The sequence below is a fragment of the Mucilaginibacter lappiensis genome (genome assembly GCF_900155965.1).
Classification (GTDB): domain Bacteria; phylum Bacteroidota; class Bacteroidia; order Sphingobacteriales; family Sphingobacteriaceae; genus Mucilaginibacter; species Mucilaginibacter lappiensis.
In genome coordinates, this window is sequence record NZ_FTMG01000008.1 from 64,410 (window position 1) to 122,080 (window position 57,671).

Genomic DNA, 57,671 nt, shown 5'->3' on the forward strand with positions numbered 1-57,671 from the left:
GCCTCCATCCGGAGTTGAAGCATTTGAGCTGTAAACTGAAGATGTTAAGAAAGTGCTTAAAGCTAAGGCTGCTATGATTGTTGACTTTTTCATGGTGTTTTTTAAATTTTGATTGTGGGGGATGAATATTTTTGTTTTATATAAATTACTTCAAATCGTGTTTGTATGCTTGTTACTCGACGTTGCTTAGGCCTTGTTCGCGACTAAATGTTATTGTCATTACTTCAAATTGAAGTACTTTCTTTTTATGAGGACAATAAGTCCTCATTTAAGCACGTCTTTGATCATGACCATAGATCAATCAGCACTACCCAGGTCTCTTTTAAAGCCATTGGTAAATGAGTGTGTGCCGATGAGCTCGGTACGTACATTTACTTTTTGACAAGATGAAACGATACCGGTAAAAAGGGTAGCTACGGTGATGATGATCAGTTTTTTCATGACTTATATAATCTAATGCTGTGCAGATTCGGTTAAATATTGATGTGAAATTTAAAAGCTCAGTCGGCGCTGCCTAAATCTCTTTTAAATCCCGTAGCGGTTTTATTAAAAGCCGGTACAGATACATCTACAGTTTTTTTTGACGATGATGACACAATTCCTGTGCTTACTATAAGCAATGCCAATAAGATGGTCCTTTTCATGTTGGTTAATATTTATATTAATATCATATTTAATTAACTAATATTAAATAATACTGTAACTGGTATTTAATATTGGTTGTATTTAATTTATTAGCAACTGGATTTCTATTTATTTAGCCAGTTGCTGTATTCTTAATTTAAATTTAATTTGATAATCAACATTATATGAAGTGATTATTTAACTTTTATATAACAATTCATATCTCTTTTATTGAAAAAAAATAGTAGTTTTAGAGGCATTAGTTGTATGCTTGATAAAACGTTTATTCTTTTTTTATTTATTTTAATTAATCAGATAGCATAATAGTTTAAAATATAACCACCTTAAGTATTTTCATGCTTTAAATTGGAGCATGGGGTGCTGTTTTTATGTCGTATAAATATTATAATATTAAAGTTATATTTATACAATCTATTGTATATCAATTAATTAACACTGCAAATATAAATATGTTTTTTGGTTTTGGAGGTAAAAAAGATAAAAAAGTTTTCAACAACGTTTTTGTGCTACTTATTGGATATATTTCAGCATAATTCATAACTTTCACGCTAATTGACCGTAAAAGTGCTTTAATGAAAAAAAACTGTACATTTTTATTATTTTTTTTTGTAACACTTACCGCATATGCAAGGGATATTAATGAAGTGGTGGCTAGGGATACAAATGAGGTAGTAAATTTAAATAGCCAGGCTTATGCAAATAGGTTGACCGATCCGAAACAAACAGTTGAGGATGCAACTAAAGCTTTAACCCTGGCTACTAAACTCAGTTATTTAGATGGTATTGCCGAATCTTATCGCGTTATAGGGATTGGAAAGTATTACCTCGACCAGCCCGAAAAAGCCATTGATAATTATTTAAATGCATTAGCTTATTTTGGCAGAAGCAGTAATCTTAGGGGCGAAGCTAAGGTTTATAACAATATAGGAGTGTTGTTTCGCGACCATGACTATGATCGTTCCCTGGTTTACTTAAACAAATCGCTGGTTATTGCAGAAAAAATTGGAGACAATAAATTGATAGCTGCTTCCTATTTGAACATTGGAAATACTTACAACCGCAAAAATAACCTGCATCAGGCCCTTAGTTATTATGATAAAAGCTATCACTTGTTTAGTAAGTTGCAAGATTCCGTTAATCTTATACAGTGTTTGTTAAACAGGGGGGTAATATTTTATAAGTTAAAGGATTATGATAAAGCGCTTGGTTTGTTGCTGGAAGCTAACAGGGGGGCTAAATCAAGGGATCTGAACGAATCGGTAGCCAGTATTAATCTTACCCTGGCTTCGTTATATATGGCCCAACGTAAGTTTGACGATGCCGAAAAAATGGTACGTGAAGGTACAGCGTACACACAGCTGGTTAAAGACCCCAAATTGGAATACGATTATAAGTATACCACCTATGAACTGGAGCTTAACAGAAAGAATTTTGAAAGCGCCCTGTCATCCCTAAGGGAAATATATAAACTTGATAGTGCAACCTATAAAACCAATGTGTCTGTACAGATGAATCTGATAGAGGCTAAGCGGAAGCAGGAAGAACAGGCCAAAGAAAATGAACGTGTAGCCGACAGGCAGGCTTATGAACGTTCCCGTTTCTGGGCTGTGAGTACTGTAGCTGGTTTGTTACTGGTTGTTATTGGTTTATTAGTAGGCAATGTGAAACGGAAAGCTAAAACCAATGCCCAGCTTACTATGCTTAATGGGGAGGTTTTAAGGCAAAAGGATAACCTAGACAGGATAAACCATCACCTGGAAGAGATTATTGATGAAAGAACAAAAGATTTGCAAATCAAGAACAAAAAGCTTTCTGAACACTCCTCTTATCTTTCGCACCAGATCAGGGGCCCAATAGCTACGTTGCGTGGTTTGATAAACCTGGAAAAGGAGGGATTGGTTGATCAGGAAGAATGTATCGCTATGATGGATAAATGTGTTTCGGAAATTGACGAAAAAATAATAGAAATGAGCGACATGCTGCATGGCCCGTCGCATAATAGCAACTCCTGAAATAAATAAAATGGTTTTTATAATAGTTAGCCCAGGTTAAATGCGCCTGGCCAGGTAGAGTGTATTTGCGCCTCAATAAGCCCAAGGTAAATACAATATCTGGATATCATTTGCAGAATAAGCAATTGCCTGTGTTTGTTATAGCCCTCAGTTTCAAAGGCAAGTGTTTCGTCACCAGCGGTAACAAAAAATCTAACTTCACCTTGCCTGGGTTTAAATCTTGATTGTAAAAGATCGAATACCTTAACTTTAAGTTTGCTTTTGGGGTCATGGATCGTCCCATCTTTCAAAGCCTGGTTTTTTGAAATAGATATAAGATAATTTGACATAAACACTTTTTATGATAAAAAAATGTTTATGCCACAATTTTTACTCCAATTTTCAATTATAGGGGATATAAAATGAAATTGTGTTTATTTATTTGCATTTTCCTTGCAAAATTTACTGGAATTAAATATTGTTAACCAATATTTAATTGAAATAGATTAAATTAATCAGCAATTTATATCAAGGTATGTAGTATAAAAGGTGTAACTGTAAGGTTTACAGAACACATGTATTAAATTATAGGACTAAAATGCTTTTGTTTCGCAATTCTTCATAAAGTAAAATCACTTTGCGTTGCAGGCTTGCTATCTCCGATTCCCTATCTACTAATTTTTTTTGGGCAATGCTCAGGTTTGATGGAGTAAGGTCAACTTCACCTTCTTCAACACTTAATATTTGAGCCACTGTTATTTCAAAAATATTGGCAATTTGCTCTAGCCGCGACAGGTTAATATCCGTTACACCAGTTTCGATTTTTGAAAAAGCCGGGATAGAAATACCCAACCGGTTTGCTACATCTTCCTGGCTCCATCCACGTTGGTGACGTAAAGTTCTGATGTTTTTTCCAACGGATTTGTTCGTTTTCTTTTTGGTGCTGTCGTTCATATCAATGTTTCCTCTCAATTAATTGAGAAAACATATCCAAATGGTATGCCACCATTAATTCGGGTTAAAACTACTGGGAATAGCCTTTAGTTTAACGGGATGTTAAAAAAAGTGGGGAATTATTTACACGAAAATAAAGCTTAACCCTCAGTTGATATTATTAACGATATAAAGTTTGGCAAATTTAAGCAGCAATTGTTTCTGGCCTATCTCCTTAAAAAATATAGTTGCTTTAATATCCGGCTTATTACCTTCCAGGCTCAAGACCTTTCCAAAACCAAAACGTTCGTGCTCCACTTCCATACCTACCTGTAGGTTTGAGGTATCAGACGGTTTAAAATTTGGAGATGGTACATGCGCTTTAGCTAATATAGATGTTGTTTTAACCGGGGCTGATGTTGCCGGTTTAGGCTTGGAGAATGCATCGGCTTGTTTGCTGCCGCTCCAGGCTTTACGGTCATCGTCAAAGAAGGCGCTACTGCCGCTGCTTGCCGGTTTGGCACTGTAATCAAGCTCCAGGTATTTGGCATCTATCTCATCCAGGAAACGGCTTGGTTCGCAACTTATCAATGTGCCAAACTTAAAGCGCGAGGTGGCATAACTGATGGTGAGCTTGGTTTCGGCGCGGGTAACGGCTACATAAAATAAACGGCGTTCTTCTTCCAGATCACTGCGGGAATTGAGCGACATCTGCGAGGGAAACAGGTTCTCCTCCAAACCTACCACATATACCTGTGGAAACTCCAATCCTTTACTGGAGTGTATGGTCATCAATGATACGGTATCGGCATCTTTCTCCTTGTCTTTATCATCATTGGTGAGCAGGGCCACATCCTGCATAAAAACGTCGAGGCCCTTTTCCTCAATATCCTCTCTTTCAGAAAATTCCTTGATACCGTTCATTAATTCCTGTATGTTTTCGTAACGGTTAAGTCCTTCAACTGATTTATCTTCGTACAGGTCTTTCAATAAGCCGGAATGCTGTGCGATATACAGGGCCGATTCATAAGCCGATTTTGACTTGGCCAGCACCTGGAAACTCTGAATCATGGTAGCAAAAGTGCTCACCGCGCCCGATATCTTTCCTTCCAGGTATTTGCCTGGCTCCACGATAACCTCCCATGGGGTAATACCATGCTGATCGGCACTTACAATGATCTTATCAACTGAGGTATCGCCAATGCCCCTTTTAGGGTAGTTGATCACCCGTTTCAGGGCTTCCTCATCGTTAGGGTTAAACGTAAGGCGGAAATAGGCTATCAGATCCTTGATCTCTTTACGCTGATAAAAAGACAGTCCACCGTATATCTTATAGGGGATACCAAGCTTGCGCAGGGCTTCCTCCATTGATCTTGATTGGGCGTTGGTACGGTATAGGATAGCAAAATCATGCCATTTACGGCCTTTCAGGCTACGGTCCTGCATAATGGTTTCGGCTACCATTTTACCCTCCTCGTTATCGCTGAAGGCACGCATTACCTTTATTTTATCGCCGCTTTCTTTCTCAGAGAAAACGTTCTTTTTAAGCTGGTCCTTATTATTGCTGATGATGCTGTTGGCAACATTTACAATATTTTGGGTGGAGCGGTAGTTTTGCTCCAGCTTAAATACCTTCAGATCCGGGTAATCCTTTTCAAAGTTGAGGATGTTCTGGATATTGGCTCCGCGGAAGGCGTAGATACTTTGGGCATCATCACCTACCACACATAAATTTTCATTTACAGCGGCCAGTTTTTTCACGATCAGGTACTGCGAAAAGTTAGTATCCTGATACTCATCCACCATGAGGTATTTAAACTTATGCTGATACTTGTTAAGCGTATCAGGGTGTAATTTCAATAGCTCGTTGGTTTTGTACAGCAAATCGTCAAAATCCATGGCGCCGGCCCTGAAACAGCGGGTGGCATAGGTTTGGTAAATAAGCCCCAGCTGACCGCGGCCACTCGAAAAATCGTCGGCCTGTATCTGCTCATTTTTCTGATACTCCTGCCACGAGATGAGGTTGTTTTTGGAGGCCGATATGCGGTTAAGTACAAAGTTTACGTTGTACAGCTTATCGTCCAGGTTCATTTCCTTTAAAATGGCTCTCAGCACGCTTTTGCTATCGTCGGTATCGTAGATGGTAAAATTGCTCGGATAACCAATTTTGTCGGCCTCCACGCGCAGTATCTTGGCAAAAACCGAGTGGAAAGTACCCATCCAGATATTTTTGGCTTCGGGGCCCACCACATGAGTGATACGCTCGCGCATTTCGCGGGCAGCCTTGTTGGTAAATGTTAATACCAGTATGTTAAAGGAGTCGACACCTTTGCGTACCAAATGTGCCACCCTGTATGTGATAACCCGTGTTTTGCCTGATCCGGCACCGGCAATAATCATTACCGGACCTTCAGTTTGTTCTACCGCTGCTCTTTGTTCGGGGTTTAAACCCTGTAGATAATCCAAAATCTTTTCCTCTTTTCTTGAATCAGCGAAATTAAGCTTTTGGCCCGAAAGGGGAAAGTAAGATTGACGCCGAACGGGATAAAAATATCAACAATAGTAAAGGCGTGAAAATTGAGTGTGCAAAAGTTTTCGATCTGATCCGGTCCCGCGTTTTTGTCCGCTCAAAAACCAAACTTATAAAATTCAAACCGCCTCTTGTTCCTGACAGACTTTTTAAACCTTTATTTTAACACTTTTTTGATTGAAATGGGGGCGAAATTGATTGAAAACTGAACGAAAATTCATTCAAAACTACCAATTTTAACACTTTTTAACAAATTTTTGACAGGTTTTGAAAGGTTTAAAAAGTATTAATTTGTTGATATTCAAATAACTACATATCAAACGGTCGGTTTTTGGCCTGTTTTGTTCCTTTAACCAAACAGCCCTGCTTACAATTTTCAAAGTAAGCAGGGCTGGTGTTATATATATTTAAATATACGAAAAATAGCCGGAGGGTGCAAGGAGCTGCTTAACTAAATTTAGTTAAACAACAATATTTAATATGTGAGCTTGCGGCATTTGGCTAAAGTCCTGTTATGGTAATCAGTTATCCGTTGGCTAAAGCCAACTGCAATGAATCAAATAATTCATTGCAGTCCCTTTTAAGGGACGGGTCGAAATATCGGTAGTTGATGGCTTTAGCCTAAATAACCTATGCTAATACGAACGCCTACTTTTACTTGAATATTCAAAATTCAGTATTCGATATTATTTCTTTTCTTCCTTAAATTTACCAGGCCATGGAAGCAAAGCCCTATCTGCAGCAAATATCACTTAAGCGCGAGTCGGTGCCGTCTTTTGATGTGTATCCTTTTCATATCCCCGCGGTGAAAGAAATGTCGTCGATGGTGTTTCATCCGGATGTTACTTTTATTATTGGTGAAAATGGCTCGGGTAAATCAACGCTGATTGAAGCTATAGCCTTACACCTGGGTTTTGGTATTGAGGGAGGCAGCAAAAATATGCAGACTAAAACGCATCAAAATGCCTCAGTTTTGTTTGATTACCTCACCAGCTCCAAAAGTTATCGCAAACCTTCTGATTATTTCTTTTTGAGGGCCGAGAGCTTCTATAACGTAGCCACTTACCTGGAAGAGGTAGATAAAGGCAAGATCCAGCAAAATTACGGCGTAAGCTCCCTGCATGAGTGCTCACACGGCGAGTCATTTATGGCCACGTTAACTCATCGGCTTTCGGGCAACGGACTTTATATTTTTGATGAGCCCGAGGCTGCTTTATCGCCTGCAAGGCAATTGGCTGCGTTGTCGGCCATTCATGAGCTGGTACAGGCCAATTCTCAGTTTATTATAGCCACCCATTCGCCTATCTTATTGGCTTATCCCAATGCGGTTATTTATCAGTTGGATGAGGAGGGGATGCGTAAAGTAAAATATGATGAGACAGAACATTTTATGCTCACCAAATACTTTTTGAATAATCATGAAGATATGACCCGGTTGCTGATGGGCGATTCCCTGAATCTTTCTTGATATACATGGTTTAAATTCAGGGTGTCATGGTTCGACAAGCTTAGACTGACAGGCTTTTTTCTATGTAACTTCGTAATCAAAAAATATGTCATTGCGAGCGATAGCGTGGCAATCTCCTCGTTTGCATATTGAACGCGAGGAGATTGCTTCGTACCTCGCAATGACATGGTTGGCAGTTGGAGGTGAGGTTTTATCCTACCAAACCCGGTATCTCCACCATTTCGTTAACATCTTCCTGGTAGTTTATACCGGGAACGTCAAAACCAAATAGGTTCAGAAAATCTGTTCTGTAGCCTTTCAGGTCGCCCAGGTCTGGGAGGGTTTCGGTGGTAGCTTGCGGCCATAGTTTGGCTATTTGAGCTTGTACTTCGGGGTTCATTTCCCAATCATCCACACGTACACGGCCTTCAGCATCTGTAGGTATAGTGCCACCGGTAAGCAGGCGCTGCTCAAATAAGCGTTGTATCTGTTCAATACAACCTTCCTGGGTACCTTCGGCTTTCATGATTTTATATAACAGCGAAATATACAGCGGGATAACCGGTATGGCCGAACTTGCCTGGGTTACCAGCGCTTTGTTTACCGATACTAATGCTTTACCATTAATATCTTTCAATTGCTCGCTGATCTGTTTGGCAGTAGCTTCCAAATGGTCTTTGGCCCGGCCAATGGTTCCTTTGCGGTATACCTTTTCGGTAACCGATGGACCAATGTAAGAATAGGCAATGGTCAGTGCGCCATCGGCCAGTACACCGGCAGCTTTCAGATCGTTGATCCAGAATTGCCAGTCTTCGCCGCCCATTACGGCCACGGTATTGGCTATCTCTTCGTCGGTGGCCTGGTTGATGGAAATTTCTGATACCACACCGGTATGAAAATCAACAGTTTTGTTTGTAAAAGATTCTCCGATAGGCTTTAATACAGAAGTATGGGTTATACCCGTTTTAGGATTAGTACGACGTGGCGAAGCCAGGCTATAGATTACCAGGTCAACCTGCCCCAGGTCGGCTTTAATCAGGTCGATTGTTTTTTGTTTGATCTCATCAGAGAACGCATCGCCATTAATGCTTTTGGCATATAAACCGGCTTCATGGGCCTGCGTTTCAAAAGCGGCGGTGTTATACCAGCCCGCAGATGCCGGTTTGCCCGGTGCCGGTGGTTTTTCAAAATAAACGCCCACAGTGGCAGCTCCGGATCCAAACGCACTGGTGATCCTGGAAGACAGACCGAAACCGGTTGATGCGCCAATAATAAGTGCTTTTTTAGTACCCGAAGGGTTGTTTTTTGATTTAACGTAATTGATTTGGTTAATTACGTTTTGCTCGCAACCTTTTGGATGTGTTGTTAGACAAATAAAGCCGCGAATTCTGGGTTCAATGATCATAATGTAAAATTGATTTTAACAATATCGGGGGCATATATAAGCAAACTTTTCCTAAAATCGTTTTAAAATTTTTCAGGAAGGGAGTAAAGGGGGGATAAGTGGTACGGTGATAACACCGACCACAGACTGAAAATTTTTCAGGAAGGGAGTAAAGAGGGGATAAGTAGGTGTTTAGAAAAAACAAAAAGATTGTCATTTCGAACGAGGTACGAGGAGAAATCTTTTTCACCATGTAATTGCGGCTTTGCATACAGCAGAAGATTTCTCCCTACGGTCGAAATGACAACTTCTTTGTTTTTTTACTTATAGGCCATAACCTAATGTCCAACAGTATTACCCGATACCTTTACATCTGTACAATCTTTCAGTTCCAGACCATTTTTAATATCGAAGTCCTTCCCCGCTTTGATGGTGTTGTTGTTAAAGATGATTCCCGAAGTGCTTTTAGCCGACAGCACCTTTGTTCCCTGCAGATCAAACTGATTATCTATAATAGCTATATTTTGATGCACCGGGCCATCTGATTGTTTATTTTCCGGGCAGATGATGATAGCGGGTTCGCCGCATTGGATAAATTGGTTATTCCTGATGGTTACGTCTTTGACCATGCCCGATTCGTACCAGTTGGCGGCATCGTTGGCAATGGATATAGCGCTCATGTGGGGATGGAGGAAAACGGTATTTTCGATCACAGTTTTACGGCGCGAGGTTACCAGGATACCTCGTGTAGGTATGCGGGCCACGGTATCGTGATGGATCCAAACTTCTGGTGTCCAGGTAGTATTTTCAATTACATCTGTTGAGCTGATATGCTCGGGATAAGGGTTTTTAAGCATCAACAGGTACTCTTTATCGGTAAATTTCTGAACCTGCAAAACCACATTGCTACTATATTCCTGCAGATTATCGGCATGTATAAAAGCTATACTATCGCCCGGGGTAAAAGCCTCGAAACCGTAGGTTTGATGTTGCTTAAAATCTACCAATATTTGTCGTTGTTTTGTGGTGTCCGTTAACCGTAAATAGGTTCCATGTATATTAATGGCGTCATCATTAGCGCCTGATAAATAAGAATTGCTGATCTCGATCTTCCCGCGGCAACCCGAAAAATGCAGAATATCAGCCCAGGCGGCACAAGTACGGCCAGAGGTTGGATCGGGCCGTACACTGATGCGGTCCATAAGTATGTTTTGGCAAAACTGGCTCACCACGCCCATGCCATGCATAAAATTAATATGAATGTTTTTAAGACTGATGTTTTTACTGCGCTGCATAAATATGCCTACGTAATCGCGTATTACATCGCGGTTCTGGTATATCAAGCCGGTTTTAAAGCCGGGATTCTTTTTAAAATAGGCACGCACGGTGTTGTTGCCGGTTTCGGCATACCGGATACTGTCAACAGGTATATCCATACGCTGTACATCGCCTGTTTGCAGGTCGAGCTCTTGCCAAAGCCAAAAAGGTTTGTGCTGCCAGCCTTCGCCCTGCCAGGTAAGCAGGCTATCTTTAATGCTGTATTTTGAATCGGGGTGAATCTTTAGGTCGGCAAAATGATCACCGGTGTTTACTACCGTTAATTCCGATACGGTAGGGCGGTAATAATCATAAGTAATGCCATCAATGCTAATATTTTTGCTGTGATCAACGCAGGTTTCAATCATTTTTCCCCGCAATACTATCTTGGCTCCCCGCGCCTTGATATCCACGAACTGACAATTATTTAAATACAGGGCGATAGCTTTTAAACCATAGGGTACATCATTGGTATTAGAGATCTGGAACTGTTTTTTTAAAGCTCCATCGGGATAAAAATTATAAACTCCCGGTGCAAAATTAATGGTAACGTGCGCCGCACTGCTTCCTTTGGCATTTAATACTAAGGAGGTATGAAAATCGCCCGAGGCCATGATATTCACCTGTTCGCCGGCCAAAATAGTCAATTGGTTAAGAGGGGCAAATGTTTTCCAGGCATGGCGGCTGTCTTTACCGGTATTTTGATCGTTGCCGGTTTGTGGATTAATGTACCAGGCTTTTTTATCTGCCCTGGCCGGGATGGAATAACAAAGCATCAACAAAAAAACAGATGGTATCAATAGCGGGCAGTATTTTTTCATATCGGGCAGAAAAATAGGAAAAATAGCGGCAGCGTTCATGATTATTTTTTGTTATGCAACGCGCCGAAAAAATGTTTGTCATTTAAGGCAGAAAAGTATCACTGTCAATAAAAATTAAATAACCGACAACATGAAACCTAAGCTACTCTTAGTATGCCTCATCGCCGTAATATTCGGAACAAATGTGGCAAATGCGCAAACTGTTTCTGATAACGACGACGCCCGCCAGGATACGGCCGTTGTTCCGATAATGATGAAAACTGTACCGAGTCCGTTTGAGCTCGAATATTCCGGCACCGATTTGAAAAATAAAGTGGAAAATGGCCAAGTGAAAGAAAAGGTTAAAACGTACAGCAAAGTTTACCCGGCAGCCAGCAATGATGAGCTAAAAATAGAAAACAGCTTTGGCGAGGTAGTGGTAAATACCTGGGACCGGAAAGAATTTAAGATAGATGTACAGATAAAAGTTTACGCTAATGTAGATGCTGATGCCGACAAGTTTTTGGATGTTATACAAATAAGCGATAGCAAAGTGGCTGGACTTGCCTTGTTTAAAACCGTAATTGGCGATGATGGCAGCATGAGTCCTGAGTTATGGAAGGGGGAGGGTAAAAACCACATTAAAAAAATAGAGATCAATTATGTGGTTTACATGCCGGTAAAAAACACACTGAGCATCAATAATAAATATGGTAACACCACCTTACCCGATCTGCAGGGAAAAGTAACCATACATAGTTTTTATGGGAGTTTGAAGGCAAAAAGCCTGTTGAATCCGTTGTGTGAAATTAAGGTCCATTTTGGTGATGTTAATATCGGTACTCTTACAGGAGGTAACTTACAAATAACCTATGGCAGCCTTAACCTGGCAGAAAGTGATAAATTAAACGCCGATATCAGCTTTGGCCCGGCCAAAATAGGAACCCTGCACACTTCGGGAAATATTAGGGTTAAATATTGCGGTAAACTCCAGATTGCTACTCTGGATAAAAACCTGAAAATGCTGGATATTAACTCTTCGTACTCCAATGTAAAATTAGATATCAACAATAACGAGAACGCCAACTTTGATATTAGCACCTATTATGGTTCATTTAATTATGATAAGGATCGGGCAAGTATATCCAATAAAACACCGGGTTCTGATACGTATAATTCTAATGCGCAAAAAAGTTATGTAGGTCAGTTAGGTAAGGGTAGCCCGGATAAAACAATCACTATCCGTTCGAATTTTGGACGGGTGGATTTTAATTAAGAATTTCATTGATTATAAAAAAAGCGACAGGTAAAATACCCGTCGCTTTTAAAAAATTGTCAAACTCACTAATTCCCTTCGTAAGTATTATTTCTGAGGTCAACATCTGGTAATTCATGTTCCGGATCGATCACGATGGATTTGATGGCCGATGTGGATGGATATTTAAAGGTCCATACACCGCCGCGCTGCCAGATGTTTACCGGCAAGTGAAGCGTTTCGGTTTTACCGTTAACCTGGGTGATTTTCAGATCAACCGGCATGGCCATTTTTTCTTTATTGGTTAGGGTGATCATAGCGCCGTTAGCCGCGTCGTCCTGTACATATTTAACCGAAGTAATGGCCTGGTCAAGTTTCCAGGTAGTAAAGAACCATGGTTTCCAGAACCAGTTCAGGTCTTCGCCGCTGGCATCATTCATGGCCCGGAAAAGGTCATAAGGCAGTGGGTGTTTAAAGGCCCAGTGCTTGATGTACTCGCGGAAAGCATAGTCAAAACGCTCGGGCCCAAGCACTACATTACGTAATATATCCAAACCTAAAGCTGTTTTATTATAGTACTGGCCGTAATCATTTAAGCCGATAGCCTCAGGAGCGGTCATTAAAGGATCTTTGCTGTTGCGGTAGGATGCCAATATGTTCTGCGCTTGTTTTGATGGCTCGGCATACTCGCCGTTGTTAAACTGCTGACTGGCATACTCATTAATAAAGGTATTGAAACCTTCGTCCATCCACATGTATTTGCGCTCGTTGGAACCCACGATCATCGGGAACCAGTTGTGACCGATCTCGTGCGTAACATCGCCCCAAAGCTGACCTTTTTTAAAGTTGCTGAGGCAAAATATAGCGCCCGGATACTCCATCCCTAAAGCCACGCCTGATACGTTAACGGCCGAGTTCCATGGGTATTCATAATAAGCTTTGGAATAGATCTCCATGCTGTTTTTGAGGTATTCTGTTGAACGGCCCCAGGCGTCGTTGCCTGCGCTTTCAACCGGATAGGCCGACATGGCGATACCTTTACGGCCTGAAGGGAAATTAACCTGCGCGGCGTCCCATATAAAGGCGTTGGAGGCGCCCCAGGCAATATCGCGGGTGTTTTCCATTTTAAAGTGCCAGGTTAAGGTGCCTTTGAACGGACGGGTAGAGGCCCTGCCAACTTCGCTGGGTTTAATTATCATTTCTGTTTTATCGCTGGTTTTGGCTTTGGCCAGTCGGCTGAGCTGGGCGGGACTAAGCACTTCTTCCGGGTTTTGCAGATCGCCGGAACCTACCACAATCATGTTGGCAGGAGCGGTGATGTAATAATCAAAGTCGCCGTACTCGCAGTAAAACTCACCCAGGCCCATGTAGGGTAGGGTGTTCCAGCCTTCTACATCGTCATACACGCACATGCGCGGGTACCATTGCGCAATTTCATATACATAGCCTTGTTTAAACTTTTTGCGGCCCATGCGGTCGGCGCCATAAAAAGGGATGGCAAAATCATAATTGATCTTTACCTGTATCTTTTCGCCTTTACCATCAAGCGGGGTGTTTAGGCGCAACTGCATGCGCGCATCGGTGATAATCGGGGTTACGGTATAAGTTTCGCCTTTGTAAGTTACAGTTACCGAACCGATATGATACCCACCGCGGCTAAATCCGCGAACATCAAAACGATCGCCGGATACGGGAGTGGTTGCTGCTCCGCGTGAGTCGGGCCGGAAAAGGTTTTGATCCAACTGCAGCCACAGGTAATCCAGTTTATCTGTGCTGTTGTTGGTGTAGGTGATGGTAACCTCGCCGGTGATGGTGGTGTCTCGGCCTTCATTCAGCGTGGCTTTTATCTGATAATCGGCACGGTTTTGCCAGTAATTGGCAGCCGGCTGTCCACTGGCCGAGCGGGTGCCACCGCTGGTAACGGGCCAGGTAATAGGGCCAAAAACGTCCTGGTGATTATACTTAGAAGTGTCGGCAGTTTGCGCTGCCACGGGTATTGCACCGGCTAATAAGCCCATGGCGCATAAAAAGTCGATCAGTTTAAAATAGCGCATTTGAATTATTAATAATAAAGGCGCAAATAAAGGGAAATATTTTGTGAAGTTGGTAATTTGAGTACTTAACCGATTGCGTATAAGCGAATTTTATATGGTGGGTAATGATTATGTTGCGGTTTCTACTTATCATGTCATCACCTGCACTTGACATCATTTTCTCTGTCTTCGGCGGAAGGAGAGGGCTAATGAGTGCAACAATTTTGGCGTTACGAAAAGTTAAGACTGCGTTGAGCCGCGGTATTAATTGAGGCTTATTGAAGTTTCATTAAAGATTAATTTAAACGTAGCTCCATTACCGACAGAACTCATAACTTCGATTCTTCCTCCCTGCGATTCTATTTGAGTTTTGACTAGAAATAGACCCACCCCGTGCGCGTCTTTCTGTTGATGAAAGGTTTTATAAAGACCAAATATCTTTTTGCCGTACAAATCAAGATCTATCCCCTGTCCATTATCCTGACATTCCAACACAGTTTCATTTTGTTGGTTTTTATATGTTTTTAGAATAATGTGTGGATGTTTATTGGGCATTTTGTATTTAATGGCATTGGAGATCAGGTTTAAAAAGATGCTTTCCAGGTAGATGGGTGGAAAATTAACATGGCTCACTTCAAAATGTAATTCAACGTTGGCATGACTAGCGGTTAACTCTGATTCAAGAACTCCTAATGCTTTTTTGATAATCGTATTAAAATCAATAAGTTCTGATTTGATCGTATTCTCTTTTATTTTGATAGCCTCTGATAAATCGTTCAGCGTTGTATTGAGTGCTTTTGATACGTTGTCTAATTTTTCAAAAAGATCGGCGTTATCAGTATCAAGGGTTTCTTTGTCAATCAGGGACGAAATTAACGATATGTTATGGGCATGATTCCTGATGTTATGTGATAAGATATGTGTAAAATTTTTAAGTTGTTGATTGCTCTGGGTAATTAATCCAATAGATTTATGAAGCGCCATTTCGGTGGATTTATACTGGTCAATATCGATAAAAACACCTCTCAGTTTTACTAATACTCGTTTTTCGTCATACAAAGGTTCGCCTATTGATCTTACCCATATGGTGTTTTTTTTAGCGTTTACCATAAGTAGCTCTACATCCCATTTTAAACCTTGGGTGTAAGCCTTGTCCAAAGCATCTACTAACATCTGCCGGTATGGTTCCGGAAAATAACTCATCATATCGTTTTCGGCTATGGCAAAGTCATAGGGGAGACCATAAATATCAAATACTGTTTTTGACCAGGTAGTTTTATTTTGGATCACATCCAGCTCCCAGCCACCAACCCGGCTTATCCTTCCTGCCTCTGATAATAAAAATTCGCTTGCCGCCAGTTTTTCTTCTATAACGCGTCTTTTATTGATCTCGGTTTCCAATTCAGTAACCGTTCTTAATGTAAATACTAAGGGGAGAATTTTGTAAAGGGCATACACTGTAAATATAGATACGACAGCGGTTACAAACCGAATTAATGCGCTTAAACGATATGCCGGCCACCAGAATATGACCACATCTATAAAGTGGGTTAAACCACATAAAAGTATAAATGCTATAAATAGCCAAAATACTTTATAAAAAGGGATATCATTTCTTTTGAAAGCAACGCGGATCAATAAAAAAGGGATGGCAAAATAAGCAGCCCAGATGCCCACATCAGATAATATATATAACCAGCCATGGAAATCAGTCCAATTGCCGCAATGCCAGCGCGCCGGCCAATCATCTGTATTTAATATTTTACTGAAAAAATCTTTGATTTGATGAAAAGCGCTTGTATTTAAGTCGTGCGGCTTTACAATACCCGGTTGACAAGCTGAGCTGCAAACCGCGAGATTACTTAAGGTAGGGGTGTTAGAAGCCATTACGAAAAAGTTAATTTATGGGTTTGTGTCAATATTTATTAAAACCGGAGGTTAACAAATGTAAACTATTAAGAAATAGTAATTTGTAAAAAGAATTGTCGCGCATAAACGCCTCAACCTGTTACACAATTGCTGTTTAAAAGCCGATCCCCGGGCTTTTGTACCTGGAGAGCACGCTGAGCTTTTTAGCAATGGCCTAAATAAAAATAAAAGTTTAAACCAGGGAAAATTCAAAATAGTTATACCACAATTGCTTTACAGGCACATTTATATGCGCATCTTTGCTATAAAATAAAACATCTGCTATGAATCGCCTGGCTAATTCCTCCTCTCCATATTTATTGCAACATGCCAACAATCCGGTTAACTGGTATCCCTGGGGTAAAGAGGCCCTCGATAAAGCTAAGGCCGAAAATAAACTCATCCTGGTGAGTATCGGTTATTCGGCCTGCCACTGGTGCCATGTGATGGAGCATGAAAGCTTTGAGGACGAAGCCGTAGCTACCGTAATGAATGAATTTTTTGTTTGTATTAAGGTCGATCGCGAAGAGCGTCCTGATGTTGATCAGATTTATATGAGTGCCGTACAATTGATGAGCGGCAGGGGAGGTTGGCCGCTGAATTGTATCTGCCTGCCCGATCAAAGACCTATTTATGGCGGTACTTATTTCCGTAAGAACGATTGGACCTCTTTATTATTTAACCTGGCCGATTTTTACAAACAAAAACCCGAAGAGGCAGAAGAGTATGCTGTACGCCTTACCGAGGGCATCCAAAACTATGAATCGGTACAGTTTGTAGGGGAGCAGCCCGAATATACCCAGGCCGATCTGCAATTGATAGGTGATAACTGGAAACGGTATTTTGACCAATATGAAGGCGGCACCGGTAACGCGCCCAAATTCCCCATGCCCAATAACTGGCTGTTGCTGATGCGCTATGCCCACCTGATGAAGGATGAGGTTGTAGCCGCCCAGGTAAAACTCACCCTGCATAAAATGGCCTTTGGTGGTATTTATGACCATATAGGTGGCGGTTTTGCACGGTACTCAGTTGATGGCCGCTGGCATGTACCCCATTTTGAAAAAATGCTGTATGATAACGCCCAGCTTATCAGTCTGTATTCCGAAGCTTATACCTGGAGTCCTGATCCGCTTTATGAGCAGGTGGTAGAGGAAATAATTGCCTTTTCGACCCGGGAACTGGCCTCACCAGAGTTGGGGTTTTACTCGGCACTGGATGCTGATAGCGAAGGGGTGGAGGGCAAGTTTTATATTTTTACCAAAAAAGAAATTGAAGATATTTTGGGCGAGGATGCTGCTGAACTGTTCTGTATTTACTACCATATTACCGATGAGGGCAACTGGGAAGAGGAACAGTCCAACGTATTGTTCCGCCGCGAAAGTGATGAGGAACTGGCTGAACAATTAGGTTTAGGGGTTGATGATCTGGTATCAGGGATCAAAGCATCAAAGAGGAAGATATTTGAGGCCCGCCGCCATCGCTTAAGGCCGGGCCTGGATAACAAGATCCTGGCCTCATGGAACGGGTTGATGTTAAAAGGTTTGTGTACAGCTTACCGGGCGTTTAACAATCCCAAATACCTGGAGCTGGCTTTGCAAAACGCCGGGTTTATCTCCGCTAACCTGATAAGTCAAAATAACAGGATCTCACGAGTTTATAATGCCAATACGACAGGCGAAACTCCGGTAGCATTTTTAGATGATTATGCCAATATTATTGACGGACTGATAGCGCTTTATGAGGTTACCTTTAATGAGGATTGGTTGCAACAGGCTAAAAAACTAACCGATGCCGCTATTGAACATTATTATGATGAAGTGAACGGTATCTTTTTTTATACTGCCAATGATGATGAACAGCTGATAGCCCGCAAATCGGAGATCATGGATGGGGTAACACCGGCCAGTAATTCGGCCATGGCACTTAACCTGAAAAAATTAGGCTTGCTTTTTGATAACGAAGACTATGCAGCGGTTTCGGCGCAGCTGTTACGCAATATCATGCCGCAACTGGCTAAGTATGGAACAGCCTATTCTAACTGGACCCTATTATTGCTCGAAGAGGTGTTTGGTATTTATGAGATAGCGATAACAGGCAACGAAACCGAAACTTTGCGAAGGGAAATAGAAAATAATTACATCCCCAACAAAATAATCTTGGGTGGTAAAAAAGGAAGTTTACCTTTGTTGCAGGATAAGTTTGGTCAATCAACACAAATTTTTGTTTGTAAAGATAAAACCTGCGGATTACCTGCCAATAACACGGCCGATGCTTTAAAACAAATAGAGGCCTGATTGCTTATTTAAAAAATACTTTACAATGAAGATTGAACCACAACACGTAGTGTCATTAACTTACGATTTGTATGTTGACCAGGATGGAGCAGAAGTTTTAACCGAAAGCGCCACACAAGAACAACCATTAACCTTTTTATTTGGTGCCGGTCAGATGCTGCCTAAATTTGAAGAAAACTTAAGCACGCTGTCAACCGGCGATACTTATGAATTCAGACTTACTGCAGCTGATGCTTACGGCGAATATGACGAAGAAGCCGTAGCTAACCTGCCTAAAGAAATGTTCCAGGGCCAGGATACTCCTGAGATCGGCACCATTTTGCCTTTACAGGATAACCAGGGTAATCGTTTCCAGGCACAGGTTGTATCTGTTGCTGAAGATGCTGTTATTGTTGATCTGAACCACCCGATGGCTGGCCAGGAACTGCACTTTAAGGGCAGCATCCTGAATGTACGTCCGGCTACTCCGGAAGAATTATCACACGGCCATGCACATGGTCCGGATGGTCATCACGCTCACTAATTTTATGGTTATAAAATAGAAATCAAAACGCCGGACTTTATGCCCGGCGTTTTTGGTTATATATATTCAAATACGTCATTGCGAGGAACGAAGTAATCTCTTTGCTGTACAGGGCCGCTTTATATGACGTATACCCGCTCTTGGCTGCGGGAGGGCAAGTTACTTTGTAGCCACAAAGTAACCAAAAGGCTTGTCACCAGAAATGCTTCTTTGCCGTACAGGGTCACCATTGTTCTGTCTGCTTTCGTCCGAAACTGTTCTGCTGACGGGAAGAGAAAGCCTTAAACTGTATGGTCTGTAAAGCTACTTTGTCATGCTGAACGATTGAAGCGTCTGGTATGCGATTGGTATCATCGAAGAAGATCCTTCGTTCCTCAGGATGACAATTTTTTTAGGTTGCTACTTGCGCTCGTTACAAACGAGCGCAAGGTTAAATCACTAAATCATTAATTGAATCAGGGAAGTTCTAACCCGCCGTCATTATTGATCCAGCATTTGATCATGATGCGACAACCTATAGGATCGCCGTTTACGGTGGCCGGGATAAATATTTTATCTTCTTCGTTGGGCATATCTGTGCTCATGTTAAATACCTTATGATAATTCAGTCCGCTAAATAAATGCACCTTAAAATCGGCCAGGCGGCCACCCGGACTCACCAGTAATTCAATAGCGACATAGGATGCAGCGCGGCTGATACCCATGAGATCCTCTGGTAACTTAAACATTTTGAGGTAGGGGATATAGCCAAAATACCGACCACCGGCTTTAACGGGTTTAGCGGTACGGTCGGTATCGGTTAATGTTTTATCTACAAAATACCGCAGATTCGAGGTTGTATCTTCGGGTGCTTCAAATAGCAAGGCCTTTTTGGTATAATCGTAGTTTTGAAGTAATTGGCCCTGCGGATCATAAAAATGCCAGAGACCTGTTTTTTTATCATGATCAAAACTGCCACTTGCTACGGCTATATCCTTTTCGGTGACCGCCTGGTATAAGCCTTGCCTGGTACTTTTATCGCTCTTGAGTACCGATATCCGTTCGGTTACCTGATCGGTGAGGCGATGTTTACGTACCACGGTTTCTTGTGCAAAACCGGTATTGAAATAAAAAAGCAGGGCGATAAATAAGGTTATAACTTTCAACACAATTCAATTTTGGTAAATATAAAACAGGTTTTACATAATTTCAAAAAGGCAGCTGTTTAAATTAACCCCGGCCGCCTCTGCGCCCACCGCCGCCACCGCCACCATTCCTGCGACCACCACCGCCACCACCCGAAGGCCGACTGCCTTTAAACTTTTGCAAACGCAGGGTAAAGGAGAGCATAAAATACCTGCCCAGTCGGTTGGTTCGCGTATCAATAATCTGGTTGCCGGATACGGTACGGCTTATGCCCTTATTTTCGTTAAACAGGTCGAACGCCTGGAAACGTACAGATGCAATATGCTTGGCCAGGAACTGGTATTCCACATAAGTGCTTAGTAGAGTAGGGTTGGCTTTGACCGTACTGCTGAAGCCGTGGTTTATGGTTTGTGTTAAGTTGTAACCCAATACCCAGGCGTAAAAGAAATAATTGCGGCCATCCAATCCCAGCGTCCAGGTACTGGCATCGGTGTTTAAGGACGATGGCAGGCTGTAACGGGTGGTGTTGACGCTGTAGTTACCGCTTACTTCGGTGTCCATAATACTGTCTATATCTACCCTCAGTTTCAAGCCCTGATTCCAAACCCAGTTTTTGCCCATGTTGCGCTGATTTTCGATAAAGGATACATTGTTGTTGTAACCCGCGCTGCCGTTTAACGATACGGTAAACTTGCGTTCGGCAAATGGTTTAGAGAATGAATAGTTGCCATTTACATTATAAAGACCATTGGTGTTCAGATAACGGGTTTCCTGTATGGTATTGTTGCGTTGACTGGCGTCGCTGCCGGTTGTGCCCGCAGTTGTAGAAACAGGCGATGTATTGGTCACTATAGCATTCTGCGTTTCGGAGAACGACAGGTTGGTGAATAGGGAATTACCGCTGGCAATATCAAATTGGTTATAGCGGAGGTTTAAATTATTAGTAAATGATGGTTTAAGATCGGGATTGCCATACACCCGGTTCTGTGGGTTCGAATAGTCGGGTTGTATCTGCAATTGGTTAAACGAAGGCTGACTATTAGAACCGCTGTAATTGATGGTGAAGGAATGGTTGCGCGAAAAATTATAAATAAACCTGGCCGTGGGTATCACATTAAAAGTATTGGTGGTGGTACGGAAGTTATGCGATTCACCTTCGAGGGTTGATGGCTGTACCGCCATGCCGATGGTATAATTGTACTTGGTGCCTATCCCGCGAATATTTAAACCAAAGCGGTTGGTGATAAACTGGTAATTATAAATAGTGCTGAGCGAATCGACAAAGGTTTGGCTTCCTGTTACCGGATTGACGCGATAGTTATACCGGTTATTATCCGTGTTGGAATAGCTGTACCCGTAATTAGCTTCCAGGTAGGTGGTTTTGCCAATGGGTTCGATATAGGATAAATGTACATTGGCTCGTTGTGAACTGTTATTGCTGTTGATTTGCTGAAAAAGCGGTGTTACTACCGTATCCTGCCGGGTGGTGTATTGATCGTTTAAGCTCTGATCGCTTTGCGAAAGGCTCAGGCCTGCGCTTATGCTAAAGTTGCGTCCTTTTTTATGAAACTTGTGATTGTACAATACATTGATACCTCCGCTTTTGGAAGTGGCATCGGTTAAAGCCAGCTCGTTGCCGGTTACCAGTGTGCCATTGCGGGTATTGCTGAAGGTATCGGTGCTGATGGTATTGGAGATGCCGTATGAAAAACTGGGGTTCACTTTGAGGTAATTGGAGGTATCAATCTTGTACTCCATATTAAAATCAAAGCGATGGTTTACCCCGTGGTTTCTGTTATCACTGTTATCATTATTGATGAGGGTGCCCGATTGGAAAATGTTTTGCTGTACGGTAGTGCTATTCTGATCCTTGTCTTTATCGGCGAAGCTGTAACTGCCGTAAACGGTTATTTTTTTACCCCAATCGTCGCGGTAATTAGTACCTATTGACCGGTTGATGGTGATACCGTTGGCGGTACTGATCTGTGACCCGCCGCCACCACCGCCGCCACCACCACCAGCTCTGCCACCACCGCCACCTCCACCACCCAGGTTAAATGAGTTGGTATTGGTGTTGTTGAGTGTACCGATCAGGGCTATTTGCCGGGTATCCATAAAGGTATTAGCCGATAGACGAGCCTGGTACCGGTCGTCGTTACCAACACCTACGCTGCCTTGCCCAAAATTGCCCCTGTTTTTGCTCTTCTGTATAGTAATGTTCAGGATCTTGTCGGGATCGCCGGTTTTAATGCCGGTAAGGTTGGCCTGATCGCCGTAATCGTCAATCACCTGTATAGCTTCAACAATATCAGCCGGGAGGTTTTGAGTGGCAGTTTGTACATCGCCAGTAAAATAATCCTTACCGTTAACCCGTACTTTAGTTACCTGCTTGCCGTGCGCTGTAACGTTTCCATCTTTATCCACACTTACACCAGGCAGTTTTTTAAGCAGATCCTCCACCGGCGAGCCTTCACGTACCTTATAGGCGCTTGCCTTATATTCTACCGTATCTTCTTTAATAGTGATCGGGTTGGCCTCGGCTACTACATGCACTGTTTTTAAAAAGTTGGTTTGCACCTTAATTCTTATCGGGTCGAGTTTGATGGGTTTGATATCATTATCCATCACATAGCGGCGTATCAGGGTTTGATAGCCAATACCGCTTACCGTAATTTTAAAGTTTTTCGAATTAACCGCCGGAAAACTGAACGCACCACCCGGATCTGTAGCCGCGTTAAGGCTGTCTTTATCAGATATCAGCTTAATGTTGACACCGGGTACCGCACCCACACTGTCTGTAACGGTGCCGCTTACCTTACGGCTTTGTTGTGCCAGGGTCCGCGTTATAAACAAAGAGCAAAAAAGGATGAGTAGCAGGTGTTTGGTCATAGTTCAGGTTTAATGGAATACAAATGACCATAAAGATTTGATTAAGTTTAACACGTTAAATGTATGTAATACAATTGTTGCAAATATTGCGGACAGATGCTTAAACTTGTAACCAAACAGATAACGCATGACAGCCCTCACCGATCAATCCGATTACAAAACGGTAAGTTTTTCGCAAACTACCATTACCGAACTGATGATACCTTCCTACTCCAACTTCGGTGGGAAGATACATGGGGGCATTTTACTATCGCTAATGGATAAGGTGGCTTATGTATGCGCAGCCAAACATGCAGGTAATTATTGTGTAACAGCATCTATTGATACGGTTGACTTTTTACAGCCGGTAGAAGTTGGCGAACTGGTATCGCTTATGGCATCGGTTAACTACGTGGGTAAAACTTCGCTGGTAGTAGGTATCCGGGTGGTATCAGAAAATATCAAGAACAACTCCGTAATGCATACCAATACCAGTTACTTTACCATGGTAGCCAAGAATGAAGACAACAAGCCGGTAAAGGTGCCCGGCCTGATACTGGAAAACCGCGAGCAGGTAAGGCGTTTTATTGAATCGCGCAGGCGTAAAGAGATCAAACAAAGCTATATGCAGGAAGTTGAGCAGATTCAGATGCCCGATAACTATGAACATTGCATAGCCCTGCTCCTGGGCGAACGCTGTTTGGTAGCGGGGGAGTAGAGGAAGGCAAAAGTCAAAAGTCAAAAGTCAAAAGGCAAAAGGCAAAAGGCAAAAGGCAAAAGGCAAAAGGCAAAAGGCAAAAGGACATTATGTTAAATAAGTAAAATCCCGAGAATCCTTTAACAGCGGAACCTTCTTGAACACCATTGAAAATAAACAATAGGTGAAAAATCCGGGTTCAGACAAATAATAATCCAGAAATCCTTAGAATCCTTTAATCGTGTCTGACTTTTCTGACATTTATTTGACATTAGATGAAATAAAGTATCCGGTTCGGAGTTTAAACTATAAGTATTAAGTATAATACCATGCTCTTCAAAAATTAACCTGCATTAAATGAAAGGACTTAACCGTCACTAATCAACGTACACCCTTACTACTCCTACCAATTGTCTATCCCGCTTACAGCTCGAAGGAATATTCCGAAAAGGGTTTAAGTTTTAGCAGGGATTGGGCACAACATAATATATCTTTAGAAAATGACAATTCGGTGATATTATATCACTACATTGTGGCCGCTTATCCCTCTTTAAACTATTTACTATTAACCCCCACAAAATTTAATGGCTTTTTTAAACACGGTACTTGAACCGCCTTCTTATGGCTGGACGGATGAAAATGGAGATCTCTCGAAACCCTCAAACGGTAAAATTGTAAAAGAATTTTTTTTAAGACTCAACGTATTTAAGGACAAAAAAAACTGGCTGTCGTTTTTAAGCTGGTTCCTGGTGCTGGCTTTGGTGCCTTTTTTAGCCCTGTTTATATTTAAATATTTCAGCATTACCGGTTTAATAGTGGCATTTGTGTATAGCATGATTATCATGGGTACACATGGTACTATCTGGCATCACCGTTATTGCACACATGGTGCTTATACTTTCAGTAATAAATTCTGGCGTTTTTTTACCCAGAACCTTACACTGAAGATCATTCCTGAAGAGATCTACGCAGTATCGCATCACGTTCACCACGCACTTTCAGATCAACCAGGCGATCCATATAACGCACAAGGCGGCTTTATGTACTGTTTCCTGGCCGATGTAAATCACCAGCCTATTGCCCGCAACATGGGCGAGGCCTGCTATAAAAAATGTGTTAACCTTATGAAACACGTTGGGGTTACACCAAATACCTACAAACAATATCAAAAATGGGGAACCATTGCTAATCCATACCGTACTGTTGTAGGTATCATATTAAACTGGGGCTTCTGGTTTGCGGCATTTTACCTGATGGGCGGCATGCCGTTGGCTTGTGCCGTTTTTGGTTCGGCTGGTATTTGGGCCGTTGGTGTACGTACCTTTAATTACGAAGGTCATGGTAAGGGTGAAGATAAACGTCGTGAAGGTATTGATCATAACCGCGAGGATATGTCTATTAACCAACTATGGCCAGGTTATGTGGCTGGCGAATGGCACAATAACCATCACTTGTTTCCAAAAAGTGCCCGTTCTGGTTTTAAACCACATCAGCTTGATCTGGCCTGGTGTTACATTAAATTGTTAAGCATGATTGGGGCTGTAAGTTCGTACCGCGATTCCAAGAAACAATTCCTGCTGGAGTACTGCACCGTAAAACCGGTAGTTGGCCCAATTGCCGAATATCCGCAAACGGCTAAAGCCGCCCTGCTTGTGACAGAATCATAAAATTAACTGATACTAAAATTAAAAAGGGAGTGATGGCATAGCTATCACTCCCTTTTTTTGTTAAAAGAACACGAATAAAAATGTAAAAGCAGACGGGTGAAATGGATGATATTGGTAAAATAATGCTATGTTATTTACAAAAGGATTTTATAACTTAGCGAGACCAATTATAAAGTGTAATATCAACACGAAAGTCCATGCATAATAAAATACATTGTTTATTTTTTTGCTTGCTTTGTTTTATTATTCTTAACCAAAAAGCAATTGCTCAAACCTCATCAATAGGAATATTTGAGGGTCAAACCGATATTGGCGTTGTAAAGCATAAAGGCAATTTACAATACTATCCTGAATTACAGCAATACCACCTGGAAGGCTCCGGCGCTAATATATGGGCCACCAGCGATGCCTTTCATTTTGTGTGGAAACGTATGAAAGGCGATTTTATATTACGTACCAATGCTGCTTTTATAGGTAAGGGGGTTGAGGCTCATCGTAAGATAGGCTTGATGGTACGATCTACGCTCGACTCTAACGCTAAGCATATCAATGCGGTTGTTCATGGCGATGGTTTAACCTCCTTACAATACCGTAAAACCGTAGGCGGCATAACCGAAGAGAAAAAATCAGGCATCACTGCTGCGGATGTAATCCAACTGGAGCGGAAGGGCAATATCTATACCATGTCGGTAGCCCGCAAAGGCGATATGTTTGTGACGGAAGAAGTAAGCGATCTTGACCTGGGCGACGAAGTTTACGTAGGCATATTTATCTGTTCGCATAACGCCGATCTAACCGAAAAAGCCACTTTTAATAATGTTCGCATCGTTGTACCTGCTCCGGCAACACTGGTGCTGTACAAGCAGTATTTAGGTAGCAGTATCGAGTTGCTTGATCTGGCTACACAAAATAGCACCGTTATTTATCAATCGCCCAAATCATTGCAGGCACCCAATTGGATGCATGACGGGGCTTCGCTTATTTATAACAGCGATGGCTCTTTATATAAATTCAATCTCAAAACAAGGCAGCCGACGGTGTTGAATACAGTCCCGGCTAAAAATAATAATAACGACCATGTGCTATCATTTGATGGCAAAATGCTGGCTATCAGCAGCAACGATGGCGGCCCATCAATCGGGTATACCGTACCTGTTACTGGTGGCGAAGCTAAAAGAGTGTCTGCTGTAGGTGTTGGCGCGAGTTATATGCATGGCTGGTCACCAGATGGTAAGTACATTGTATTTTGTGGGCAGCGGAATAATGAATTTGATGTGTACCGTATTCCTTCGGGGGGAGGTAAAGAGGAAAGATTAACCACTAGTCCTGGTTTGGATGATGGTCCGGAATATACACCCGATGGTAAATACATCTATTTTAATTCGGTACGCAGCGGTTTGATGCAGATATGGCGCATGAAAGCCGATGGCAGTGAACAAATGCAGATCACGAGTGACGATTACAATAACTGGTTCCCGCATGTATCACCCGATGGCAAATGGATCTGCTATATCACCTTTCTTAAAAACGAAGTGAAACCCGGCGATCATCCATTTTATAAACACGTATTTATCCGGGTGATGCCGGTTGGCGGCGGGCCATCAAAGGTGGTAGCTTATCTGTATGGTGGGCAGGGGACTATCAATACTCCGTCATGGTCGCCGGATAGCAAGCACATTGCGTTTGTGAGTAACTCTCAATGAAGAAGAGGCAAGAGATAAGAGTCAAGAATCAGGAAAAAGCCAAAAATGGAGATTTGAAAATGTGCGAAAGTCACTTTAATGAGATCAAAGCGATAAATTGAATTAAATGAAACGAAATAACCTAATATGTAGCTATCTTGTATCTTGATTCTAAGCTCTTGATTCTAAATTCCAATTATAACCTTAAATACATCATTTCAATGCAAACCTCCCGCAGAACATTTTTAAAAACAGGCGCCCTGGCATTAGCAGGCACGGCATTATTACGTGATAATTTACTGGCAGCAGATAAGCACTTGCAGCGTGTAGGTGTGCAGTTGTATAGTGTGCGCGATGCCATGAAGACTGATCCGGCAGGAACATTAAAAAAACTGGCCGATGCCGGCTATCACCATGTAGAACATGCCAACTATGTTGATCGTAAATTTTATGGTTATACTGCCAAGGAATTTAAAAAAGTAATTACCGACCTGGATATAAAAATGCCTAGCGGTCACACCGTAATGACGGCCCAACATTGGGATGCCGCCAAAAACGATTTTACCGACGCCTGGAAGTATACCGTAGAGGATGCCGCTACCGTTGGCCAGCGTTACATGATCAGCCCATGGTTGGATGAAAGTCTGCGTCATGATACCGATAAATTAAAACGCTTTATGGAGCAGTTTAACAAATGCGGGGAGTTGTGTCAAAAGTCATCTATGAAGTTTGGGTATCATAACCACAATTTTGAGATCAGCACCAAAGTAGGGGATATCACCCTGTATGATTTTATCATCCAGAATACCGATCCTAAACTGGTAGCCCAGCAAATGGATATTGGCAATATGTACAGTACAGGAGGTGTAGCGCTTGACTTTATTAATAAGTACCCGGGGCGTTTTGAGTCGTTACACGTAAAAGATGAGATCAAAGTAGCTCCACGGAGTGATGGTGATGATACCGAAAGTACTGTACTGGGCCAGGGCGTATTGCCGGTTAAAGAAATTGTAAAAGCAGCAAGCAAAAAAGGCGGTACTGTTCTGTTTATCATTGAGCAGGAAGCTTACCAGGGAAAGGACCCCGTTGATTGTGTAAAAATTGATTTACAAATCATGAAAAAATGGGGTTATTGATATTATTAAGGTAATTTCACCAGACAATAAATTTCCTGGAACACGCTGTTTTTAGTGTTTTAAATTATTAAGTTTGAAAATCGTTTTATAAACCAAAGTTCATTTATTAAGTCATTACGCCTGTACTTGTGTAAAGTACAAGTAGTTTAATAAAGAATTGCTAAAACCATTTACCAAATATGCATCGCCAGGAGATGAAAAGGAGAATGAGTATTAATAATACTGTTTAAATTGTATTTATATTTTTGGGGTTCTTCTTTTTTTAAACTTATTGATATATAATATTTTGTGTTTTTAAAATGCGTTTTTATTTTAAATTTTCAGTATATAAATAGGTAATGCAATCGATGGATGGTTACTTTAGGGCAGCAGGAGCTTCAGCTCCAAAATGCAAAAGCCAAAATAACCGAAATTGTTAAACCGACTAAAGATTTCAATGTGTAAAAAAAACACAATGCGCTATTTGTAAAATAATTTTTATTCATACATTTAGCGGGATAACCAAGTACTAAACAAATTCATTTTAACCGAATAGATATGTCTGCAAACACTTATGACGCTATCGTCATTGGCTCAGGAATTTCAGGCGGGTGGGCTGCCAAGGAACTTACAGAAAAGGGTTTAAAAACCATTATGCTGGAGCGTGGTCGTAACATCGAGCACATTAAGGATTATGTGAACGCTAATAAAGCGCCGTGGGAATTTCCTCACCGTGGCGGGCGCACGCAAAAAATGATCGATGATTACCCGGTATTAAAACGCGATTACCCCTTGAACGAAACCAATCTGGATTATTGGGCAAGTGATAAAGACAGTCCTTATACAGAAGTAAAAAGATTTGACTGGTTCCGTGGTTATCATGTTGGCGGTCGTTCACTGATGTGGGGCAGGCAATCATACCGCTGGGGCGATACTGATTTTGAAGCCAACCTAAAAGATGGTATTGCTGTAGACTGGCCTATCCGTTATAAAGATATTGCTCCATGGTACAGCTATGCCGAAAAATTTGCAGGCATTTCAGGTAACAGGGATGGCCTGGCTATTTTGCCCGATGGCGATTTTATGCCGCCCATGGAATTGAACGTGGTTGAAAAAGATGTAGCCAAAAGATTAAAAGAATACTATAAAGAAGAAAGGGCTATGATCATTGGCCGTACAGCCAATATCACCGTGCCGCATAATAACCGTACCAATTGCCAGTATCGTAACAAATGCTGGTTGGGCTGTCCGTTCGGGGCTTATTTTAGCACACAATCGGCTACTTTGCCTGCGGCTATGGCTACCGGTAACTTAACCGTTCGTCCATGGTCAATCGTTACTAAAATTTTGTACGATAAGGATACCAAAAAAGCCAAAGGTGTAGAGGTACTGGATGCCGAAACCAACAAAACCTATGAGTATTTTGCCAAAGTGGTATTCCTGAACGCCTCAACCATTAATTCTGCCTGGATCCTGATGAACTCGGCAAATGATGTTTGGGAAGGTGGATTGGGCAGCAGTAGCGGCGAGCTGGGACACAACCTGATGGATCACCACTTGAACGTTAATGCATGGGGCCAGGTAGAAGGTTATGAAGATAAGTACTATTTCGGGCGTCGTGCAAATGGATTTTACATTCCCCGTTTTGCTAATTTGGGTAACGATAAACGCGATTTTATACGTGGTTTTGGTTACCAGGGTGGTGCTAGCCGCGAAGGATGGAGCCGTGATATTGCCGAATTGAGCATAGGCGGAGCTTTTAAAGACGCCTTAACGGAGCCAGGTTCATGGTCGGTGGGTATGGGCGGCTTTGGCGAAACGTTGCCTTATCACGACAATAAAGTGTTCATTGATAAAACCAAAAAAGATAAATGGGGTCTTCCGGTTATTGCCATCGACGCAGAGTTGAAAGACAATGAGAAAAAGATGCGTATCGCGATGGAAAGTGAAGGAAAAGCAATGCTGGAAGCCGCAGGTATTAAGAATGTACAAACCAGTAGTAAAAATCCATATTTAGGTCGTGGTATCCATGAAATGGGTACCGCTCGCATGGGGCGTGATCCAAAAACATCGGTATTGAACCAGTGGAACCAGGTATGGGATGCTAAAAACGTATTTGTTACCGATGGCTCTTTCATGACATCGGCAGCATGCCAGAATCCATCACTTACTTATATGGCGATGACCGCCCGTGCAGCCAACTACGCGGTTGAGGCCTTGAAGAAAAACGAGATCTAAATTAACCGGATATCCAAAATATACAAACCAATGACTGAAGAACAGGACAAAAGTACTCCCGACGCCTCAAGACGGGATTTTCTTAAAAAAGGTACATTAGCCGCGGCAAGTTTCATGATCGTTCCGCGTTTTGTGCTGGGCGGTAAGGGCTTTATAGCACCCAGCGATAAACTGCTTATTGCAGGTGTAGGTGCAGGCGGCAAAGGCCAGAGCGATATTGCCAACTTTTACAAAAGCGGAAAAGCCGAGATCGCTTTTTTATGTGATGTAGACGACAGAAGGTCGGCAAACTCACGTGCCAAATTCCCTAAAGCCAAGTACTATAAAGATTGGCGCGAGATGTATGATAAAGAGTCAAAAAACTTTGACGCGGTATCTATTTCCACTCCAGATCATAACCACGCTATCATTACCTATCATGCTATGCAGCTGGGCAAGCACGTATATGTGCAAAAACCAATGACGCATGATATCTGGGAGGCTCGTTTGTTAACCGAGGCTGCAAAAAAATATAAAGTTGTAACCCAAATGGGTAACCAGGGATCATCAAATGATGGTACCCGTTTAATGTCGGAGTGGTATGATGCCGACCTGATTGGTGATGTACATACTGTTTATTGCTGGACAAACCGCCCGGTATGGCCTCAGGGCATTGCATGGCCGGCTCCTGCATCAGAAATTCCAAAAGAATTGGATTGGAACCTCTGGTTAGGTACTGCTCCTAAAAAAGACTATGTAGAAAAACTGGTGCCGTTTAACTGGCGCGGATGGTGGGATTACGGTACCGGCGCCCTGGGCGATATGGGCTGCCACCTGGTGGAAGCTCCGTTCCGTGTATTGGGTTTACAATATGTAAAAGATGTACAGGCCAGCGTAGGCAGTGTTTATGTAGATGAGTTTAAACAAGGTCACTTCCCGGAAAGCTGCCCTCCGTCAAGCCACATCACCTTAACTTTCCCTAAAACCAACAAAACCAAAGGCGATATTACTATGCACTGGATGGATGGTGGTATTACACCAGAAAGACCTGCTGAATTAGGAGCAAATGAAAAATTTGGCGGTGAAGAAGGTAATGGTACGCTGTTTATTGGTACCAAAGGTAAAATGTATGCCAGTACTTATTCAGATGCGGCAACATTATTGCCAAAATCATTAACTGCAAGTGCAAAAGCGCCCGAAAAATGGAAACGTGTACCGGGTGGTGCCGAAGGCCACTATGCGCAATGGGTTGAAGGCTGTATAGCCGGATACGGTAAAACAGAACTAAGCTCTTCATTTGACAAGGCTGGTCCGCTTACCGAAGCATTGTTAATGGCTAACCTGGCTGTACGTGGTCATGACCTGAGCGGTGGACAGGTAAAGTTGTTATGGGATAACCAGGCCATGAAGGTTACCAACTTTGACGCGGTAAATAAATACATCCAACGGGATTATCCTGATGGATTTAAACTGAAAGCATAACGGTGAGTAGGGAGTAGCGAGTAGTGAATAGTAAGTGATCGATAAATTTATCATTTTCACTTGTTAATTCCCCACTCACTACTCCCCATTCACCGCTCACTAAATCACTAATTCAATAAATCAATAAATACCATGAATAGAAGAGAAGCTTTAGGCAGGGTTGGATTGATACTGGGAGGTACCATAATCGGCGCTGAGTTTTTTATCTCGGGTTGTAAGCCAAGCTCCAAAAAAGTGAACGAATTGTTTGATGAAAACAACGTAGCTTTATTTGATGAAATTGGCGAAACCATTTTACCGGCTACCAGTACTCCTGGTGCCAAAGCTGCGGCTATAGGCAACTTTATGGCCCTGATGGTTCAGGATTGCTATAAACCAGAAGATCAGAAGGTATTTGTAAAAGGTATTTCTGACCTGGATGAAGCCAGCAAGAAAAAATTCAGCAAATCGTTTATGGAAGCCGATGCTAAACAACGCACCGAACTGCTTACCGAACTGGATGCCGAGCAAAAAAACTACACCAAAAACAAAAAGCCCGAAGATCCGAACCATTACTTCCGGATGATGAAAGAGTTAACCCTGCTGGGTTATTTTACCTCGGAGGTGGGTGCAACCAAAGCCCTGCGCTACATTGCTGTACCCGGACATTATGATGGCAACGTACCCTACAAAAAAGGCGACAAAGCCTGGGCTACTTAAAAAATTAGTTATTAGTTGATTAGGTGAGTGGAGAATGGTTATAAACTCATGCAACCACTCACCAATCGATTGAATCAACCACTCACTAAAAAGAATGAAACTAAGATTAGGAATGATCGGTGGCGGTCAGGGCGCGTTTATTGGCGCCGTGCACCGCATAGCCGCACGTATAGATGGTGAATATGAATTGGTTTGCGGCGCTTTTAGCAGTAATCCCGAAAAATCGCAAGCCAGTGGCTTGTTGTTAGGATTACCTGCCAACCGCATCTACAACTCATACACCGAACTCATCGAAAAAGAAAAACAACTGCCGGAGAACGAGCGTGTACAGGTGATCAGTATTGTGACACCAAACCATGTACACTTCGCCCCAACAAAAATGGCACTGGAAAATGGCTTTCATGTTGTTTTAGATAAACCCATGACCTTTTCCCTGGCCGAAGCCAAAGAACTGGATAAAATAGTAAAGGCTACAGGCAAATTATTTTGTCTTACCCATACCTATACCGGCTACCCGATGGTAAAAGAGGCCAAACAATTGATCAAAGCAGGGAAATTAGGTGCTATCCGCAAAGTATATGTAGAGTATCCTCAGGGATGGCTCAGCAGCTTTCTGGAAGGCGATGATAATAAACAAGCTTCATGGCGCACCGATCCGGGTAAAAGCGGTATTGCCGGTGCCATGGGCGATATAGGTACCCATGCCTTTAACCTGGCCGAGTATGTGACAGGCTTAGAAGTAACCAAAATTTGCGCCGATATCAATATCGTAGTTGAAGGTCGCAAACTGGATGATGATGGCGCTGCGCTCCTCAAATTTAACAATGGCGCAAGCGGCGTATTAACCGCTACCCAAATTGCTGCCGGCGAAGAAAATAATGTTAAAATACGTGTTTACGGCGAAAAGGGCGGATTAGAATGGCACCAGAGCGATGCCAATTCCCTCAGCGTAATGTATACCGATAAACCCATGGAAGTATGGCGCACAGGTGGTGGTTACACCAGCTCGTTCGCGCAGCATAATACCCGTACACCAGCCGGTCACCCCGAAGGTTATTTGGAGGCTTTTGCTAACCTGTACCGCAACTTTGCCTTAACCGTAAAGGCTGGTATTGAAGGCAGAACAGCTACTCCGGAAGAATTGGATTTTCCGGGAGTAAAAGAGGGAGTACGTGGCATGGCATTTATTGAAAATGTGATCGCCTCGGGCAAATCAGATAAAAAGTGGACCGAATTTTCTATTTAAAAAACTATGACAACTATAAAAGGACCAGCCATATTTTTAGCGCAGTTTATAGGCGATACCGCACCATTTAACAGCCTGGAATCTATTTGTAAATGGGCCGCAGGCCTGGGTTACAAAGGTGTTCAGCTGCCAACTTTAGATGCCCGTTTTATCGACCTGCAAAAAGCTGCCGAAAGCAAGACCTATGCAGATGAAATCAAAGGTATTGTGAACGCTGCCGGATTAGAAATTACCGAACTATCAACCCACCTGCAAGGACAGCTGGTGGCTGTAAACCCGGTTTACGATTCGCTTTTTGATGCTTTTGCACCTGAAGCTTATCGCAACAATCCGGCTGAAAGGCAAAAATGGGCTGTTCAGCAATTAAAATATGCGGCACAGGCATCAAAAAACTTAGGGCTTAAAGCTTCCGTTACTTTTAGCGGCGCCTTGCTTTGGCCAATGGTTTACCCATGGCCGCAACGCCCTGCAGGTATTGTAGAAACTGGTTTTGATGAACTAGCTAAACGCTGGAAACCTATCCTGGATGTATACGAAGAAAACGGTATTGACCTTTGCTACGAGCTGCACCCTGGTGAAGACCTGCATGACGGTATCACCTTCGAAATGTTTTTAGATAAGGTTGGTCATCATAAACGTGCCAATATCCTGTATGATCCATCGCATTTTGTATTGCAGTGCCTGGATTACCTGGAGTTTATCGATATCTATCACGAGCGCATCAAAATGTTCCATGTAAAAGATGCCGAATTTAATCCAACAGGCCGTCAGGGTGTATATGGTGGTTATCAGAATTGGGTTGACCGTGCGGGCCGTTTCCGCTCACTGGGCGATGGTCAGGTTGATTTTAAGGGGATATTCAGCAAATTAACCCAGTATGATTTTAAAGGATGGGCCGTATTAGAATGGGAATGCGCGCTTAAACACCCGGAAGATGGGGCAAGAGAAGGTGCCGTATTTATCAAAGATCATATCATTAGGGTTACCGAACGTGCCTTTGACGATTTCGCCGCATCAGGTTCTGATGATGCTTTTAACAGGAAGACGCTGGGGATATAATATAATAAACTATGTCATTGCGAAGCCCCACCCAACCCTCCCCGGTAGGGAGGGCTTTAAATAGCATTTCAAAAGTCTTCCCTTCTGGGGGAGATTTAGAGGGGGCTTATTCTCAATGACATACTTAGATAAGTGAGAAGGTAAAAGCATTATATTTGGTATACCAATTAACCAATTAATTAAACCTAATTATCTTTAAATGCAAGCCATTAACCGTACACAGCTCTTCAGGGCCAGTTGTTTATCCCTGTTGGTAACATCATTATCATTTGGCATACGTGCCGGTATCTTGAACGATCAGGGTGTCAGATTTCACCTCAACGCTTCAGAACTAGGCACCATTGCTGCAACTGCTTTTTGGGGCTTTCCACTGGCTATTATCGTGGGAGGCTTTATTGTAGATATTATAGGCATGAAAAAATTGCTGGTATCGGCTTTTGTTTTTCATTTAATAGGTATTTTGCTTACCATTTTTGCCAACGGGTACTGGACACTATTCCTGTCGACACTGATGATCGGTATCGCCAACGGAACAGTCGAGGCTTCCTGTAATCCTTTAGTGGCTTCGCTGTATACAGATAATAAAACCACCAAGCTTAACCACTTTCACTTATGGTTTCCGGCGGGTATTGTGATAGGTACATTGATCGTGTTTGGGCTGGATACGGCGCTGGCACATGGCGTATCTCCAAAACCTTACTGGATCTCGCAGCTGGAGGTAGCCATTATGCTTATTCCAACATTAATTTATGGTTTCCTTTTCTCCAAACTGGAGTTCCCGGTAACCGAAAGGGTATCGGCAGGTGTAAGTACAGGAGATATGTACAAAGCTCTCATCAATCCGCTGTTTGTGTTTATGATCATCTGCATGTTTGGTACGGCTATTACAGAACTATTTACCAATCAGTGGACCGACGTATTATTTAAAACGGTAACCGACAATGCTATTTTGATACTCACTTTTGTGGCCTCGGTGCAGGTATTGGGCAGGGCATTTGCCGGTCCAATTGTACATCGCGTGGCACCACAGGGCGTATTGCTTATTTCAGCGATATTGTCGGCATTGGGCATTTACCTCATGATCCACCTGCATGGCGATGCTATTTATCTGGCAGCTGTTGTTTTTGGCTTGGGAGTTGCTTTCTTCTGGCCATGTATGATAGGGTTTGTAGCCGAAAATCTGCCACGCACAGGTGCTGTAGGCTTAAACCTGATGGGCGGTGCAGGTATGTTTGGTGTATCTATTTATATGATATTTATGGGTGGGCATTATGATACGATCATGGCCCAGAAACTCCCGGCAGGGGCAAGTTTGGATGCTTATCGATCGGCAGCGGCTGGTACAGATATGGCCAAAGCTTTTGACGCGGCCAGATCAGCCGCAGGTCCCGAAGTGTTGAATACCACGCTTATTATTCCTGTAGTATTGATAGTTGCTTTTGCCGGTTTGGTGTTTTACATGCGCGGCAAGAAAAAAAGTGAACCATTAAGCACAGTTGCGGTGTAAAAAGTACACTGATTATGATAAAAAATTGTATTTTTCACCCTCGTTAATCAAAAACCAAAAAACAGAAGTAAACCGGCAGGTGTAATCAACTAAAACAGCTATTCCCCTGTCAGGTTATTATTAAAAAAACAAAAAAACACTCATGAAAAAGGCTTTTTTTATTCTTTGTATCAGCGCGGTAGTAACAGCTTGTGGCAGCAATTCATCAACCAAAGGTGGCAGCGACAGCACCAGCGCGGCAAATCAAACCGCAAAAGCGGCCGATGCTAATGCTGATACAGTTGTTGCAAAAACAGGTACAGAAGCAGCAGGCGGATCAGCAGGTTCGGCTAAAGGCGAAAGTTTAATGGCAGCTGCCGATTGCAATACCTGTCACAAGGTTGATACTAAGGTAATAGGACCTGCATTACAGGATGTTGCGGCTAAATACCCGGCTACCGAAACCAATATTGAAACCCTGGCTAAAAAAGTTATTGCCGGTGGTAAAGGTAACTGGGGCGATATTCCAATGTCTTCTCACCCTGCTTTGTCTTTAGATGATGCTAAGGAAATGGTTAAATACATTTTGTCCCTGAAAAAATAAACCTAACCAATTATAAACCTTACAAAATTAACTATGACCACTGGAATCAGGGTAAAACTTTCTGCCATGATGTTCCTCGAATTTTTTATTTGGGGAGCATGGTTTGTAACATTAGGTGCATTTTTAGATAAAACACTGCACGCCACAGGTGTTCAGGCAGGATCTGTATTTTCGACCCAATCATGGGGTGCCATTATAGCGCCCTTTGTTATTGGTTTAATAGCCGACAGGTATTTTAACGCCGAAAAAATATTGGGTATTCTGCACATCGCAGGCGCTATATTAATGTACCAGATGTACAAAGCCCCGGATGTGGCCGGATTTTATCCCTATGTATTAGGTTACATGGTGCTGTATATGCCAACGCTGGCGCTGGTCAATTCAGTTTCATTTAACCAGATGACCGATCCGGAGAAAGAGTTTTCTTCTATCCGTGTTTGGGGAACCATTGGCTGGATATTAGCAGGCTTAGCCATCAGCTATTTGTTTCACTGGGATTCTCAAAATGGTATTGCACAGGGCTTTTTAAGAAACACTTTCCTGATGGCCGGAATTGCTTCCCTGGTTTTAGGTTTATTTAGTTTCACATTGCCAAATACGCCGCCTAAGGTGGCCAAAGGCGAAAAAGTTAGCGTTTCGCAGGTACTTGGTTTGGACGCATTAAAGCTTTTGAAAGACAAGAATTTTGCTGTGTTCTTCGTGGCTTCTATCCTTATCTGTATCCCATTAGCGTTCTACTATCAAAATGCAGGCGCGTTTTTAGCTGATATTAAGGTTGATAACCCTACCGGAAAAATGACTATCGGGCAAGGTTCGGAAGTGTTGTTTCTGCTTTGTCTGCCTATTTTCTTTAAGAAATTCGGATTTAAAAAAACAATCCTGGTGGGTATGCTGGCATGGGCGGTTAGGTATGCGATGTTCGCTTACGGTAACGCCGGTGAATTAAGTTTCCTGCTCATTATAGGTATAGCGCTTCATGGCGTATGTTATGATTTCTTCTTTGTTTCCGGACAGATTTATACAGATTCAAAAGCTGGCATTCAATATAAAAGCGCTGCCCAGGGCATGATAACCCTGGCTACATATGGCGTAGGTATGTTGATTGGATTTTATATTGCCGGGTTAATTTCCGACAGTTATAACAGTCCAGCCGGGCACGATTGGAAAATGATATGGCTGATACCTGCCGGTATCGCAGCCGTAGTATTTATCCTGTTTGTATTGTTCTTTAAGGATCAAAAAGATAACGTAGCTATTAACGAACCTGCACCTAATAACTAAACCAATGGCATCAAACCAAAACCGTAGATCGGCTATCAAAAACATGCTTGCAGGCACGGCCGCTATTACAGCGTCGGGCGTGCTTACTTCATTTACATCAACCGAACAAGATAAACAGATGTTACCTGATACGCTAAAAGGAAATATTAATCACGCTGTTTGTCGCTGGTGTTACGGCGATATAACCGTGGAACAACTTTGTGCCGCCGCTAAAGATATCGGCATTAAAGGGATAGACCTGGTTGGCCCTGCCGACTGGCCTACACTTATAAAATATGGCCTGTATTCATCCATGTGTAACGGTGCCGAAATAAACCTCACTGATGGTTTTGGTGACAAGCAATTCCACGCCCAACTACATAAAAACTACTCAGAAATGATACCTAAAGTGGCAGCTGCGGGGTATAAAAACCTCATCTGCTTTAGCGGTAGCCGCCGGGGTAAGGATAACGAAACCGGGTGGAACAACTGTGTGGAAGGTTTGAAGCCAATGGTTGAACTGGCCGAGAAACATAATGTAGTATTGGTAATGGAACTGCTGAACAGTAAGATTGATCATAAAGATTACCAGTGCGATCGTGTATCATGGGGCGCTGAACTTTGCAGAAGGCTAGGCTCCGAAAATTTCAAACTACTGTATGATATATATCACATGCAGATAGATGAGGGCGACGTGATCCGCAACATCCGCGACAATCACCAATACATTGCGCACTATCATACCGGTGGTGTACCTGGTCGTAACGAAATTGATGATACACAAGAATTATATTATCCGGCTATTATGAAAGCTATCGTTGGGGTAGGGCATAAGGGCTATGTGGCACAGGAATTTATTCCAAAGCAGCCAGACCATATTGCTTCTTTACGCAAGGCGGTGCATATCTGCGATGTTTAAACCTTATGGTCTACAGCTGCTCTAACAATTACATTAACCAAATAACTATACATGACAACCAGAAGAACATTCTTAGCACAAGCCGGATTAGTTGCGGCAGGTGTGATGATAAAACCTAACTTGTTATCGGCCAAAAACACTAATGGTGTAGGGCTGCAATTATATAGCTTACGCGATCAGTTGCCAAAAGATGTAAAAGGGGTGATAGCCCAGGTGGCCAAAGCCGGTTACAAAGAGGTAGAAACCTTTGGCTTTAATCAGCAAACCGGTTACTGGGGCTTGCCGGGTAAAGATTTTGGTCAGCTGTTAAAGGATAACGGCTTGAGCACGCCAAGCGGACACTACGGACTTGATCAGTACTTTGGCGAAGGTAAAACTGACGATCTGAAAGCTTATATTGAAGTGGCTAATACGATCGGTCAAACGTATATCATCATTCCTTCATTAAACCACAACTTCATCAAAACGGTTGACGATTGTAAAGCCGTAGCCGATAAGATGAATAAGATTGCCGAGATCTGCAAAGCATCGGGCTTAAAGCTGGGTTACCATAACCATAATTTTGAGTGGCACCCGGTTGGCGATACTACTTTTTATGATGTAGTGCTGAACAATACCGATCCAAAACTGGTAAATATGGAAATGGACCTTTACTGGGTAGTTCGTGCTGGTCAGGACCCTGTTGCTATATTCCAGAAACACCCGGGTCGTTTTACCTTTGTACACATTAAAGACAGGGATAAAACCAATGCCAACCTGAATACCGAAATAGGTAACGGTGACATTGATTTTAAAACCATTTTAGGTAAAGCCAAGCTTGCCGGCATTAAACACTTTATTGTGGAGCAGGAAAACTATACCAATATTGACCCGTATGTGAGTATTGCCAAAAGTGCATCGTACTTAAAAAATACACTCCACGTTTAGGGAGAGGCAAGAATCAAGAGCCAGGAATCAAGAAAAAAGCAGGTACTCTAGAGAAAAGTCGACCTGTTATTATTCTTAAGTCTTGATTCTTGACTCTTATATCTTGATTCTAATTTAAAAACCAATTATAATACTGATATGAAATATCCAATTGTATTAACAGCGCTTTTAGCAGGAAGCTTTTTTGTAGCTAATGCGCAACAGGCAAAGCCAGAGGATACCGAAACCTGGGAACCGATACCTAAAGTAGTTGTTCCGGGTAAAGTTTTAGGCGAGGCTCCTTCTGATGCTATTATCTTATTTGATGGCAAAAATCAGGACGAGTGGCTTTCTGTAGCCGATCAAACACCGGCATCATGGGTGGTTAAAGGCGGTATTTTAACCGTTGATAAAACCAAGGGAAACATCGAAACTAAAAGAAAATTCACCAACTATCAGCTGCATATTGAATGGCGCGTACCCGCCAGCATTACCGGCGAAGGGCAAGCCCGTGGTAACAGCGGTATCTTCCTGGCATCATTAGGTAAAGGCGATGCCGGTTATGAATTACAGGTTTTAGATTCATACAACAACAAAACTTATGTTAACGGTATGGCGGGCAGTTTGTACAAACAAGCTATCCCATTAGCCAACCCTGGCCGCAAACCAGGTGAATGGAACGTATATGATGTGATCTGGACTGCTCCGGTATTTAACGAGGATGGTTCTTTAAAATCAGCAGCCAAGGCTACGGTGTTCTATAACGGTGTTTTAGTTGAAAACAACTTTGAACTATGGGGCCCAACTCAATATATTGGTAAGGCATCTTACGAAGGTAAAAAACATGGTGCTGCGCCAATTAAGTTGCAGGCTCACGGCGATAAAAGCGAACCGCTTAGCTTCAGAAATATCTGGGTGCGCGAATTGTAATATCGCGTATTCGTTTAAAAAATCCAGGGCCTGTAAGCGAAAGTTTATGGGCCTTTTTTGAATAATAGCTATGATTACTAATAAAAATATGTCATTGCGAGCACAGCGTGGCAATCTCCTCGCGTTCTCATGGATAGGAATAGCTACGAGATTGCTTCGTACCTCGCAATGACATAATGGAGATATTTACATCCTAAAAATTGAAACAAATCCCGATTAAAAAACAAAAAATCATCAGATTTGAACCTATCTTTACCATTTTAATAAACTCATGAAATCACTTTACCAAACCCGCTACTCCCTGTTTACGGTTATATTATTTTTTATGCTGGGCCTGTCGGCTTCTTCAGCTATGGCAGCTAAAAGGTTTTATTATCAGCTTAAAGTATATCATTATAAAACAACAACACAGGAGGGCAGGATTGAACGCTACCTGGAGCAGGCCTATGTGCCGGCTATGCACCGGGTGGGTGTAAAAAATGTGGGTGTATTTAAACCGGTTAAGCAGGATACTGCTGATATGCGTATTTATGTTTTTACGCCATTTGCCACCTTTGATAAACTGGTGGGTATCGACAAAAAACTACAAGGCGATACCGAATACTTAACTAATGGCGACGATTATATCAACGCCGGCTATAAAGATGTGCCCTATACCCGTATTGAAACTATCATATTACAGGCTTTCCCGGGTATGCCGGGTCCGGCTGTACCCAATTTAACGGGTGCCAAAGCCGATAGGGTGTACGAGCTGCGCAGCTACGAAAGCGCAACTGAAAAGTATAATTTCAACAAGGTGCGCATGTTTAATACCGGCGATGAAGTAGGGCTGTTTAAACGCCTGGGCTTTAACGCGGTATTTTATTCGGAAGTGATTGCTGGCAGCCATATGCCGAACCTGATGTACATGACTACCTTTAATAACAAGGCCGACAGGGACAAGCATTGGGAAACATTTAGTAATGATGCCTACTGGAAAAGCCTTTCCTCAAAACCCGAGTACCAGAACAATGTATCGCACGCGGATATTATTTTCCTGTATCCTGCGGCTTATTCGGATTTTTAATTTTTGTTAAATCGTATTGGTTTAATTATAATGTATTGTAAACTCCGTTTGCTTATCGGCTACGGTTTTGAGGCTAAATTCAAAGCCATGGTTAATCAGGATCTCGCGGACCAGGGTGAGGCCGATGCCTTGCCCGTCTTTTTTGGTACTGAAAAACGGTGAGAACAGATTAGCATGTTCACTGGCACTAATACCCTTGCCGGTATCGGTGATCACCAATAAACGTTTGGCTGGTATCACGGTAAATTTTACTGTGCCACCATCCTCATTAATAGCCTCAACCGCGTTTTTTACAATATTGATGAATGCCTGCTCCAGTTGCTGTTCATCAGCATGGATGTGGATATCACCGGCAGGTAGTTCCATTTCAAATACCACCTTATTTTCACGGGCTTTGGCACTCATGAGCGTTGCTACCGAATTGATTATTTTTTGTAGTACGATAGGTTGTTTGTTGGCCGGTGGCAGTTTCACCAGGTCGGCAAAGTTGCGCATAAAGTGGTTCAGGTTCTGGTTGCGGTCCATGGCTATTTGCAGGGCATCCTTTAGCACATCAAATTCGTGGCCTTCCCAAAGCTGATCGGTATGCATAGCCGATTGCATAATGGAATTTACCGGACCGATGGTATTATTTACTTCATGCGCCATCATCCTAATCACTTTGCCATAAACTTTTTTCTCGGCAGCGAGGATCTCGGCGGTCAGGTCCTCAATCATGATAAAATGCCGGGAGAAACCTCTATCTACAAAATGTGATTTTTGTAGTTTGAATGAACTGACACCATCAACACGAGCAACTGCCGTTTCGCCCGATTGCAGTTCCCTGATCTGCTGTATGAGCGGATGCTTCAGCTCATCAATAGAGTAGCCTTTCAGGCTTTCTTCGCTAACCGACAGCAACTGCAAAGCTTTGGGATTTACCTGCTGGATACGATTGTCATAATCCAGTATGATGATGCCTGTTGGCGAAGTGTAGATCAGTTTCTCTAAAAAAAAATGCTGCTGCTCCTGCATGGTACGTTCCTTTCTTAGCTCATCCATCATCCGGTTATACACCTCAATCAACTCGTCGACCTCATGTTTACCCGTGGATATCAGTTTTACGTTAAAATCTTTGTCTTTAATGGCTTCTACACCCTGCATCAATAGTTTAAGGGGTTGTATCAACTGGCGGTAAAGCTGCCATGCTATAACGGCAGAAATAATAACTACCACCTCCGAAGCGATGAAATATATCTTATTATCGCTGAAAATAAAATAAGTGAGCACCAGCGTGAGCAGGTGCAGTATAACTACAAATAAAATATATTTAGTCCTCAGCTTCATCGTAAGGGATCTGGTATTTGTCTAAGCGGCGGTACAGGGCGCTGCGGGTGAGACCCAGCGCGGCGGCGGCCCGGCTTATTTTGTTTTTATGATGATCCATGGCACGTTTGATCATTTCTACCTCCACTTCTTCCAGTGTGAGGGTGCCAACGCCGGGTAGCTGCATATTGCCTTTTTTTACCGGCGAAAGCTCCAACTGTGAGCGAAAATCATCAATACCCAATTCATCCTTTTTACTGACGAGAATAGAGCGCTCCACCAGGTTTTTAAGCTGCCTGATATTGCCCGGCAGTGGCAACTGTTGCAGCCATTTCATAGCGCCGGGCGCTACCGATAGCTTCGGCCGATTATAGATATCCTTTAAGTTATTGATAAAAAACTCTACCAGCAACGGGATATCTTTCGGCCTGTCGCGGAGGGCAGGCAGATAAACTGTGATGAGATTGATACGATAAAGCAGATCTTCGCGAAAAGTGCTTTTACTCACCATTTCGTTGAGGTTTTTGTTGGTGGCACAAACTATACGCACATCAACTGTTTTGGTGCGACTGCTGCCCAATACCTCGTAGGTACGATCCTGCAATACACGTAGCAGCTTTACCTGGCTGCTGGCATCCAGATCGCCAATTTCATCCAAAAATATGGTGCCTTTGTTGGCCATCTCAAAACGGCCGATCCTGTCAAACCGCGCATCGGTAAAAGCACCCCGGATATGACCGAACATTTCACTTTCAAACAGCGAGGTACTGATACCACCCAGGTTAACCTTAATAAACGGTTTGTTGCGGCGTAGACTGTTTTGGTGGATGGCCTCGGCAATGAGTTCCTTACCCGTGCCGCTTTCGCCCATGATCAATACCGAGGCATCGGTTTGGGCAACGCGGCCTATGGTTTCCAGTATATCCAGCATTTTAGGGTCCTCGCCTATAATATGCTGAAAGTTATAGCTTTTGTCGAGCTGTTTACGGGTGCGGTGTTCAGCTTTGTTGTCTTGCAGATCAAGCAGGGTTTTAACCGACTGTGCCAGATGCTCGTTGCTCCAGGGCTTATTGATAAAGTCGCTGGCGCCTATTTTCATACCGGCTACGGCCAGTTCAATACTGCCCCAGCCAGTTATCAGTATCACCGGTATAGCGTTGTTGATCTGCTTTATTTTAGCCAGCAAATCAAGGCCTTCCTGCCCCGAGGTATCTATCGAAAAATTAAGATCGAGTATGATCAGTTCCGGGTTTTGCTTCCGGATAACCTTCAGTGCCTCGGCCGGGCCTTCGGTACACTGCACATCGTAGCCTTCGCCTTTCAGCAACAATACTAAAGAGGTGCGTACCGCTAAATCATCATCAATAACCAATATCATAATAGCAGGTTAATATCGTAATTTATTCTTCATGTAAGGCTACTGCCGGATAAATTGCCGCAGCCTGTCTGCCCGGATATAATGAACAAAGGAATACCAGTGCGTAAATGAATGTGATAGCCAGTAACATGGCCGAAATATAAATACCTGCCGACAAATCAAAAACATTGAGCAGGGGAAATTGCACGGCAAAAAACGACCCCACAATTAATGACAAAGTAGCCAGTATCATAGATTCATAAATAAGCTGTGATGATACGGCCCCGCCACTGGCGCCAACCGCCCGGCGCAAACCTATTTCACCCCGGCGCTGATTGATATTATACCAAAGCACGCCGAATAAACCAAGCGCAACGTTAATGGCTAAAAAGCCGCCTACAATACTCAGTACAATCATGGGTACCAGCGTAAAGTAATTGATGCTTGTGCGCTTATTGGTCAAATGTTCTATCTCTACATTGGAGTTTTTCATGTAATTGGCCAGTGTTTTATATAAATGCCCTTCAAAGGCTGCGCTGGCACCCGGTACAACCTGTACCATGATTTTACCCATCCAGCGTAACGAACCAGTGTCGGTCTTTTGATAGAGCCCATAGCCAGTAGCTGCATAATCGCCTTTCATTTTAATACTTTGTACTACACCAATCACCCTCATCTTTTCTTTTTCATCATAATTGCTAATTAACTGACCTACCGCAGCACCTTTGCCAAACAGTTGTTCTTTAATATCGCTGTTGATCACAATAGGTTTGTTTTTGGTGGCTACATCCGTTTTATTAAACCAGCGCCCTTCCAATATCTGCATGTTCATAGTGGCCGGGAAGCTTTCATCAGCCGTATAAAAGTTTACATGGTCGAGCGGTTTTTTATGATAAGAGATACGGCCTTGCGACATATTATTGGTAAAAGGGGTATTAAAGCTACAAAAGCTGAGTTCCCTCACTTCGGGCATAGCCTTAATATTCTGGCGTAAAATTTCATAATAGGTGTTGAGCGAGTCGGTGCTCTTTGTTTGGTAAGCGTTGTTGTAGCTTATTACCCATACATTCTGATACTCAAAACCCATCGGTTTTTTATAGTTATCGTAATAGTACACCAGCAGTGTAAATACGGCAAACAACACCAGGAACGAGAACAACATCTCGGACATGAGCAAAAAGTTCTGTTTCTTTTTGTTCCAGATCAGTTTAAATAAATGCTTAAACATAATATCTTGATTTAAATGATTTGATAATATTTATTGCGCCTTTAAAGCAGTTACCACATTGAGCTTTGACATGCGCCAGGCCGGGTAAACTCCCGATAGCAGGCCAAAGAAAAAACATACCAACAAACCGATACCCAGCACCGTAAAATTGATAGACAATACCAGATTGGGGATCAAACGGAAGCTATTTAACACCTGGATAGCGATAAATGACAACACCACACCGATAAGTCCTCCCAGGAAGGTGAGTATAATATTCTCCACCAAAAATTGGTAAACCAGGGTGCCGGATGAAGCCCCGAAGGCTTTGCGTACCCCAATTTCGGAGGAGCGCTCCATAATGCGGGTAATGTTGATATTCACCAGGTTAAGCGTGGGCAGCACAGTTACCAATAAAACAAATATGACTATGGCGGTGAACACAATGGTTACACCAGATGAACTCTCGTTACCGGTCTCCACATAACTCCTGATATACGACTGGGCGTGGCTGTACATTTTGTTGAATTGTTTACTTTCCATAGGTATGCGGCGCATCATGGCATCATATTCATCGCGCATGCGTGGTACATCGTCAGTCGATTTTGCCAGCATTACTCCAGTAAAATCGCCAAGATATCCCTTACCCTTCGTGAAATCTGTTTTTGACACCGTATAGGGCAGATATATGTCGCTGTACAAATTGTAACTGGTTATAGGTACGTTTTTCACTACACCTATTACCCGGTATTTTACATTATCGGCCTCTATATATTTACCAACCACAGATGGGATATCGCCAAAGTAATCCCTTTTCATATCCTCAGATATCACGGCCACTTTATCTGCATTATCTATCTGCTGCTTACTGAAAGCTTTGCCTTCTGTAAAATCATACTCCATAATTTCCCAGTAATCGGCATTGGTGTATTTATAGTTTACAGCTAACTTTTTATTATTGACATAGGTATTGGTGCCTTCATATCCTGATGATATACCCAACTTAACTGGTGTTTTTAAACTGCCTACAAAGTGATTTAAAAAATAATAGGATAATGTACTGGAGCTTTGTCCGTCTTTACCCGATTCCTGAAGGTGCGTAACATATAAGGAGCGGTCGCGTTTACGGTCGGGATAGCTGTCGCCAACAACCTTATCTAAAAACGCAGTAAGCACCAGCAGTATGGTAAGTGTAAAACTGATGCCGAACAGGCTGATAAAGGTGAAGAATTTTCTGCGCCTTAATACCGCTATGGCTATTTTAAAGTAATTTTTAAGCATGATATTAATTTTTTAAGCTGATGTATTACTGAACCTGCGAACCATCAAATAAGCGTACCAGCCGGTGGGTTTTGTGGGCCATGTTTTCATCGTGCGTTACCATTATAATGGTGGTACCCTCGTTACGGTTCAGGTTGATGAGGATGTCCATGATCTCGTTGCCCATAGCGCTGTCCAGGTTACCGGTGGGCTCGTCGGCCAGGATAATTTCTGGCCTGCCAACAATGGCCCTTGCTATAGCCACACGCTGCCGCTGACCGCCCGATAGCTGCGTAGGGAAATGTTTAATGCGGTTGGATAACCCTACTTTCTCCAGCGCTTCCGTAGCCAGCATTTTACGCTCTTTGGCGGTAGTGTTGCGATACAACAGGGGCAGTTCTACATTGTCCAGTACCTGCAGATCATTAATGAGGTGATAACTCTGGAAAATAAAGCCCAGTTTCTGGTTTCTGAACTGTGCCAGCTGCTTGTCAGATAAATGATCCGTCTTTTGATCACTTATCTTAATATCACCTTTGGAGGGCGTATCCAGTAAGCCCATGATATTCAGCAATGTGCTTTTGCCGCAGCCCGAAGGACCCATGATGGATAAAAATTCGCCTTTGGCTACATCCAGGCTAATGCTGTTGAGGGCCAGTGTTTCTATAGTGTCTGTGCGGTACACTTTTTCAATGTTTTGTAAACGGATCATATCTTTTTAATTAGTGGATTATTGAGTTAGTGAATTAGTGATTTGGTTATTGATTGCTTTATTTTTTGACTTTTAGCTTTTGAATTTTGACTTAAATTTACTGGTAGCTAATCTTATGGTTGGTTTCAAAATCATATAATGATAGGTAGCGCAACTGGTAATAGGCTCCCCAGAAATCGCGGAGCGAGGTAATATAATCGCGCTTGGCCTGGTCATTTTCTCTAAAGGCTATACCCAGGTCGGTAATGCTCAGGTCGCCCAGTACATAGCGCTCGCGGGCAATCTGGTACTTTTCTGATGCTATGCTGTCGGCCTCTGCGGTATATACCAATTGTTCCTTCATTACATTAAAAAGAGAAACCTGGGTTACTATCTGTTGCTTAAAAGTTTGTTTATCCTGCTCCACCGCATATTCGGTAAACTGTTGGTTGGCCTGTGCCGTTTTAGCACGCGATTTCTGCCGTCCCCAATCCAATATCGGTATGGCCAGCTGCACCTGCAATACCTGTTGGTTCTGTGGGTTTTTATACACCCCCGGAATGGTAGTTGATGTATTGGAGAAACCCAGGTTGGCAGTAAGCGTAGCGGTTAAGCCGTTTTGCCCTTTAGCTTTAGCCACATCGCGTTTGGCTTCGGCAACACGGCGCAAAAACGCGATAGCATCGGAGCGATTAGCAAAGGCTTCGGCCAAAACTTTATCGGAGGTAACCGTCATCTGGCTGATATTTTCTGGTACTACCAACACAATCTTGTTTTCATCCTCCTGTCCGGTATAACTGCGCAAATTAAGCGTGGCAATTTCCATATCACGTTTAGCGGTGCCCACAGCCTTTTTAGCGTTGATGAGTTCCAGTTGCAGCTGTAATATCTCGTTTTTGGATACTTTTCCCAGTTCAAACTTGGTGTTGGCTATGCTCATTATTTTTTGCGTGTTGGTATAGTTGGTTTCGGCAATGTGCAAGTTAACCTGGGCCAGTAGCAGATCAAAGAAAAAACCTTCAACCGTGATAGCTATATTTTCCTGCGCTTCAATATAGGCTTGTTTGCTCTCATTATATTTCAGCGGCTCTATTCTTTTGTCCCATTTTAAGCTATTGAACTGAAACAGCGGCTGCGTGTACCCTATACCATATGGGATGCCGTTATACAACACATTATGCCTGTCGAAATCATCAAAACGCTGTAATTGCGTGGTGCCGTAAATAGTACCACCAGTAGCCGTAATACTTTGACTAAAGTTAAGCTGCAATGACGAATTATCATTATGTATAGGCTGAAACTGGATAGTACCATCGGGCTGCAACACCTGCGAAAAAGTTTTCTGATAACCAGGTAAAATACCGCTCAGGGCCAGCTGCGGCTGATAGTTTGATTTATAGGTGCGATACTCCCAGTATTTGGTTTCGCGTACGGTAGCAGCCTGCTTGGCGGCTATAGAGTTTGACTTGGCCATTTCAACCACCTGCTGCAGGGTTAGCCGCAGCGTATCGCTGTTACTACGGCCAAATGCCCCTGTGCTAATGGTCAACAAACTGATGATGTATAAAATTTTCATTCTGTTATTCTAAGCGTCATTGCGAAGGAGCCTCACCCAACCCTCTTCATCCCGATAGCTATCGGGAGAGTGGGCTTTGCTATGACTTGTCTTTTTATCCTAGTTATTTATCGTTATTTCCTTCGAGTTTTTATACTCGCTCATATCTGAAGTAATCACCACATCGCCTGGTTTTACACCATCTTTAATCTCCACGAAATCAAAATTGGTTAGGCCGATATGAACCGTTCTGCGTTCGGCCTTTGCGCCGTTGATCACAAAAATATCCTGTACCGATGATCCCTTAAATGCCGGCCCATTAGCCACCTGCATTACTTTGCTGTGCGTTGCTGTCACCAGAAAAACATCTACTTTCATATTGGGCCGTAGCAGCTTGCTGGAGCGATCATCCAGTTGAATATCAAAAGAAATAATACTGTTTTGGATAGATGGCGATACATTAGTAACCTGCCCGCGCAATTGGTTATCGTTAAACCTGATGATCACCGGGATACCTGCATGCAGCTGATCAACCGAATTATCGGATATACTGCCCTGTACCTTAAAGCTTCCCAGATCGGCAATGCGGGCCAGCGTTTCGCCCTCATGTATGTTGGCGCCTATGTTTTTATTTACATAGGTAATAACCCCCTTACGGGTAGCCACTATGTTGGCCAGTTGCAGCTTGCGTTGCAGGGCGTTCAGATCACTTTGCTGTATGGCGGCCGCAATCTCTGCTTCTTTGATCTCTATCTGCATGGTTTGCTGCTTGTTTTTAATTTCGTTTTCCAGTTGTTTTTTCTCCAGCTGGGCTACTTTCAGGTTAAGCTCGGCCTGCTCAATATTTTCGCGGGTACCGCCGCCTGCTTTGTACAGGCGCTTGGCATTTTCAACCGCATCGGCCAGGTTGCTGATGTGGAGCTGCTTGATATCGTTGTTCGATTGGATATCATAAAAACTTTTGTTCAGATCAAGTTTGAGCTTGCTGATCTCGTTGCGTTTTGACTCCAGTTGAAAGTTAAGCTTGTCGTATTCGGTTTGTGTAGCGGTTTTATCAAGGGTGATGATGGATTGCCCTACATTCACTTTATTACCGGCATCCATCAGGGCATTTTTGATGGATGCATTAATAGGGCTGGTGATGATCTCCTCAAACTCGGGCAAAACCTCGCCTGTGGCATTGATGGTGTTTTCTATATTGCCCACCACAACTGAAGAGGTCGTAATTTGTGATCGGTTTATTGACGACTTGATAAATCCCCTCAGTATCCATACAGCCAGTCCCAAACCACTAATAACGATCAATACGATCAGCGTGGTTTTCCGGCGTTTTTGCGTGGTTACTTCAAGGGCTATTTCCTTATCCATTGTTATACTTTTTTGGATAGGGATTTGCAAGAGCTATACCAATGTTAAAATATTGATTGTTAATTATTTATAAATTTAAAATTTCAAAAAGTGATCGATTCCGGACATTTTTGATGATAATGGACAGGTTGGGTGAGGGAAATTAAGCATTAAGATATGATGTTATGTGAGGATTTTGTGCCGTAGGCGGAGAGAGCGAAGCACAGACCGGGTGTCGGATTTTTCTCTCCAAATATTTTTATTAGCTGAATCCTTTTAGTAATGTTGTAATACCAATTTACAACTATGCAAAGGCGACACTTTTTAAAACTTTCTTCGACTGCCACGGCTGCTGTGCTCTTTAGCAGGATCACGCATGCTACATCAACCCAAACCACCGCCATCAACGTTCCCGACGAAGTTTGGGCACAATCCGGCGACGAATGGTTTAAGCTGAAGGATACCAGCGGTACTTTGTTTACCTATAAAGATATTACCGTTAGTTTTAAAACCAGTGGCCATTTCAAAGGCGTATTTGTTACTTCGCCAACACAGCAACTCAATGCCGTGCGCTTGAAATGGAAGCATCATTTGTCGCCCAATTCCAAATTCCTGGGTGATCATTGGGAACGTTCCTACGGCGACCTGCAATGGAAAACCCAGACCGATCATGTTAAAAATCCATGGTATGTGATCATTCATGACGATAAACAAACTGCCTGCTTCGGTGTAAAAACCGGTTGTAAAAGTATTTGCTGGTGGGGATTAACCAATGACAGCCTCGAGCTTACTTTAGATACACATTCTGGCGGTAACGGAGTATTGCTGGGTACACGCCAATTGCACGCCGCCGATATCATCACCACTAACGGCAAACCGGGTGAGAACGCTTTTTATACCACCCGTAGGTTTTGTGGTATGATGTGCCCTAATCCGCGTCTGCCTAAACAGCCCGCTTACGGCATTAACGACTGGTATTTTGCCTACGGTAACAACTCGTTCGATCTGATCAGGAAAACAACAGCGATGATGGCCGAATTGGTGACCGATACGGATAATCGTCCCTTTTCGGTAGTGGATGCGGGTTGGGCTACTTATTCACCTTTGTTACCGGGTGATGGCGGCTGGAACGATGATTTCTCCAAACCCAACGATAAGTTCAAGGATATGCATCTGCTGGCCAACGAGATCAAGCAGCTGGGTATGCGCCCCGGTTTGTGGATGCGCCCGCTTTGTGCCCGTCATGATGAAAAGGCTAGTTTGCTGGCGCCAAAAATCCCTGGCAGGGACGATCCGAAAAACCCGGTGCTTGATCCTACCATCCCCGAGAACATCGTCCGCATTAAACATAATTTTGATGTATACAAGCAATGGGGGTACGACATGGTGAAGCATGATTTTAGTACCTATGATATTACCGGCAGATGGGGCGCCAGCATGAAAGACAGCATCACTGCACCCGGCTGGAACTTTAACGACCGCAGTAAAACCACCGCCGAAATCATCAACGATCTGTATAGAGCCATCCGTGAGGCCGCAGGCGATGGCATTTATGTTATTGGCTGTAATACCATGAGCCATTTATCGGCAGGGGTATTTGAAATGTGCCGCATTGGCGACGACACGAGCGGTCACGAATGGGAGCGTACCCGTAAAATGGGTGTAAATACATTGGCCTTCCGCCTACCGCAACACGATAAATTTTATGCTGTCGACGGCGATTGCGTGGGTTTGACCACAGATATTGCCTGGAGCCGCAACAAACAATGGCTGGAGTTGCTGGCCGGAAGCGGTGCGCCGCTCTTTATATCGGCCCAGCCCGAAGCCCTGGGCACCGAGCAAAAGGCCGCCGTGAAACAAGCCTTCGCCCGAGCCGCCAAACCACAACCCATTGGCGAACCCCTGGACTGGATGGACAACATGCAACCCCAAAAATGGAAACTGAATGGGAAAATAGTAGATTTTAACTGGGCGTAGAACCCCCTCTAAACGGCGAAACCCTCATGTAATAATATCTCTCAAAGGGAGACTTCAAACAGAAGTATTTTAAAGCCCTCTCCAAAGGAGAGGGTTGGGTGAGGCTGTCACCAGGTATTCCAACAATTTTTCGTATATTTATACAAACCACAGCCCGGTTCTCTTTGATTAAGAGGACCGGGCTGTTTTGTTAAGGGAAATACAAGCCTTAAAATTGATTTTTTTTATTTAGTTATTTGATAATAAGTAACTTAATACTTTTTAAGCCTGTCAAAACCATGTTAAAATTTGTTAAAAAGTGTTAAAATGCGATGTTTTGAGTGAAAAATGAATGCTTTTTAATCGGTTTTTTCCCTGTTTTGACTAAAAAAGTGTTAAAATTTAATCTTTAAAAAGTTCTGCGTTTGCCAATCGGGTGTTTTTTGTTTTATAAACAATGGAATTATTATCTTGGTCGACATTTACTTTACCCCGAAAACTTACCATGAAGAAACTACTGCTTTTTGCACCTATATTGTTTATACTCTCGTGCAATATCGACCCTGCCCGTGATCGCGAAAATCAAAAGCTCAACAGTCTGGCTATAAAATACGTAAAATTGGGTCTCACCATAGGTCAGTATGATTCAGACTTTGTGGATGCCTATTATGGCCCCGATTCACTGAAACCCAAACAGCAGGCGGCCAAAGAGTTCCCAAAGGATAGCCTGCTGGCTGATGCCAACATTTTAATGAATGAACTGAGGTCTGTAGCATCCTCATCTACAGTAGATTCCAATAAAATGAGGGCTGATTGGATGTCTGATCAGCTATTGGCTTTTAGTCGCCGGATCCGCATTTTTTCTGGCGAGGAGCGCCCCTTTGATGAAGAATCCCGCGAACTGTTCGGCGTAACCGCCCCGGTTTATACCGAGGACTATTTCAAAGCCCAGATAGCGCAGCTTGACAGTATTTTACCCGGCAAAGGCCGCGTGAACGATCGTTTCCAGAAACTGGCCAATAAGTTTATTATCCCCAAAGATAAACTCGACCCGGTGATCAAAGCTGCCATAGCCGAGGCTCGTAAACGCACTCTGGCGCATTATAAACTGCCTGCAGGCGAAACCTTTACGCTGGAATATGTAACCAACAAACCCTGGAGTGGCTATAATTGGTACAAAGGCGGTTATAAAAGCACCGTACAGATCAATACCGATCTCAAGATATTTATTGATCGTGCTATTGATGTGGGCAGCCATGAAAGTTATCCCGGTCACCATGTGTATAATATGCTGTTGGAGAAGAATTTATACCATGATAAAGGCTGGGTGGAGATTTCGCTGTACCCGCTGTTTAGTCCACAGTCGCTAATTGCGGAGGGGAGCGCCAACTATGGTATCGAGGTTGCTTTCCCGGGTGATGAAAAGGTGAAATTTGCCAAAAGTGTGCTGCTGCCGCTGGCCGGTTTAGATACCGCCGGTGTCGACCTGTATTTTAAAGCTTTGGCTATCAAAGGTAATCTGAACTATGCCCGTAACGAAGCTGCCAGGGGACTGATAAACAATACCATGTCGCGGGATAAAGCCAGAACCTATCTCACCAAATACTGCCTCATGAACGATGAAACCGCGGATAAATCGCTCAGCTTCATCAAAAAATACCGCAGCTATGTGATCAACTATAACTACGGACTCGACCTGGTGAAAAATTATATTGAAAGTAACGGCGGCACAGCTAAAGATCCCCAAAAACGCTGGGAATTGTTTGGTCAGCTGTTGAGCCATGAGGTGGCGCCGGCGAGTTTGGTTAAAAAATAAATCATTGTTATGAGAATGAAGCTTATCCCTTTATTAGGTCTGCTTGGTATGGCCTATTGCTCCTGCAAAAACAAACCAACTGCGCCGCAAACTGCCTACAGTGGCTGGCAAACCTATGCAGGTACTAAGGAGGGAAACCGCTATTCATCCAATGACGAGATCAATTTAAGCAATGTAAAAGAGCTAAAAGTAGCCTGGACATTCAGCACCAAAGATAAGGATACCGCCAATCGCAGTCAGAACCAGTGTAACCCTATTGTAGTTGATGGTGTGCTATATGGTACAAGTCCGAAATTAAAACTATTTGCCTTGGATGCTGCTACGGGGGCCCAACGCTGGATATTTGACCCAGCTAGTGTGGATACAGCAGGTAAAAACGATCCCATGGCTTATTACAAGGTGAGCAGGGGAGTGATCTACTGGCAAAATACGCAAGGCGGCGAAAAGCGTATTTTTTATAGCGTGGGCTCTAAAACTTATGCCATTGATGCCGAAGCAGGTACACCCGTAAAAACATTCGGACTGGGCGGATATATCGACCTCACCAAGGATTTGGGGCGTGAAACCAAGTCATTTGTAGCAGGCACTACACCGGGTGTGGTATATCATGACCTGTTTATTGTAGGCACGCGTGTGGCCGAATCTGCGGATGCTGCGCCTGGGCATATCCGGGCTTACGATGCCCGCACTGGTAAAATGCGCTGGATATTCCATACCATACCGCATCCCGGCGAAAAGGCGTACGAAACCTGGCAGGATACCGTTGCCTGGAGAAAGTTTGGCGGGGCCAACAGTTGGGCCGGCATGTCGCTGGATGAAAAACGTGGTATGGTATACATACCAACCGGTTCTATCGGCGGCGATTTTTATGGAGGTTTCCGCAAAGGGCAAAACCTGTTCGGTAATTCCCTGCTGGCGCTGGATGCGGCTACAGGGAAGCTCAAATGGCATTTCCAGGTGGTACACCATGACCTGTGGGATCGTGACCTGCCTGCTAACCCTAACCTGGTGACTATTACCCATGATGGCAAACAAATAGATGCCGTGGCGCAGATCACCAAGCATGGTTATATCTTTATGTTCGACAGAACTAATGGTAAACCCATATTCCCGATAGAAGAAAAGCCAGTGCCCACCATGGCGCTGCCGGGAGAGCAGCCCTGGCCTACACAGCCTATTCCAACTTTACCCGAACCTTTTACAAGGCAAACTTTTAATCCGGAGGACGTGACCGATATTTCGCCCGAAACACATCAGGATATGCTGCAAAAATATAAACAGGTTAAAAACCGGCTGATGTTTACCCCGCCCAGTAAACAAGGTGGCTGGATATTCCCGGGTTTTGATGGTGGTGGTGAGTGGGGGGGGGCGGCGGTTGATGCCGAGTCAAAGATCATATATATCAATTGCTCCGAAATGCCCTGGGCTCAGGTCATGATCGATGTACCCAAAGGCGGGAATGATCAGTCCTTAAAAGGCATGGGGCAGGTGATCTACAATAAAAACTGCATCGGCTGCCACGGGCCTGAGTTAAAGGGCAATGGTTCCTCGTATCCGTCATTGGTGAACATCGGCAAAAAGTATAAAGAAGAGCAGATCAGCCAGATCATCGCCAATGGGCGCAATATGATGCCATCCTTTAAACAAATAGCTCCGACCGATAAAAAAGCCCTGCTGGCATTTTTGCTGAAACTACCTGATGCCAAGACAAACAAAGCAGTAGCCAAAGAGCCCACTGCCAACCGTACAGCCAGCACCAAAACAGAGAAAAAAGTAGTTGACGAGGTACCTTATACTATGACAGGCTACAATCGCTTTCTGGATAAGGATGGCTACCCCGGTATAAAACCACCCTGGGGCACGCTCAATGCTGTCGACCTGAACTCCGGAAAACTACTATGGAAAGTACCATTGGGCGAGTACGCCGAACTCACCAAAAAAGGTATCCCCATTACCGGTACCGAAAACTATGGAGGTCCGCTGGTAACCAAAGGCGGCCTGGTATTTATAGCTGCTACCAAGGACGAAAAAATCCGCGCCTTTGATAAAAGAACAGGCAAGGTATTATGGGAAGCCCAATTACCCGCGGCCGGTTATGCCACGCCTGCTACTTACTCTATCGATGGGAAACAATATGTAGTAATAGCCTGCGGCGGCGGCAAAATAGGCAGTAAATCGGGCGATGAGTATGTTTGTTTTGCGTTGTAGCGGAAAGGACAACTTAAATCAATTCACCCCCAATTCCAAATGAATATCATCTGGTTCAAGGGCAAACAATTCAGGATCGATCTCTGTGGTAATAACTGCGCCGTTCTTTAAATAAAAATCAACTGTGCCTTTGGTTGGGGTGGCAGATATATACAGCTTTTCGGACTCAAAGGTTTTTGCAATGGTTTTACATTGCTCCAATAAGTTTTGCCCTACTTTTTGCCCTCGTATGCTTTTGCTAACATACAGGATGTCCATTTTAAGGTAGTTAAGACGCGTGCCTCTTTTAATGCGGTCTATGGAGGCAACGCCAACCAGTGTATTCTCGTCAAAGGCTCCGATAACCCGTCCGCCTGTTTTGATTAGTTTATGCTGCCGTTGGATGATCTCATCAAGTTCCCGTTGGTCAAAATGGGTAACTGTTTGTGGATCTGGTTTTAAAAGTAATTGACCATTTTGCAGGTAATAGCTTTCCATTATTTCCTCGGCCCGGTCAATTTCGGCAATCCGGTGCAGCTCGGCTGGGAGTATGTCTTTATAAATAATGCCCATAATAGTTCGGGTTAGCAAATGGTGGGTCAAGATAATGATTACTGTACAAAAAAGCGGGTTATAGCATTGGTTTACCCGAAGTGGAATATATTGCTTGCAATTCCAATCAAAATTTGCATTTTTACCCTCAGCCAAAATTTATAAATACCTTTTATGAAGTCCAGAATTCTACCTGTTGTTTTTTGTGCGTTTTTACTTTCTGTATTCAGCTTAAATCTATTTGCGCAAAATACGTTTAAGCCACAGAAGGAATTGTTATCAACCATCAAAAAAAACATAAAGGATGCGGATAATCAGTATAAATTTCTGGCTCAGCAGATAGGTCC

At 43.1% G+C, this 57,671-nt stretch carries 44 protein-coding genes (1 of these 44 only partly in view); 25 read left to right on the top strand and 19 right to left on the bottom strand.

The features are described 5' to 3' along the window. Positions 1–297: 297 nt before the first annotated feature. Positions 298–441 (bottom strand): hypothetical protein, encoded by a 144-nt coding sequence (locus BW976_RS29430; protein WP_175614119.1) that lies wholly within the window; start codon positions 439–441, stop codon positions 298–300. Between the two features lie 59 nt (positions 442–500). Continuing rightward, positions 501–644: a hypothetical protein gene (locus BW976_RS29435; protein WP_175614120.1), complete on the bottom strand. Its 144-nt coding sequence runs from the start codon at positions 642–644 to the stop codon at positions 501–503. A 573-nt stretch (positions 645–1,217) separates the two neighbouring features. Here BW976_RS29435 and BW976_RS16030 point away from each other — a divergent pair. Beyond that, the gene (locus BW976_RS16030) at positions 1,218–2,657 is read left to right on the top strand and encodes a tetratricopeptide repeat protein (RefSeq protein WP_076374335.1); all 1,440 of its coding nucleotides are present in this window, start codon (positions 1,218–1,220) and stop codon (positions 2,655–2,657) included. Between the two features lie 26 nt (positions 2,658–2,683). Here the strand turns inward: BW976_RS16030 and BW976_RS16035 are convergent, their stop codons facing one another. The 3 genes from BW976_RS16035 to BW976_RS16045 form a co-directional block, all read right to left on the bottom strand. Then, on the bottom strand, positions 2,684–2,986 hold the full coding sequence (locus tag BW976_RS16035) for a hypothetical protein (protein ID WP_076374336.1): 303 nt from the start codon (positions 2,984–2,986) through the stop codon (positions 2,684–2,686). A 235-nt stretch (positions 2,987–3,221) separates the two neighbouring features. Continuing rightward, complete coding sequence (locus tag BW976_RS16040; protein WP_076374337.1) at positions 3,222–3,590, bottom strand: helix-turn-helix domain-containing protein; 369 nt, start codon at positions 3,588–3,590, stop codon at positions 3,222–3,224. Between the two features lie 147 nt (positions 3,591–3,737). Then, positions 3,738–6,035: an ATP-dependent helicase gene (locus BW976_RS16045; protein ID WP_076374338.1), complete on the bottom strand. Its 2,298-nt coding sequence runs from the start codon at positions 6,033–6,035 to the stop codon at positions 3,738–3,740. 782 nt (positions 6,036–6,817) lie between these two features. Here BW976_RS16045 and BW976_RS16050 point away from each other — a divergent pair. After that, positions 6,818–7,567: an AAA family ATPase gene (locus BW976_RS16050; RefSeq protein WP_076374339.1), complete on the top strand. Its 750-nt coding sequence runs from the start codon at positions 6,818–6,820 to the stop codon at positions 7,565–7,567. Positions 7,568–7,757: 190 nt separating this feature from the next. Here the strand turns inward: BW976_RS16050 and fabV are convergent, their stop codons facing one another. Continuing rightward, positions 7,758–8,951 carry an enoyl-ACP reductase FabV gene (gene fabV, locus BW976_RS16055; protein ID WP_076374340.1) on the bottom strand — a complete coding sequence of 398 codons (1,194 nt, stop codon included), beginning with the start codon at positions 8,949–8,951 and terminating at the stop codon, positions 7,758–7,760. 317 nt (positions 8,952–9,268) lie between these two features. Beyond that, positions 9,269–11,107: a right-handed parallel beta-helix repeat-containing protein gene (locus BW976_RS16060; RefSeq protein ID WP_076374341.1), complete on the bottom strand. Its 1,839-nt coding sequence runs from the start codon at positions 11,105–11,107 to the stop codon at positions 9,269–9,271. 91 nt (positions 11,108–11,198) lie between these two features. Here BW976_RS16060 and BW976_RS16065 point away from each other — a divergent pair, with 91 nt between their 5' ends. Further along, positions 11,199–12,323, top strand: coding sequence for a DUF4097 family beta strand repeat-containing protein (locus BW976_RS16065; RefSeq protein ID WP_076374342.1), 1,125 nt, complete (start codon positions 11,199–11,201; stop codon positions 12,321–12,323). 68 nt (positions 12,324–12,391) lie between these two features. On the opposite strand, the gene BW976_RS16070 is transcribed toward BW976_RS16065, so the two are convergent. Together BW976_RS16070 and BW976_RS16075 are read right to left on the bottom strand one after the other, a co-directional pair. After that, positions 12,392–14,356: a M1 family metallopeptidase gene (locus BW976_RS16070; protein WP_076374343.1), complete on the bottom strand. Its 1,965-nt coding sequence runs from the start codon at positions 14,354–14,356 to the stop codon at positions 12,392–12,394. Positions 14,357–14,599: 243 nt separating this feature from the next. Further along, a complete protein-coding gene (locus BW976_RS16075) occupies positions 14,600–16,222 on the bottom strand; it encodes a sensor histidine kinase (RefSeq protein WP_076374344.1) in 1,623 nt (540 codons plus the stop codon). 305 nt (positions 16,223–16,527) lie between these two features. On the opposite strand from BW976_RS16075, the gene BW976_RS16080 reads away from it, so the two are divergent. Together BW976_RS16080 and BW976_RS16085 are read left to right on the top strand one after the other, a co-directional pair. Next, complete coding sequence (locus BW976_RS16080; protein WP_076374345.1) at positions 16,528–18,540, top strand: thioredoxin domain-containing protein; 2,013 nt, start codon at positions 16,528–16,530, stop codon at positions 18,538–18,540. Between the two features lie 25 nt (positions 18,541–18,565). Beyond that, positions 18,566–19,063 (top strand): FKBP-type peptidyl-prolyl cis-trans isomerase, encoded by a 498-nt coding sequence (locus tag BW976_RS16085; RefSeq protein WP_076374346.1) that lies wholly within the window; start codon positions 18,566–18,568, stop codon positions 19,061–19,063. A gap of 455 nt (positions 19,064–19,518) precedes the next feature. On the opposite strand, the gene BW976_RS16090 is transcribed toward BW976_RS16085, so the two are convergent. Further along, positions 19,519–20,211, bottom strand: a complete 693-nt coding sequence (locus BW976_RS16090) for a hypothetical protein (protein ID WP_175614121.1) — start codon at positions 20,209–20,211, stop codon at positions 19,519–19,521. 61 nt (positions 20,212–20,272) lie between these two features. Continuing rightward, the gene (locus tag BW976_RS16095) at positions 20,273–23,077 is read right to left on the bottom strand and encodes a TonB-dependent receptor (protein WP_076374348.1); all 2,805 of its coding nucleotides are present in this window, start codon (positions 23,075–23,077) and stop codon (positions 20,273–20,275) included. Positions 23,078–23,204: 127 nt separating this feature from the next. Here BW976_RS16095 and BW976_RS16100 point away from each other — a divergent pair, with 127 nt between their 5' ends. From BW976_RS16100 to BW976_RS16175, 16 genes are all read left to right on the top strand, one after another. Further along, positions 23,205–23,774 (top strand): acyl-CoA thioesterase, encoded by a 570-nt coding sequence (locus BW976_RS16100; RefSeq protein ID WP_076374349.1) that lies wholly within the window; start codon positions 23,205–23,207, stop codon positions 23,772–23,774. 563 nt (positions 23,775–24,337) lie between these two features. After that, positions 24,338–25,420, top strand: coding sequence for a fatty acid desaturase (locus BW976_RS16105; protein WP_084192216.1), 1,083 nt, complete (start codon positions 24,338–24,340; stop codon positions 25,418–25,420). Between the two features lie 197 nt (positions 25,421–25,617). Then, on the top strand, positions 25,618–27,123 hold the full coding sequence (locus tag BW976_RS16110; protein ID WP_076374350.1) for a TolB family protein: 1,506 nt from the start codon (positions 25,618–25,620) through the stop codon (positions 27,121–27,123). 200 nt (positions 27,124–27,323) lie between these two features. Beyond that, on the top strand, positions 27,324–28,238 hold the full coding sequence (locus BW976_RS16115; protein WP_076374351.1) for a sugar phosphate isomerase/epimerase family protein: 915 nt from the start codon (positions 27,324–27,326) through the stop codon (positions 28,236–28,238). A 537-nt stretch (positions 28,239–28,775) separates the two neighbouring features. Continuing rightward, on the top strand, positions 28,776–30,455 hold the full coding sequence (locus BW976_RS16120; RefSeq protein WP_076374352.1) for a GMC oxidoreductase: 1,680 nt from the start codon (positions 28,776–28,778) through the stop codon (positions 30,453–30,455). Positions 30,456–30,485: 30 nt separating this feature from the next. Next, positions 30,486–31,916, top strand: coding sequence for a Gfo/Idh/MocA family protein (locus BW976_RS16125; RefSeq protein ID WP_076374353.1), 1,431 nt, complete (start codon positions 30,486–30,488; stop codon positions 31,914–31,916). 132 nt (positions 31,917–32,048) lie between these two features. Continuing rightward, the gene (locus BW976_RS16130) at positions 32,049–32,615 is read left to right on the top strand and encodes a gluconate 2-dehydrogenase subunit 3 family protein (RefSeq protein ID WP_076374354.1); all 567 of its coding nucleotides are present in this window, start codon (positions 32,049–32,051) and stop codon (positions 32,613–32,615) included. 94 nt (positions 32,616–32,709) lie between these two features. Continuing rightward, the gene (locus BW976_RS16135; protein ID WP_245834716.1) at positions 32,710–33,861 is read left to right on the top strand and encodes a Gfo/Idh/MocA family protein; all 1,152 of its coding nucleotides are present in this window, start codon (positions 32,710–32,712) and stop codon (positions 33,859–33,861) included. 6 nt (positions 33,862–33,867) lie between these two features. After that, a complete protein-coding gene (locus BW976_RS16140; RefSeq protein WP_076374355.1) occupies positions 33,868–34,920 on the top strand; it encodes a sugar phosphate isomerase/epimerase family protein in 1,053 nt (350 codons plus the stop codon). Between the two features lie 199 nt (positions 34,921–35,119). After that, complete coding sequence (locus BW976_RS16145) at positions 35,120–36,427, top strand: MFS transporter (RefSeq protein ID WP_076374356.1); 1,308 nt, start codon at positions 35,120–35,122, stop codon at positions 36,425–36,427. Positions 36,428–36,569: 142 nt separating this feature from the next. After that, complete coding sequence (locus BW976_RS16150) at positions 36,570–37,010, top strand: c-type cytochrome (RefSeq protein WP_076374357.1); 441 nt, start codon at positions 36,570–36,572, stop codon at positions 37,008–37,010. A 33-nt stretch (positions 37,011–37,043) separates the two neighbouring features. Further along, positions 37,044–38,291, top strand: a complete 1,248-nt coding sequence (locus tag BW976_RS16155) for a nucleoside permease (protein ID WP_076374358.1) — start codon at positions 37,044–37,046, stop codon at positions 38,289–38,291. 4 nt (positions 38,292–38,295) lie between these two features. Continuing rightward, positions 38,296–39,189 (top strand): hydroxypyruvate isomerase family protein, encoded by an 894-nt coding sequence (locus BW976_RS16160; RefSeq protein WP_076374359.1) that lies wholly within the window; start codon positions 38,296–38,298, stop codon positions 39,187–39,189. 51 nt (positions 39,190–39,240) lie between these two features. Further along, positions 39,241–40,116, top strand: a complete 876-nt coding sequence (locus tag BW976_RS16165) for a sugar phosphate isomerase/epimerase family protein (RefSeq protein ID WP_076374360.1) — start codon at positions 39,241–39,243, stop codon at positions 40,114–40,116. 138 nt (positions 40,117–40,254) lie between these two features. Beyond that, positions 40,255–41,025, top strand: coding sequence for a 3-keto-disaccharide hydrolase (locus tag BW976_RS16170; protein WP_076374361.1), 771 nt, complete (start codon positions 40,255–40,257; stop codon positions 41,023–41,025). Positions 41,026–41,296: 271 nt separating this feature from the next. After that, entirely contained in the window at positions 41,297–42,091 is a 795-nt protein-coding gene (locus BW976_RS16175; protein WP_076374362.1) for an NIPSNAP family protein, read from the top strand. A gap of 21 nt (positions 42,092–42,112) precedes the next feature. Here the strand turns inward: BW976_RS16175 and BW976_RS16180 are convergent, their stop codons facing one another. The 7 genes from BW976_RS16180 to BW976_RS16210 all read right to left on the bottom strand — a co-directional run bounded on the left by BW976_RS16180 (position 42,113) and on the right by BW976_RS16210 (position 50,834). Continuing rightward, the gene (locus BW976_RS16180; protein ID WP_076374363.1) at positions 42,113–43,417 is read right to left on the bottom strand and encodes a sensor histidine kinase; all 1,305 of its coding nucleotides are present in this window, start codon (positions 43,415–43,417) and stop codon (positions 42,113–42,115) included. Beyond that, positions 43,401–44,774 carry a sigma-54-dependent transcriptional regulator gene (locus BW976_RS16185; RefSeq protein ID WP_076374364.1) on the bottom strand — a complete coding sequence of 458 codons (1,374 nt, stop codon included), beginning with the start codon at positions 44,772–44,774 and terminating at the stop codon, positions 43,401–43,403. Before BW976_RS16185 ends, BW976_RS16180 begins: the two co-directional genes overlap by 17 nt. Before the next feature lie 22 nt (positions 44,775–44,796). After that, positions 44,797–45,981 carry an ABC transporter permease gene (locus tag BW976_RS16190; protein WP_076374365.1) on the bottom strand — a complete coding sequence of 395 codons (1,185 nt, stop codon included), beginning with the start codon at positions 45,979–45,981 and terminating at the stop codon, positions 44,797–44,799. A gap of 30 nt (positions 45,982–46,011) precedes the next feature. Next, positions 46,012–47,241, bottom strand: a complete 1,230-nt coding sequence (locus tag BW976_RS16195; protein WP_076374366.1) for an ABC transporter permease — start codon at positions 47,239–47,241, stop codon at positions 46,012–46,014. A gap of 25 nt (positions 47,242–47,266) precedes the next feature. Continuing rightward, the gene (locus tag BW976_RS16200) at positions 47,267–47,932 is read right to left on the bottom strand and encodes an ABC transporter ATP-binding protein (RefSeq protein WP_076374367.1); all 666 of its coding nucleotides are present in this window, start codon (positions 47,930–47,932) and stop codon (positions 47,267–47,269) included. Between the two features lie 97 nt (positions 47,933–48,029). Further along, complete coding sequence (locus tag BW976_RS16205; RefSeq protein WP_076374368.1) at positions 48,030–49,487, bottom strand: TolC family protein; 1,458 nt, start codon at positions 49,485–49,487, stop codon at positions 48,030–48,032. A gap of 99 nt (positions 49,488–49,586) precedes the next feature. Then, positions 49,587–50,834: an efflux RND transporter periplasmic adaptor subunit gene (locus BW976_RS16210; RefSeq protein WP_076374369.1), complete on the bottom strand. Its 1,248-nt coding sequence runs from the start codon at positions 50,832–50,834 to the stop codon at positions 49,587–49,589. 285 nt (positions 50,835–51,119) lie between these two features. On the opposite strand from BW976_RS16210, the gene BW976_RS16215 reads away from it, so the two are divergent. The 3 genes from BW976_RS16215 to BW976_RS16225 all read left to right on the top strand — a co-directional run bounded on the left by BW976_RS16215 (position 51,120) and on the right by BW976_RS16225 (position 56,793). Next, complete coding sequence (locus BW976_RS16215; protein WP_084192217.1) at positions 51,120–52,790, top strand: alpha-amylase family protein; 1,671 nt, start codon at positions 51,120–51,122, stop codon at positions 52,788–52,790. Positions 52,791–53,274: 484 nt separating this feature from the next. Next, the gene (locus BW976_RS16220; RefSeq protein WP_076374370.1) at positions 53,275–54,585 is read left to right on the top strand and encodes a hypothetical protein; all 1,311 of its coding nucleotides are present in this window, start codon (positions 53,275–53,277) and stop codon (positions 54,583–54,585) included. A 9-nt stretch (positions 54,586–54,594) separates the two neighbouring features. Further along, a complete protein-coding gene (locus BW976_RS16225; RefSeq protein WP_245834718.1) occupies positions 54,595–56,793 on the top strand; it encodes an outer membrane protein assembly factor BamB family protein in 2,199 nt (732 codons plus the stop codon). Between the two features lie 18 nt (positions 56,794–56,811). On the opposite strand, the gene BW976_RS16230 is transcribed toward BW976_RS16225, so the two are convergent. Beyond that, positions 56,812–57,345 (bottom strand): GNAT family N-acetyltransferase, encoded by a 534-nt coding sequence (locus BW976_RS16230; RefSeq protein ID WP_076374372.1) that lies wholly within the window; start codon positions 57,343–57,345, stop codon positions 56,812–56,814. A 153-nt stretch (positions 57,346–57,498) separates the two neighbouring features. Here BW976_RS16230 and BW976_RS16235 point away from each other — a divergent pair, with 153 nt between their 5' ends. Beyond that, positions 57,499–57,671, top strand: partial view of a glycoside hydrolase family 88 protein gene (locus BW976_RS16235; RefSeq protein WP_076374373.1) — the beginning only. 1,045 nt of this gene lie beyond the right edge of the window; 173 of the gene's 1,218 nt are visible here — the first part of the coding sequence; the start codon lies at positions 57,499–57,501; its stop codon lies beyond the right edge, outside the window.

Excerpts from the sequence above, each read along its gene's own strand:
- BW976_RS29430 (WP_175614119.1), bottom strand. The coding sequence starts at position 441 with ATGAAAAAACTGATCATCATCACCGTAGCTACCCTTTTTACCGGTATC.
- BW976_RS29435 (WP_175614120.1), bottom strand. The coding sequence starts at position 644 with ATGAAAAGGACCATCTTATTGGCATTGCTTATAGTAAGCACAGGAATT.
- BW976_RS16030 (WP_076374335.1), top strand. The coding sequence starts at position 1,218 with ATGAAAAAAAACTGTACATTTTTATTATTTTTTTTTGTAACACTTACC.
- BW976_RS16035 (WP_076374336.1), bottom strand. The coding sequence starts at position 2,986 with ATGTCAAATTATCTTATATCTATTTCAAAAAACCAGGCTTTGAAAGAT.
- BW976_RS16040 (WP_076374337.1), bottom strand. The coding sequence starts at position 3,590 with ATGAACGACAGCACCAAAAAGAAAACGAACAAATCCGTTGGAAAAAAC.
- BW976_RS16050 (WP_076374339.1), top strand. The coding sequence starts at position 6,818 with ATGGAAGCAAAGCCCTATCTGCAGCAAATATCACTTAAGCGCGAGTCG.
- fabV (WP_076374340.1), bottom strand. The coding sequence starts at position 8,951 with ATGATCATTGAACCCAGAATTCGCGGCTTTATTTGTCTAACAACACAT.
- BW976_RS16060 (WP_076374341.1), bottom strand. The coding sequence starts at position 11,107 with ATGAACGCTGCCGCTATTTTTCCTATTTTTCTGCCCGATATGAAAAAA.
- BW976_RS16065 (WP_076374342.1), top strand. The coding sequence starts at position 11,199 with ATGAAACCTAAGCTACTCTTAGTATGCCTCATCGCCGTAATATTCGGA.
- BW976_RS16070 (WP_076374343.1), bottom strand. The coding sequence starts at position 14,356 with ATGCGCTATTTTAAACTGATCGACTTTTTATGCGCCATGGGCTTATTA.
- BW976_RS16075 (WP_076374344.1), bottom strand. The coding sequence starts at position 16,222 with ATGGCTTCTAACACCCCTACCTTAAGTAATCTCGCGGTTTGCAGCTCA.
- BW976_RS16080 (WP_076374345.1), top strand. The coding sequence starts at position 16,528 with ATGAATCGCCTGGCTAATTCCTCCTCTCCATATTTATTGCAACATGCC.
- BW976_RS16085 (WP_076374346.1), top strand. The coding sequence starts at position 18,566 with ATGAAGATTGAACCACAACACGTAGTGTCATTAACTTACGATTTGTAT.
- BW976_RS16095 (WP_076374348.1), bottom strand. The coding sequence starts at position 23,077 with ATGACCAAACACCTGCTACTCATCCTTTTTTGCTCTTTGTTTATAACG.
- BW976_RS16100 (WP_076374349.1), top strand. The coding sequence starts at position 23,205 with ATGACAGCCCTCACCGATCAATCCGATTACAAAACGGTAAGTTTTTCG.
- BW976_RS16105 (WP_084192216.1), top strand. The coding sequence starts at position 24,338 with ATGGCTTTTTTAAACACGGTACTTGAACCGCCTTCTTATGGCTGGACG.
- BW976_RS16110 (WP_076374350.1), top strand. The coding sequence starts at position 25,618 with ATGCATAATAAAATACATTGTTTATTTTTTTGCTTGCTTTGTTTTATT.
- BW976_RS16115 (WP_076374351.1), top strand. The coding sequence starts at position 27,324 with ATGCAAACCTCCCGCAGAACATTTTTAAAAACAGGCGCCCTGGCATTA.
- BW976_RS16120 (WP_076374352.1), top strand. The coding sequence starts at position 28,776 with ATGTCTGCAAACACTTATGACGCTATCGTCATTGGCTCAGGAATTTCA.
- BW976_RS16125 (WP_076374353.1), top strand. The coding sequence starts at position 30,486 with ATGACTGAAGAACAGGACAAAAGTACTCCCGACGCCTCAAGACGGGAT.
- BW976_RS16130 (WP_076374354.1), top strand. The coding sequence starts at position 32,049 with ATGAATAGAAGAGAAGCTTTAGGCAGGGTTGGATTGATACTGGGAGGT.
- BW976_RS16135 (WP_245834716.1), top strand. The coding sequence starts at position 32,710 with ATGAAACTAAGATTAGGAATGATCGGTGGCGGTCAGGGCGCGTTTATT.
- BW976_RS16140 (WP_076374355.1), top strand. The coding sequence starts at position 33,868 with ATGACAACTATAAAAGGACCAGCCATATTTTTAGCGCAGTTTATAGGC.
- BW976_RS16145 (WP_076374356.1), top strand. The coding sequence starts at position 35,120 with ATGCAAGCCATTAACCGTACACAGCTCTTCAGGGCCAGTTGTTTATCC.
- BW976_RS16150 (WP_076374357.1), top strand. The coding sequence starts at position 36,570 with ATGAAAAAGGCTTTTTTTATTCTTTGTATCAGCGCGGTAGTAACAGCT.
- BW976_RS16155 (WP_076374358.1), top strand. The coding sequence starts at position 37,044 with ATGACCACTGGAATCAGGGTAAAACTTTCTGCCATGATGTTCCTCGAA.
- BW976_RS16160 (WP_076374359.1), top strand. The coding sequence starts at position 38,296 with ATGGCATCAAACCAAAACCGTAGATCGGCTATCAAAAACATGCTTGCA.
- BW976_RS16165 (WP_076374360.1), top strand. The coding sequence starts at position 39,241 with ATGACAACCAGAAGAACATTCTTAGCACAAGCCGGATTAGTTGCGGCA.
- BW976_RS16170 (WP_076374361.1), top strand. The coding sequence starts at position 40,255 with ATGAAATATCCAATTGTATTAACAGCGCTTTTAGCAGGAAGCTTTTTT.
- BW976_RS16175 (WP_076374362.1), top strand. The coding sequence starts at position 41,297 with ATGAAATCACTTTACCAAACCCGCTACTCCCTGTTTACGGTTATATTA.
- BW976_RS16180 (WP_076374363.1), bottom strand. The coding sequence starts at position 43,417 with ATGAAGCTGAGGACTAAATATATTTTATTTGTAGTTATACTGCACCTG.
- BW976_RS16185 (WP_076374364.1), bottom strand. The coding sequence starts at position 44,774 with ATGATATTGGTTATTGATGATGATTTAGCGGTACGCACCTCTTTAGTA.
- BW976_RS16190 (WP_076374365.1), bottom strand. The coding sequence starts at position 45,981 with ATGTTTAAGCATTTATTTAAACTGATCTGGAACAAAAAGAAACAGAAC.
- BW976_RS16195 (WP_076374366.1), bottom strand. The coding sequence starts at position 47,241 with ATGCTTAAAAATTACTTTAAAATAGCCATAGCGGTATTAAGGCGCAGA.
- BW976_RS16200 (WP_076374367.1), bottom strand. The coding sequence starts at position 47,932 with ATGATCCGTTTACAAAACATTGAAAAAGTGTACCGCACAGACACTATA.
- BW976_RS16205 (WP_076374368.1), bottom strand. The coding sequence starts at position 49,487 with ATGAAAATTTTATACATCATCAGTTTGTTGACCATTAGCACAGGGGCA.
- BW976_RS16210 (WP_076374369.1), bottom strand. The coding sequence starts at position 50,834 with ATGGATAAGGAAATAGCCCTTGAAGTAACCACGCAAAAACGCCGGAAA.
- BW976_RS16215 (WP_084192217.1), top strand. The coding sequence starts at position 51,120 with ATGCAAAGGCGACACTTTTTAAAACTTTCTTCGACTGCCACGGCTGCT.
- BW976_RS16220 (WP_076374370.1), top strand. The coding sequence starts at position 53,275 with ATGAAGAAACTACTGCTTTTTGCACCTATATTGTTTATACTCTCGTGC.
- BW976_RS16225 (WP_245834718.1), top strand. The coding sequence starts at position 54,595 with ATGAGAATGAAGCTTATCCCTTTATTAGGTCTGCTTGGTATGGCCTAT.
- BW976_RS16230 (WP_076374372.1), bottom strand. The coding sequence starts at position 57,345 with ATGGGCATTATTTATAAAGACATACTCCCAGCCGAGCTGCACCGGATT.